Raw genomic sequence first — 57,671 nt, forward strand, 5'->3', positions numbered from 1 at the left:
CAAAAAATCCGGTGAAGCTAGCTTCACCGGATTGATTTAAACTTTTAAAAACTGTCAACCTATTTTAGGACGACTCACTTTGTTACTTCACTTTGAGCAATTCAATATCAAAGATCAATGTGGAACCCGGCGGAATTTCACCCATATCTCGGTCACCATATGCCAGATCTGCCGGAATATACGCTCGATATTTTGCACCTTCTTTCATCAATTGCAAGACTTCGGTCCAACCTTTTATCACTTGACCAACGCCAAAGGTGATCGATTCACCACGCTCATACGAACTGTCAAAAACCGTCCCATCGATCAACGTTCCTTCATAATGCACTTCTACACGGTCTGATGCTTCAGGCGATGCTCCTGTTCCAGCTGTAATGATCTCATATTGCAAACCACTTTCTGTAGTGATTATACCCGCTTTGGGTGCATTCTCTTCTAAAAACGCTTTTTGCGCAGCGATACGCTCAGCCTTCAGTTTTTCTTTAAGCTCCATCAATTCACGAGAATATCTTCCCATCACTTGACGTCCTTCCTTTTCTGAAATTTGTGCGCTATCCTTCAAGGCTTCTTGAAAACCGGTCATGAACACTTTTTTATCAAAGTAATTCTCATAGGTAGCTTTGTCTTTCTTGATATTTTCGGCAATAGAAACGCCCATATAATACGCCACCGAATCTTGAAACGATTGAAATAACGGCGGTTCCGGAGTTTCTGCAATTTTCTTACTCCCTCCGCAACTGGCCAATATGACTGCTGCAGCTGCTGCAAGCACTAATTTTTTCATAGAACTTAAATTCATCATTTAATTAAGCTACTAAACTACTCATAAATGCGCAGTCTGTTTTGTGTTTTTATCAATTGCTTATTTAAATCTTCAATTTTGTCAAGCAGATTAAGAATCACATCGATGCCTTCAATATTAATATCCAACTCTGCGTGAATACGCATAATTTTCTCAAAGGTAGCAATGCTCTCGTGCGGTAAGCACAACGACTGCTCTACGCGAATGACTTCAAGCACGCCTTTCTCGTGCAATTCTGTTATAAAGGTTTGTTCAATGCGATATTGCGCGCACAACTCGTGTACCGGAATATAGTTTGTCGTACTCATCAGGATCTTAGTTTTGCAAGTTCTTGAAACAGTTCTTTTTCTTTTGCTGAAAGATTTTGCGGCATTTTGAGGTCATAGGTAATGAATAAATCACCAAACTGCCCTTCCTTTTTATACACAGGAAAACCTTTACCTTTGAGTTTTACCTGCTTGCCATTTGAAGTTTCTGGAGCCACTTTCAGCTTTACACTACCGTCAAAAGTTTCAACGATAAGTTCGCCTCCCAAAACAGCAGTATACAAGTCTAGATCGACAGTTTTATAAAGATTTGCTCCATCCCTGCGGAAGCCTGACGTATTGTTGATTTCAAACTGAAGGTATAAATCTCCGTTAGGACCACCGTTTAAACCTTCTCCTCCGTAGCCTTTGATCTTTATTGTCTGCCCATTTTCTACACCGGCAGGAATCGTCAAACGAATGTTTTTACCATTCACGGTAAGTGTACGTTTATGCTTCTCATACACCTCACGTAAATCAAGACTTAGCGTAGCATTAAAATCCTGGCCTCTAAACTGTGCCTGACGCCCGCCACCGCGGAAACCTCCACCAGAGCCACCAAACATCGAACTGAAAAAATCTGAGTAATCTTCCTCATTAAAACCGCCACCACTGTACTGGGCTCTACCGCTATTACCCGATGTTCTGCCACTAGCATATTGCGCACGTTGCTGTTCTGCTTGCTCATAAGCTTCAGCGTGTTGCCAGTCTTTACCGTATTTATCATATTTCTTACGGTTTTCGGGATTGCTTAAAACCTCATTGGCTTCATTAACCTGTTTGAACTTTTCTTCGGCTTCAGTATCGCCGGGATTTACATCAGGATGATATTTACGGGCGAGTTTGCGATAGGCTTTTTTTATTTCGGCTTCACTTGCCGATTTGTCGAGCCCTAAAACCTTATAATAATCTATATATGCCATTACCTAAAGATTAAAATGAGTCTCCAATAGACACACTTAAAGTTAGCGCGTTTAGCGCTAAAGGCATACTAAAGTGATGTGAAATTTAGACAGAATCGCCTCGGTTTGTAAAGATGATTTTATTCAAAAACTATCCCAAACTATTGAGATAAAACGCCAGCACCAGACCTAGTGCAGTTGCAATTCCCGCCCAATACGAATCTTGCTTATAGGCTTTAGGAAACACTTCGATCGCAAGTGAGGCGACTACGGCGCCGCCGGCAAAACAGCGTATGTATGCGAGAATTTCTTCTGAAACATCTGCGAGTGCCCAATTGCCAATTAAAGCCGCTAATGAGAGTATAAATGCTGTTGCAGACCAAAGCCAAAGGATTTTCTTTTTTGACGCGCCATTTTCAGTCATTTCTTTGGCGCCACCAGCTGCTTCGGGAAGATTGGATAAAAATATAGAGCCAGAAAGTGCGGCTACCGTCAAAGCATCGGCACCTATGAGTGCCACGCCCAATGCGAGATTTTCAGGGATTCCATCCAGGGTGATTGCAGCCAGTAAACCACCGCCACTATCTGATCCCCATTGTTGTTTTACCAGATAATCGAGCGCTGTAAAAACACCTGCTCCAAGTAAAACAATGCCTAATGCGATTAACACATTAGCCTTTTCTACAGCCGGATTGATCAATTCGAGAACTGTAGAAACAATGAGGGCTCCTCCTGCCAAAGCAACGAGAAAGCCCTCTGTTTTCTTTTGTAAATTTCCGTAAATGCCCCAAACTGCGCCTAAAATGAGCGCTCCGGAAACTACGGCAATTACAAGATATGTCAAACCGTGTTTATTTATCGATCACGTCAAGAAGCTCAACGGTAAAGATCAAGGTCTCACCAGGACCAATTTTTGGACCAGAACCACGCTGACCGTAAGCAAGATCTGCAGGAATGTAGAACTCATACTTTGCCCCTTCTTTCATCAACTGAAGTCCTTCTGTCCAACCTGAGATCACTTGATTTACACCAAATGTTGCAGGTTGCTGACGCTCATACGAACTGTCAAAAACAGTACCGTCAAGTAATTTTCCTTCGTAATTCACCTGAACCTGATCGGTTTCTACTGGAGAAACACCATCGCCTTCTTCGATCACTTTGTATTGAAGTCCGCTCTCTGTCGTTTGTACACCTTCTTTTTCAGCATTCTCTGCTAAGAACGCTTCTTCTTTTTCCTTATTTGCAGCAGCTTTAGCAGCTTGCTCCTCTTGTTGCTTCGCGCGTAGTTTCGTTTGAAACTCATTCATAATGCGACGCATATCTGCTTGAGGCATTTCTACACTATCAGTAAGTGCAGTTTCAACCCCTTGCATATAAATTTCCATATCAAAAAACTCATCAGGATTATCTCCCAAAGCTTGCTTAAACTGAGCACCGGTATTTGCACCAATGATATAGGAAACAGAATCTTTAAATGTTTTAAGTTCAGCATCTCCTCCTGAACTCATTTTAGAATCATTACAATTCACTAAAGTAAGCGCAACAGGTAACGCTAGAAATAATCTATTGAATTTCATGTTATAGTTTTTAAAATTTCAGTTGCAAATAACGGCATATTAAAACACCTATAAAAATCTTATTGATATTGATTGCAACTCTAGCTTACAAAAGCACTATAACCGGTAATCGCTCGACCTACAATAAGTGAATTGATCTCTTTTGTTCCTTCATAGCTATAGATCGCTTCGGCATCAGCTACAAAACGCGCCACATCGTACTCCAGCAAAATACCGTTACCACCCATAACTTCTCGGGCTCTGCTCACCACATCCCGGGTGCGCATCGAACAAAATACTTTGGCTAGAGAAGCGTGCTCATCGGTCAATTGGCCGCCGTCTTGCATTTCGCTCAAGCGGAAACATAAAGTTTGCATGGCTGTAAGATTAGAAATCATCTCTACCAAGTGATTTTGGATCAACTGAAAGCTCGCAATAGGTCTACCAAACTGCTCCCGCTTTTTAGTGTACTTCAAGGCTGCTTCATACGCACCACGCGCGCAACCCACAGCCTGCCAAGCTACACTAGCACGGGTCATTTGTAAAACTTTGGCTGTGTCTTTAAAGGAATTTGCATTTTGTAAACGATCACTTTCAGGCACGCGGCAATCGGTCAAGGTGATCAAGGCGTTTTGTACGGTACGAAGGGCCATTTTATCTTTCATCTTCTCTGCGTGAAAACCGGGATTTTCTTTACGCACAATAAAGCCTTTTACGCTACCGCTGTCTTCGTCACGCGCCCAAATAATGGTAATATCAGAAAAGGTAGCATTCCCAATCCATTTTTTCTCTCCGTTTAAGATCCACTCGTCGCCCACTTTCTTACAGCTGGTTCCCAGACCACCGGCAGCACCAGAGCCCACTTCGGGTTCGGTAAGACCAAAAGCTCCTATTTTTTCAAACTTCTGCATTTTGGGTAACCATTCTTGCTTTTGTTCTTCACTACCGCAGAGGTAAATAGATCCCATGGCGAGACCGCTATGCACACCAAAAAAGGTAGAGATAGACACATCTACGCGCGCCAGTTCCATCGCCAGGATTCCTTCCATCAGAAAGGATTGTGCGGGACATCCGTAGCCTTTATAAGCAATTCCTGCCAGATTCAATTCGGCAAACTTCGGGATGATCTCGTGTGGAAATTCGGCACGATTCCAAAAATCATTGGCGATAGGTTTTACTTCATCTTCCATAAAATTGCGCATCTTCATTTGAATTTCGCGCTCTTCGGGAGTGAGTTTTTGAGCCAGGTTGTAAAAATCGCCATCAATTGGCGGCAATTTATGCTGCCCTTTTTTGGCCTGCGAATTCAACATTTTCATCAAGCCTTGCAACTGGCGATCGTCGAGATTGCCTACGGCACTCATCACTTTTGAAAGGTCAACTTTTTGAGATAATTTATTAAGCGCCTCTAAGTCTACCGACTTTAAAAGGCCTATGGTATTCTTTACTTTTCCAAATAACGACATCGTTTGATATTTTGTTTAATACTTTTAAAAATACCAAGGTTTTAAGCGCTAAGCAGCCAAAAAACTGTTAATTGAAATGAGTGTAAATCCATTCACATTATAAAAAAATATCAGAAAAAAGTTCTTCGATCTTTATTTAATCGTAATATTGCAATACAACAATAAAGAAATGGGCTTAGCCAAAACTGAAATCTTTACCGACGAGCAAAATGCCATTGCTGCTTTTGCCAAAGCTTTTGCGCATCCTGCTCGTGTGTCTATTCTTCAGCATTTATACAAGATCAATTCTTGTGTTTGTGGCGATCTAGTAGAAGAGATCGGTCTTGCACAACCTACCATTTCGCAACATCTGAAAGAGCTTAAAAATTTAGGCTTGATCAAAGGCAGCGTTGAAGGAACGAGCGTGTGCTATTGCATCGATACCGAGAATTGGACTGCAATGAAGAATTTGATGTCTCAATTTCTCGATCAAGATCTTACAAACAAGCAAGATTGCTGCTAAAAAAATTTAGGTTTAATCATCGTAATATTACGATATAACAAAAAGGATTATGAAACTATCAGAAGTAAAATCAGCTTTAAAAAGTCTCGAGACTATAGGTTTTCAATTGCCTGACGGAAGTTTGGTTCCCAGTCATTTTCACGTGACCGAAGTTGGCAAAGTATCTAAGCATTTTATTGATTGCGGTGGCACCGTGCGTCAAGAAGATGTAGTGAATTTTCAATTGTGGAATGCCGATGATTATGACCATCGCTTGCATCCTGAAAAACTCATCAGCATCATTGAATTATCTGAAAAAGTATTGCAGATCGAAGATCACGAGGTTGAAGTAGAATATCAGGGCGAAACCATTGGAAAATTTGGGATCGATTTTGACGGAACACATTTCCTCTTGACTACCAAACAAACCGATTGTCTTGCTAAAGATGCCTGCGGAATTCCCGCTGAAAAACCCAAAGTAAAACTCGCTGACCTCAACAACGCATCGGCCTGCACTCCGGGTGGTGGTTGCTGCTAACCCCAAAGATCCCTACGCTTATGGAAAATGTATTATTTCCGGAAATTGACCAGTTTATCAACACCTTAAAGCCGGAAACGATTTCCGAAGAACGCAAAGCGACGCTTCAACCCTTGATCGCTTTTATTCAAGAGAAAGTGAGTGCAAATTCAGCTATACGCATCAATTTTATTTGCACCCACAACTCGCGCAGAAGCCACCTTTCTCAAGTTTGGGCACAAACGATGGCGGCACATTTTGGTATTAAAAATGTGTTTTGTTATTCCGGTGGAACCGAAGCAACAGCTTTGTTCCCGATGGTGGCAAAAACTTTAGCAAATACCGGTTTTCAGATCGCAAAGCTTTCACAAGAAAAGAATCCGGTTTACAGTATTAAGTATGCCGAAAACGCACATCCGGTAATTGGATTTTCTAAACGTCTCGATGACGCATTTAATCCTGCTTCAGCATTTGCGGCGATTATGACGTGCTCACAAGCCGACGCCGGTTGCCCGTTTGTTCCTGGAGCTGAAAAGCGTATTCCTATCACATTTGACGACCCCAAAGCATTTGATGATACGCCACAGCAAGCTGAAAAATATCACGAGCGCAGCGTGCAGATCGCTACGGAATTGTTTTATGTATTCTCAAAAATAAGCCATTAGTATGAGCACCAAAAAACTAAGCTTCCTTGACCGAAACTTAACCTTATGGATCTTTGTGGCGATGGCCGTTGGCGTGGCGATAGGCTACTTTTTCCCATCCTTTCCAGAAGTGGTGAATACGATGAGTAGCGGCACTACCAATATTCCGCTGGCGATCGGATTGATCTTGATGATGTATCCGCCGTTAGCAAAAGTCAATTATGCCTTATTGCCTAAAGTCTTTAAGAACGTCAAGATCCTTTCGGTTTCCTTGCTGCTCAATTGGATCATTGGCCCCGTATTGATGTTTATCTTAGCCATTACCTTTCTTCAGGATTATCCTGAATATATGGTGGGATTGATCTTGATTGGTCTTGCGCGTTGCATCGCGATGGTTTTGGTATGGAATGACCTCGCAGACGGAAGCAGTGAATACGGCGCAGGTCTCGTTGCCTTAAACAGCATTTTTCAAGTGTTTGCTTACAGTTTTTATGCGTGGATCTTTATTACGGTACTCCCGCCCTATTTTGGTTTTGAAGGTGCGATCGTAGACATTTCCATTGCTACCATTGCAGAAAGTGTTGCCATCTATCTGGGAATTCCGTTTGTGTTGGGAATTTTGAGTCGGTCTATTCTGGTACGCCTGAAAAGCGAAACCTGGTATAACCAAAAGTTCATCCCTACCATTTCGCCAATTACCTTGATCGCCCTGCTTTTTACCATCGTGGTGATGTTCTCGCTTAAAGGCGAACTTATTGTCGAAATTCCGCAAGATGTATTGATCGTAGCGATCCCCTTGCTGGTATATTTTGCTTTGATGTTTATCATTGGCTTTTTTGTCACCAAAGCTATGGGCGCTACGTATGACAAGACGGCTTCTGTAGCATTTACCGCTGCCGGGAATAATTTTGAACTGGCAATTGCGGTGGCTATCGCTGTTTTCGGACTCAACTCCGGGCAAGCTTTTGCGGGTGTTATTGGTCCGTTGGTTGAAGTTCCCGCGCTGATCTTTTTGGTACGTGTTTCGTTTTGGTTTAGAAAGAAATACTTTCCAAAAGCTACCGCATAAATTATCTAGCAGCATCAGGAAACTACAAAGCTTTTACCAAACTCTGATGCACAAAAGCACGCTGCGCTGCGGACGTTTCAATATGCAGCCAATCGGCACTTTTGCCTAATAATCGTACGGTATCTTTTCGCGCAAGCGCACCGATTTTTTGAGATTTCGCAGAAGCGCTACTTCTCAAATTGGCTTGTGCAGTTGTAATCGTATAGGTTTTATAAAATTCTGTTGAAGTATCAAGGGCCGGTAACTCCGGCTCTTCTTTTACAAACGGCAACGGATTGATCGCTCCGCGGCTATACACCCCAAAATGCAGATGTGGCGGCGTGGTACGGGCATTACCTGTGTTGCCCACGAGTCCCAAAGTGTCGCCCACTTTTACACGCTGGCCGCTGGTCGCGATAATGCTATCCAAATGCGCATAATACAGGCTGTTGCCAAATAATCCCTCACGCAACCAAACCTGCTTACCGCCCAAACCGCGATTTCCCGTTCTGCTTACATAGCCGTCAACACTCGCGACGACCGGCGTACCGCGCTTGGCAAAAATATCTACACCCTCGTGACTGCGTTTGCCACCATCACGTGCTGCTCCCCAAAAGCTCTGAATGGATTTTGCTGAAGCGCCACTTACCGGAAAATAATATGAAGGCTTGCTCTGAATGCGAATTGCAAAACTAGAGACGGAATTCAATTCCGGCTGAAAAAGCACTTTATAAGTTCCTGAATTTTTAGGTGAAAAGTCTAAAGTGGTAGCCTTATCGTCGGCTTGCTGTACCAATTTATACGGTCGGATACTGTCTGAAGTCTTTTCGTAGAGGTCAATAAAAACCTTCGGTTGAAGCGTGTCTGTTTGAATACTGAAGGTATAGCTGCGGCCGCGCTCCAGATCAAGATCATAACCGTACACCGGATGAATTTCCGAATTGAATATTCCGGTTTCTTGATAAGGAGAAGTAATTTGTAAACTATCATTCAACGCATTTTGAAAAGCGTTCGTCCATAGGCGATACGGCAACGAATCTGCATCAAAATTACGCGCATAGACTTCTCGTGCAGTAGGCTGCGTGATCACATCGGTCACTTGGGTAAGCTTTCCGCAGGAAAAACAGAGGAATACTAAAATGACTCCAATAAATTTTAATAAATGATTTTTCATAGCTTCTGATAATAATCAGAAACTGTGCCAATTGCACTAAAATAGCGAGAGCTGTCCCGGGCGGTATTGCTCAAAAAGTTCGCAATTGAGCGGGGCGATACTTCGGCCTTTGAGATATTTCTTTCTGCCGAGTTCCATTTGTGCTGCGATTTGCTTCGCAAACTCACCGCTACCACGCATACGGCGACCAAATTGCGAATCGTTTAAATTGCCTTCGTGACACGCGGCGATCTGGTTAAGCACTTTATCAGCCCGGTCTGGCATCGCGGTTTTAAGCCACTGCTCAAAGATCTTACCTATCGCACCATTCAAGCGCACCACGGTATATCCTACCGATTTTGCTCCGTGATCTGCTGCGGCTTTGATCAAAGGCAACACCTCATGGCTGTTGATTCCCGGGATGATAGGCGCGGTCATCACATTTACCGGAACTCCAACCTCAGCAAGTTTCTTTACCGTTTCCAAACGTTTTTTAATGCTCGCAGTACGCGGTTCCAGCAAGCGACGCGTTTTTTCTTCTAAAGTGGTGATCGACATATTGACCTGAATCAAGTTATAAGAAGCCAACTCTTTAATGATGTCCAAATCCCGCTGAATCAACGCATTTTTTGTAATGATCGCCACCGGGTGTCGGTAATTGAGAAAGGTCTCGAGCAATTTTCTAGTGATCTTAAATTGCTTTTCTGCCGGTTGGTAACAATCGGTATTTCCTGAAAGGACAATGGGTGACGCTTGCCAGGATTTTTTAGCCAAGTGTTTTTCGAGGAGGCGAACTGCATTGCGTTTTACGAGAATGCGACTTTCAAAATCCAAGCCTGCATCGTAGCCCCAATATTCGTGCGAATTGCGCGCATAACAATACACACAGCCGTGTTCACAGCCCTGATACGGATTTAAGGAATATTCCATTCCTACATCGGGGCTTTCTACTTTATTGACAATGGTTTTTGGGAAGGTGTCTATAAAAAGGGTTTTCAGATCTTGAGGCTCGTCCCCTTCCTGCGCGCAGTAATTGAGAAAATCGTCCCGCAGCTCGTGGCTGTTGGCATCAAATCTATTGGCGATATGACGCTGTGCTCCACGCCCTTTTAAGTGTTCTCCTTCGACTTGCATAAAATAGGATTTATTACAAATATATGGAATATTTCCTATTAAAGTTGAAATCAAAATAACCTGATTGCTTTTTTCCACTTCAGTTTTACTTTTAGATTTTTCCTTTCAAGTAGGTTTCCGGAGTAAGAATGGCAAGTGTACTATGCTTATAGTCTTTTACATTTCTCGTCAAAATCACAGTGATTTCCTGAATTTTTGTTGCAGTAAAATTCTGCAACGCATCTTCAAAATCTTTAAATTTTGAGTTGAGCGCATCAAAAACTACTTCTTGATCCATAGTTAGCACATCGATGATGCTAAGGAGTTGTTTGACTTTCTCGATTACCGTTTTGTGATTTGCAGTTTTACGCAATAAATAATACACGTTACAAATGATCACAGGCGTTACATAACCTCTAAGCGCGCCTGCTTCGCATTGATTTAGAATTTCGGTGGCAAATTCAGAATAGGGTTTACGATCAAAAAAGAAATCTAAAATGACATCGGTATCAATAAGAACGTGGTCCATCTAAGAATATTTTTTTTCAACTCTATCTCTTAGTTCCTTTTTGTAGTCTAAATCAGGAGGCATTTTAAACGAGCCTTTAAGTGATTTTACCACCGGATTGAGCGCTTTGCTATGCGCTTGAGGCGCTTCGCTAGTAAGACTTTTTAAATAATTCTCGATGATATCAGACAAACTGCGGTTTTTGTCTTTTGCGTATGCCTTAGCCCGCTTAATAATCTCCTGCTCGATGGTAAGTGTAAGCTTCGTGTTCATGACAAAACCTTTTTAAATGAAGACTACAAATATAAACAGAAAAAATCACACGTGTTTATTTTTTATATAAAGCACGTGTTACTATGTAAAAAACCATTGAGTAAATGATAAGATTGCTATTGCTAGCGCTATTATAGTTCCTGAAAATCGCCTTAATTTATTTGATCTGCTTTTTAATTTTTTATTATCGCCCTCGACTTTCCATTTTAGTTTGAATATTGAACGAAATAACAATTCATATGATGAAAAAGAGAAAGGGTTCAAAATCGGAAATAAAGGATATCTTTTCTTATCGACAGAGTAATAAATCCAGAGATTTATATAAATCGCAATTCCAAATGAAAAGATACTCAACGCAAACCCAATAAAAATTACTCCGAAAAATATGTCATTCATGTGTATTTGAGCATTTTATGAGCTTTCCCAATCCTAAATACCGATATCAGATCTCTAAATATTAGTTCATGGTTTCAGAAAGGTTTGTGTAAACATTGGCTAGAATTTGATTGAAAAGTCGCTTGTCTGTTGTTTTAAACGTTTTTTTTAATCCTTCACCATCTTCTGATTTATAGAACAAGTCAATTTTATAATAAGGATTCAGAAATGATTTAACATTAGTCTCAACCGAACTTATAGCCCTAGCGTGGAGTTTAATAACATCTTCATCTCTAGAAAAATTTTTATGATAGTTCAATTTAATTTCTCCCATTTCAGACTCAAAACTGGTAAGATAACGATCTGTGATTATCAATGAGAAAAAGCTCAAAACAGCAAATAAGATCAATGCAAAAACAAAGGGGTAGTTCAAATCTAATATCAACGTAAAGTCCAAGACTATTAGCGTAAGCATGATAAAAAGTGGCCCGCTAAGCTTATCTATTACAATATTATGCTTCATAGATTTATAGTTAATTCCCTGGAAACTCCGGTTTGCGTTTTTCTAAGAATGCGGTGGTTCCTTCTTTAAAATCTTCGGTGGCGAAAGACGCACCAAAACCTTCGATCTCGGCATCATAACCGTTTACTCCGGGTTTAAAACCGGCGTTAACGGCTTGTATCGCGGTGGCAATGGCAACCCCGCTATTGTTTAAGATCTTACCCGCAATTTTTTCGGCAAGTGCCATCAATTCTTCCTGCGAAGTCACGTGATTTACCAAGCCCGATTGAAAAGCGCGATCTGCATCGATCATCCCGGCGGTCATAATCATTTCAAAAGCGCGGCCTTTGCCTACTAACTGCGGTAAGCGCTGCGTACCACCATACCCGGGAATCAAGCCCAGTGAAGTTTCTGGCAAGCCCATACGCGCGTTGTGACTGGCAATACGTATGTGTGCCGCCATCGCGAGTTCGAGGCCGCCACCCAAAGCAAAACCGTTGATCGCCGCAATGACGGGTGTGCTAAGGTTTTCGATAAAATCAAAAAGTATTTTTTGGCCCTTTCGCGCCAGCAAAGCACCTTCTTCCTCTTCAAAATTGGCAAATTCGCTGATGTCTGCTCCGGCTACAAAAGCCTTCTCGCCACTTCCGGTTAAGATGATCACCCCAATGTCTTCATCGGCATCAGCTTCAGCAAATGCGTCGTGCAGTTCTTGTATGGTTTCTTTATTGAGTGCGTTTAATTTTTTAGGTCGGTTTATGGTGATGATCGCCAATTGATCATCAACCTCATAGATGAGATTTTCAAAATTCATAGTCAATATTTTTGCTCCGCAGGGCGGAAATTAAGCTTCAGCTTTAGGGAAAGTCACTTTAAAAACAGTGCCTCGATCTTCCTTAGAAGTAAAGGTAATGGTTCCGTTATAGGTTTCCACAATATTTTTAACCATCGCCAGCCCAAGTCCCATTCCGCTTGACTTAGTAGTGAATTTTGGTTCAAAAACCTTCTCGATGTTCTCTTCCGGAATTCCGTGCCCATTGTCACAGACTAAGATACAAACCGTATCGACATCACTTTTGATCTCCACGCGAATTTTAGGATCCTGAACCCCTTCTGTCGCCTGAATCGCATTTTTAACCAGATTGGTTACCACCCGTATAAGCTGCGTGCGATCTAGTTTTACCGTGATCTCCTCTGCATCGGTGCCAAAAGTGAGGTAATGTTCTGTGAAGATATCCAGCGCAAGTTTGGTAACAAAAACCACGTTGAGCGTTTCATTTTGCTGCGCCGGCATTTTTGCAAAGTTTGAAAAAGCCTCAGCTATCGAACTCATCGTATCTATTTGCTGAATCAAGGTTTTACTGTATTCATCTAGCTTTTTGTGAATATCAGGATCGTTGGGATCAAAACGCATTTGAAAACTCTGTACCGTCAAGCGCATAGGCGTCAACGGATTTTTAATCTCGTGCGCAACTTGTTTTGCCATCTCACGCCAGGCAGCCTCCCGTTCACTTTGCGCCAGTTTTGCAGCACTGTTTTCAAGTTCGTCTATCATCCCATTGTAGGAGCGTACCAAATTGCTTATTTCTTCGCTTGCATCGTCAATCTCAATACGCTGGTTGCGCTTATCAAGACGCGTCTGGATCATCTTATCGCTTATCGTTTTAAGACTGCGGGTAATGTATCGTGAAAGAAAATAAGAAAGTACGGTCGCGATCAACAGCATAAATAAATAGCCTTCTGCCAATCGACGTAAGAATTCGTCAAGTTCGCGCGTGATAAAATCGTCATCCTGAATGTAGGGTAGATTCATTATCGCCAGCGGCTTGAATTTGTTATCGTTGATATACGTGTAGGAAGATTGATATTTTACCCCGTCGATCTCAGATTGTACGATCCAGCGTTTTGTAGGCGTATTGGCTAAGCCTTCTAAGACGGAAGGATTCAAACTGGTTTCCAGCGTGTCTTCAGTAAAAGTTTCTTTTGATTTGACGAGTAGTTTTCCGTCGAGATCGTAAATATTTATGGGCAGTTCGTGAACATCGGCAATACGATAAATATCATTATTGAACTTTAAAATAAACGGAATGTTTTTAGAAATCACTTCGTATGAAGTCTGATCTAAGACATAATCGATCTCTGCTCTGATTTGATCTTCTTTCCGCAATAACCTATCGCGATGATACTCTTTTGCTTCTTCTTTGTACTGCACTACGCTTATGATCCCAATGAGAATCGAAGCTCCTAAAATGAGCAATACCATCCCAAAGAAAATACGCAGGCGTAAAGAAAGCTTGTTGAATTTCATCGAAAACTAGTTATCAAAAATCGCGCCGTTAGGCATTTGGGTTTTTTTCGCGAATGCTTTTATAGAGTTTTATACCTAACATTAAAAGCACTGCCAAACAGATCAAACCGGCCAATCCCCAAATCCAATTGGTGGCACTTTTTGTAATGACCAAAAAGATCACCGCAAACAAGATCAAGGTTGGTCCCTCGTTCCAGATGCGCATGAATTTTGTAGTGTATTTAAAATTACCGGATTGTAATTGCCTAAATATCTGATGGTTTTTAAAATGATAGGCATACAGCAACACAACAAAACCCAGTTTAATTTGCATCCAGGGAGCGTTGAGCAATCCCGGGACAATATGCAGCATCATAAAGGCGAATAAACTCGCCAGAATCATCGAAGGCCAGGTGATAATCTTCCAGAGGCGTTTGGTCATCAAAGCCAATTGATCGCCCAGAATGCTTCGGTCTGGTTCGGGTTTTTGGGAAGCCTCGATCTGATACATAAACAGGCGCGGCACATAAAACAGTCCCGCAAACCAAGTTACAATAAATATGAGGTGCAGGGATTTAAAATAAAGGTAGTATGCTTCCATAAAACAAAGGTAAACCGAAATAATAAAAAACGATTCGCCGCCTCAGCGAAAGGCGGGAATCGTTTTAAAATTTATTAGAAAGATGTGCTTAATCTATTCTTCTTCTACAAAAAGATAGTTGAGCTTCATCTCGTTAAACGCTTCATTAAACGCAGTAACCTCATCGCTTACCAGCGTGTCAAACTTGTTCAATTCTGCATCTATTTTAGCCGTTAATTCATTTTTTACCGCGATATCCTGATCTGTTGGTGCAAAATCTCCCATACTTACTAATGAATTCAAATGTGCCAACTTATTGGTCAATTTGATCGGGAAATTAAGCGGATCCTGACCACTTCGGTTTTTGGTTTGATACAGCGCTTTTTCAATTTCCTCAAGATCTTCGCGCAGAGTTTTTGACTTTTCCCGAAGCTCTTTGGTATCAGGATTGTCTTTGTACTGCTTCTCAAAAGAACTCAACTGCGCGTTGATGTTTCTGATCTTTTTGATGCTCTGGTGCGCGTGATCTACAGTCTCATTTACATCTGAAATAAAATCGAATTGCGCCTGCATATCTGCAACGGTCGCTTCAGAACGTGGATCTGCCAAAACTGTATAAGGCTGCGTATAATCGGTTCCGTTTACATTCAGTTTTACGGTGTACTCACCAGGGATTTGCTGTGGTCCCTGAGTACTTGCCCACCATAAGATCATTCCCGGAAGTCGCTCTGCACCGTCATAGGTCATATCCCAGTTAAACTGATTGGCACCTTCTTTTACGTTCAATTTATCCTTACCTCCTTTGGTGCTATACGATTTGATCGTATCGTTTTTAGCATCAAAATACGTCAATGAAATGCTGTCTTTTTCAGCATCATATTCCGGAAGGTGGAAATAGGTCATCACGCCGCTTGGGTGATTGGTCCCTGCCGAATTTGATTTGCGGCTACCACCGTCCATTCTGTAGGTGTCTTTTGGCTTATACAAATGCACCGCATCGGTATCTTCTGCTTCGATCGCCTGATGCAACATACTTAAATCATCAATGATGTAAAGGCTGCGCCCTTGTGTTGCTACGATCAAATTATTCTCCTTAAGCGCCAAATCGGTGATGGGAACAATAGGCAAGTTCAACTGAAAAGGTTTCCAGTTTTCACCGGCGTCAAACGAAATGTACATTCCCGTTTCGGTACCTGCATATAACAAACCTTCTTTTTCAGGGTCTTCGCGCACCACACGTGTGAAGTGTTCTGCTTCGATTCCGTCAGTGATTTTTTCCCAGCTTTTACCGTAATCTGTAGTCTTGTATAAATACGGTGCAAAATCACCGGTTTTATATTTGGTTCCGGCAATGTAGCACGTGCCCTCGTCAAAATAGCTCGGTTCAATGCTGTTGATCATCATCCACTCGGGCATTCCTTTTGGTGTCACGTTCTCCCAGTTTTCACCTCCGTCGCGCGACACATAAACCAAACCATCGTCGCTACCGGTCCAGAGTAAGCCTTCTTTCAACGGACTTTCATTAGCTGCAAAAATGGTACAGTAATATTCTACGGAAGTATTGTCTTGCGTGATCGGCCCTCCGGAAGAACCTTGTTTTGATTTGTCATCAGTCGTAAGGTCCGGGCTGATCACTTCCCAACTTTGTCCTTCATTTGTGGTTTTATGCACGTGATTACTGAAGGTGTACAACACATCTGGATTGTGACGGGAGAACATAATGGGGAAATTCCATTGAAAACGGTACTTCATATCTTCAACCCCGTGTCCCATTGGGTTATCTGGCCAAACAGAAACCGAACGCACCGAATTGTTCTCGTGATTCACTCGGGTTAAGAAACCGTCGTAGCTTCCGCCATAAACGATATTTGGATTTTCTGGATCTACCGCAATATGCGCACTTTCACCACCGGCAGTGCTTTCCCAATCTTCTTCGGTAATGCTGTAGCCATCTGTTCTATGCGGAATGCGCACCGTAGAGTTATCTTGCTGTGCCGCATAAATACGATACGGAAACTGATTGTCTGTTGCTAATCTATAAAACTGAGCAGTAGGCTGGTTGCCATAAGTACTCCAGGTTTCTCCACCATCATAAGTGATCTGAGCACCACCATCATCTCCCATTACCATACGCATAGGATTTTCTGGAGCGATCCACAGATCGTGGTGATCGCCGTGCGGAGCGTTGTTGCTTTCAAAAGTTTTACCACCATCGGTGCTTTTATGGTAGCTTACATTAAGCACATAAACTACATCTTCATCTTGAGTATCTGCATACACTTTAGTATAATACCACGCGCGCTGTCTCAAGTTGCGATCGTCATTGATGAGTCTCCAGCTGGCACCACCATCTTCACTTCGGTATAAACCACCTTTATCTTTATTTTCAACAATTGCAAAAACACGTTCTGAATTTACAGGTGAAACTGCAACTCCGATGATTCCTAAAGTATCTGTAGGGAATCCGCTGTTTTTTGAAATTTCTTTCCAGGTTTTACCGCTATCGGTAGATTTCCATAAGGCTGAACCTTCTCCACCACTAATAAAGCTGTATGGCGTTCTGCGGGAATGCCAGGTCGAAGCATATAAAATACGTGGATTATTAGGGTCGAATGTCAAGTCGACTGCACCGGCATCTTCGGTAGCAAAGAGCACGCGCTCCCAGTTTGCACCACCGTCTGTAGATTTGTAAACCCCGCGCTCTTGCGTTGGTTTATAAATATCTCCCAAAACCGCAGCATAAACGATATCTGGATTGGTTGGATGTACCCGTATTTTTGAAACATGTCGGCTTTTAGGTAAGCCAGCTTTTTCCCAGGTTTTACCGGCATCTGTAGATTTCCACATTCCGTAACCGGAAGAAACATTTCCGCGCAGCGTGTTTTCACCACCACCCACGTAAATGATATTGTGATCACTAGGAGCGATCTCTACGGCGCCAATACTTCCGCCGAAATAACCATCAGAAATATTATCCCAAGAACGACCACCATCTTTGGTACGCCATACGCCACCACCGGTAGCGCCAAAATAAAATAAGTTTGGTTTGCCGGGAACGCCGGTCACCGCCGCACTACGCCCGCCTCTAAACGGACCGATGAGTCGGTACTCTAAAGCTTCATACAATGAAGGATCAACATCCTGTGCCTGGATGTTAGTTGATGATAAAAAGAAAAAAGAGCAAAATAGCCCAAGCAAACAAGTTAGGGAAACACCACGAGAAGCATTGGTCGTGCTTTGCTTCGTTTTGGAATAACCGCTTGAGGCATTCAACTCTCGATTTAAGAGTAAAAGTTTACGCATAATTTAAAGAACTTAGTTAGTAGCTAACTAAGATAAGTAATCCCTTTAAATACGTACACATTCTAAGACAAGAACAGTCGGCTAAACGCTTATTTATGCTGAAGTTGAGCTCGAAGTTAAATTTCTGGTCTCTCGCCATAAAAAATAGGCCGTCACCACAGTAGACAAAGTGTCTGCGATAGGAAACGAGATCCAAACGCCCAATTCTCCAAAAAACTTCGGCAGAATAAGCACGAGTGGGATAAAGAAAAATCCTTGTCTGGTAAGCGTTAAAAGCAAGGCCGGAGTCGCTTTACCAATCGCCTGATAATATGCTGAACCAATTAATTGAATCCCAATGATAGGAATCGCAGCAAACACCCAGCGCATCGCCCAAGGTGTATCGCGCAGCACCGCTTCGTCTTGCGTAAAAACGGAAACGATCGCTTCAGGAAACGCCATAATTACTATAAAAATAAGAATTGCCACTCCGCACGCATAGAGCAATGCGAGTTTGATACTTTCGCGTACGCGTGTAAAATTCTCAGCTCCGTAATTGTAACCCGCAATGGGTAGAAAACCTTGCGTAACTCCAAGAACAGGAAATAAAGCGAACATAAGCATACGACCAATGATCGCATACACTGTAACCGAAGCTTCACCGCCCAGTTCAAACAAGATGTTGTTCATCAATAAATAGGTTAAGCTTACCACTGCTTGTCGTGCAAGCGTCACAAAACCTAAAGCCGACATTTCTCTCAAAATAGGCCAATCTAGACCAAAATGACTGATATCGATTTTTAGTTCAGAATTGTCACTTAAAAAGTACCATAGAACATAGAAGAAACAACAGATGTAGGATGCTGTGGTTGCCCACGCCGCGCCTTCCATCCCCATATCTAAAATGTTGATAAGCAGGTAGTCGAGTATCAAATTCCCCAGCGACGGAATGATCATCGCGATCATTGCAAATTTGGGTTTTCCTTCTGCTCTTATCACGTTATTACCCATCATACACAAAGCGAGCACAGGCACACCGTAGAGCACAATGCGGTAATAAATTTTAGCAGGTTCAAAAATATCGCCCATCCCGCCAAAAGCCGGGATCAACTCATTGACAAACACCAAGCCCAAAATCACCATACTCACCGTTAAAAGTAAGGTGATGGTAATCTGATTGCCAAAGGTTTTGAGCGCCTTATTAGGATCATTTGCGCCAAGGGCACGAGAGATGATCGAAGAACCACCAATACCGATTGCCATCCCCAGCGCAGCGATAAAAAAGGATACGGGAAGCACTACATTAATTGCAGCGATCGCAATACTCCCGATCCAATTACCCACAAAAATGGTGTCGACGAGGATATTGAGTGACATTACCAAAATCCCGATCGATGCAGGTAATGCCTGTTTGATCAGTAGTGTGCTAATAGGGTCTTTTCCTAAAGCTTCAGAACGTTCAGATTTCAGCAATTTGTATCAGGTTAAAAAGATTCATGCTTGTAAGGATTCTCGAAAACAAAAATTCAAGATGCTTACAAAAAAAGATTCCCGCCTAAGCGGGAATGGAATTATGCTATAGCTTTTGAAGCTTCAACTAGTGCCCAATCGTTGATCCAGGTAGCAACAACGTGCGCCCAATCGTCACGATCATTTAAGCAAGGAATTGTCGTAAATTCTTTACCGCCCATCTCGTGGAAGATCTCTTCACCTTCCATCGCGATTTCTTCCAGCGTCTCAAGACAATCACTCACAAAAGCCGGAGTAACGATTGCCATTTTTTTGATGCCTTCTTTACCAAAACGCTCGATGGTACGATCGGTATACGGTTGCAACCACGGGTCAAAACCTAAACGAGATTGGAAAGAAGTAAAATAGGTTCCTTCTTTTAAATTGAGTTTTTCGGCAACCTGGCGTGTGGTTTCATAACACTGGTGACGGTAACAAAACTGATGTGCCTGAGAAGGCGTTTGACAACAGCTGCCGTCTATTTTACAATGACTTTTTGTAACGTCGCTTTTGCGAATGTGTCGCTCAGGAACTCCGTGATAACTGAAAACCAACATCTCATAGTCGAGGTCTTCAATTTTCTCGTGAATGCTTTTTGAAAGTACTTCAATATACTCCGGCTTGTTGTAAAACGCAGGAATATCTGAAAAGCGCATATGCGGAAAATGTTCTTTGCGCAGCTCTTCAGCTAAAACTAAAATAGTTTCGGTAGTCGCCATAGCAAACTGAGGATACAACGGGAGAATCAACACCTCATCTACCCCTTTCGCATTGAGCTCTTCAAGACCTTCTTTTAAAGACGGTGTGCCGTAGCGCATCGCCAATGCCACAGGAACATCAACCTTCTCTGAAACTTTTGCCTGCAGGCGTTCACTCAACACGATCAATGGCGAACCTTCATCCCACCAAATTTTTGAATAGGCTTCAGCAGATTTTTTTGGTCTGGTATTTAAGATGATTCCTTTTACGAGCAGCGTACGCGCCCAAAGCGGCACGTCGATCACGCGTTCATCCATCAAAAACTCCCCTAAATATTCTTTTACATCCTTAGGATCGGTGCTTTTAGGCGATCCTAAATTCACTAGAAGTACTCCTTTTTTCATAATTACAAAACTACTGTAAAAGGATTACTTCTTTTCTAAGAAGTTTATAAAGAACTCAAATAGAATTATCACATTTACTTACCGTGAATGAGATTTACAAATTGTCCTCTATCAAGAGCCGCCATTCTACTTACAGCTCCAGGTTTATAGGCACCTGATTTGTTTATAAAAGCATAGGTAGGAAAGCCACCTCTACTATCAAACATAGTCATAAGCTCTGCCTCTATTTTTTCATCAACATATAAATGAGTCCCATCAAGCTGAAATTCTGCGATTCTTTGTTTCCATTCCTCTTCTGTTGATCCATTAGAAGAACATAAGTAAATAAACTCAACAGGTTCATCTTTCACTTCAGCATGAATTTTCTTACTTGAGGGAAAATCTTTAAGACACGGACCGCACCAAGTCGCCCAAAAGTCCAGCATCAATGCTTTGTTTTTGAATGTCTCCCTCATACTGCTTAACACTTCGCTAGCCTCAACATCACTTACCGTGTATAAGTCTGCGCCAAAATCGGTCTTCATCACAGGTGTCGCAAAAGACAAATTCCCATTTGATGCTTTGGCATTGTTAAGCGATTGATTGATCATTGCAAGTTTTTGATGTGTTTCTTCTGCTTGTTTTTCAAACTTTGATAGTATCCAAGGTGTCTTGACTTTATCAATTAAGTTATCCTGAAACCACGCTTTATCTTCAGGAGTTCTTAAATCGGTTTGTAGAACGATCAGATCCACTTGTTGTTGCGGTAGTTCTTGGAGTCTTTTCTTTAAGTTAGACATCATTCCTTCTCTCGTCTTGATTTTGTTGGTGCCCACTAAATAGCTTGATAGACTACTATAGAATGAAGTACCTGAATTTGAAACAGTATATACTTTATGGTTTATAATTTCTTCCCATAATGCGGTAGGAATTTCTTCATTATCGCTACGTACTAATAAAAACTGCAAGAACTCAGACTCTCTCTCATTGTCAATAAACCATGCATACTCTGATGCTTTCGGATTCTTACTAATAAATGTTTCATCGAGTTTTGCAAAAACTCGTTTTAAACTATCAAATTGGGCAATGTATTCCGAATAAGAATAAGCCCCTCGCTCCCAATATGTCATTCCGGCTAACTTATCTTCGCCCGTATTATTATTTTGTTGGGTGTAGACGATGTGTTTATTCATAATAGTATTCAAATCCCCGCCTTCACCATCAAATTGTATCGCATCACCATAAAAAAACAATTTTTCTTTTCCGGCTTTTGACAGGTCTAATTTTACTCGAAGATCTGGGGTGGCATAAATGCTTCCATAATAAAAATTCCCTATACTTAGAAATACTTGCTGATATGGATAGATCTCATCAAGGTTTAGCTTCAAAATACCATCTGACTTGAGATCCTCGGCGTTTTTAATTTGAAAATTCTTTCCAAGATTAACAGTAGTATAGGAAATCGTTATTGGCTCTGAAATACTATCAGGTATGTTTTTCACTTCGACAGTAACACTGGGAGTGTTCTTTACATCACTTGCAAAATCATTCATTGCAGCACTGCTTAATGCAATGGGTTCTGAGGGTTTTTGTTGACACGAAAGGATTAGAAAGAGCGAAAAAATAGGCAGAATAATTCTCATAATTTATTGATTGAATGAATATTATCTTTAAATATAATATAATTTATTCCATCAACCAGCGCATCACACTTTCCAGATGCGCCTTAAATGCCACCTCATCATAGGCTTCGTCGGTGTGGCCACCGCCGGTGTAATACATTCTACCTCCATCAAAATCCTGATACCAGGCAATGGGATGATAATCGCCGTGGGTTCCGCCTTCATAGCTGGTTTCGTCCAAATATAACGTAGGAGTCACCGCATCACTTAGATTGTAGTAGTTATACCACTCGTCTGTGCGCTCAAAAGTTTTAGCATACATACTCGTGGTTACGTGTGGAGCCGCTTTTTTTAAGGAAGCCTTGCGCACATTGGGATTATTAGGATGATCTTTAAAATAACCACCTACTAATTTACCATACCACGGCCAGTCAAATTCGGTATCTGTGGCTGCGTGGATTCCCATAAATGCACCGCCATTTTGAATGTAACTTTTAAAAGCAGCTTCCTGATCAGGACCTAAAATATCTCCGGTAGTGCTTAAGAAAATAACAAGATCGGTTTTAGCTAGATTTTCAGTATTGATAGCCAAAGAGTCCTCGCTTTGCGTAATTTGCCAACCTTCCTGAGCTCCTATCTCTTTGAGTGTTGCAACTCCTTTTTCAATAGAACCGTGACGCCAGCCCATCGTTTTAGTAAAAACCAAAACCTGTTTTGTTCCCATCGTTTTTTTGGCCGAATTGCACGCGGTAATTAAAAGCATCAGAACAAATGCCCCGAGTATTTTTTTCATAATTAACTAAGTGATTGAATGTATTTTTTAGGCGTAGTCCCGTATTGTTTTTTAAAAGCCGCGATAAAATGACTTGCGGTACTGTAGCCAATTCTCAGCCCTACTTCATTTACATTATGCGATCCGCTTGCCAGCAATTGGCGGGCAACTTCCATCTTATAATCAAACAAAAAACTATAGACCGAATCCCCATAGATCTGCTTAAAACCTTCTTTGAGTTTGTTGAGGCTAAGGTTGATCTCATCGGCGAGTTCCTGCAGCGATGGCGGCTCGGCCATTCGAGCGATCACGATGTCTTTAGCGCGTTTGATCTTGGCTACATTATCTTCATCAACCAGAAACGGACACTGCTCAACATCAGCTTCAGAAGGACGGTTAAAATACAAGCTAAGCAACTCATAGGCTTTCCCTTTAAAATACAAAGCTTTTACCGATGGATGCAGGTTGTAGTTCATCAATTGATTGAGCACAATTGCCATCGAAGGTGAGATCAAACCGTCTTTGTAATATTTTCGGTCTCGATTTTCATCACTTAAAAAGGTAATAAAATCGGCTTCTCTTGAAAATAGCGAATGGAATTTCTTTATAGAAATAAACACCGAAATCACCCAAGTCTCGGGAGCGATCTCCAAATTGATTGGCAAGTCCCGTTGCGGATTATAAAGCAATAAAGAATGCTCTTCTCCTAGCGGAAGTTTATAATTTCCTTCATTAAATTGAAAGACCGAATTACCCTTTGCACAAAAATGAAATTGGATAAAACTACTGTCTACCTCTCGGGTTACGAGCTGTTTTTCAGCGGTTTCATTATTGAATTTTAAGATGAAAAAACCTTCTTCAATAGTGGTTTCTCGATACAAACCTGTAGCGATATTTTTTAAAGTTTCCATAACCGGAAAAATGATATTTATTTAGATTTATTCTAAACAAAAGCCAACATTCAGCTTTTGAATACTTCACTAAATTAGCCTATTTTCAGCATTTTACTGAAAAATACCCGCTTTTATTCGGTCATCGTTAAAAATCATACCTCTAGCGTTATTTTTTGAGTTATTCTCGAAATACATTTGCACCCGAACTTATGAATACAAACGGCAAACGACATTTTTATCCGGCTTATCCCGGTGATTTTTTCGCCATTGGCTTAAGCTATTTAAAAGCAGATGCTGAGACGCGCGGGCATTTTAGTGTTGACAGTACCATTCAAGAAGCGATTTTAAAGCGCGCTCACGAGGAAGGTATTGAAGGCCTGAGTATCATTTCTACCTGTAACCGTACCGAATTGTATGGTTTTGCTCACGAACCTTTAGATCTCATCAAATTACTTTGCGAGCATACGCGTGGGACGATCGAAGAATTTAAAGCGGTTTCTTATGAGTATAAAAATGAGCAAGCCGTTGAGCATCTTTTTAAAGTAGGCACCGGTCTTGACAGTCAGATTCTAGGAGATTTTGAAATTATAAGTCAGTTGAAAAGTGGTTTCAAGCGCGCTAAAAAGCTCAATCTGGTCAATCCGTTTATGGAGCGTTTGATCAATGCCGTGATTCAGGCGAGTAAGCGCATAAAAAATGAAACCAATATTTCTAGCGGAGCAACTTCAGTAAGTTTTGCTTCGGTTCAATATATTTTATCGCGTGTTCCTTTTATTTCAGAAAAGAATATTCTCCTTTTCGGAACCGGTAAAATTGGGCGCAATACCTGTGAAAACTTGGTAAAACACACCAAAAACGATCACATCACGCTCATCAACCGCACCAAAGACAAGGCAGAACGCATCGCGGGGAAATTTAATCTTATTGTAAAAGATTACGCAGACATTCAGTCTGAAATCGCACAAACCGATGTCTTGATCGTTGCCACCGGCGCACAAAAACCTACCATTTCTAAAGAGCTTTTGTACCTTAAAAAGCCTTTGCTTATTCTCGACCTTAGTATTCCTAAAAACGTGAATGAGAATGTTGAAGAGGTTGAAGGCGTAAGTCTTGTGCATCTGGATCAACTTTCAAAAATTACCAACGATACGCTCAACCGCCGCAAAAAACAATTGCCGCAAGCGCAAGCAATCATTACCGAAATTCAAGATGAATTTTACGAGTGGTTGACCACGCGTCAATTTGCACCCACAATTAAAGCGCTTAAATTGAAGTTGGCCGATTTTAAAGATGGCGAGATTGACAACCAGCGCAAAAAGATCGATGGCTTTAATGAAGAACAAGCCGAAATCATAAGCGAGCGCATCATTCAAAAAATTACTACTCAGTTTGCAAAACACTTAAAAACTGAAGACTTTTCTACTACCGAAAGTCTTGAGTTGATTCAAAAAGTGTTCAAACTTCAAAACTACTAAGCTTTGGCAAAAACCATACGCATAGGTACCCGCGACAGCGAGTTAGCGCTCTGGCAGGCACATACCGTACAGGATCAATTGGAAAACTTAGGTTATAAAACCGAGTTGATTTCAGTTAAATCAACCGGAGATCTTATCCTTGACAAACCGCTTTATGAACTAGGAATCACCGGTATTTTCACCAAGACTTTAGATGTTGCAATGATCAATGGCGATGTAGATATCGCGGTGCATTCTATGAAAGATGTTCCTACACAACTTCCAAACGGTATTGTGCAAGGTGCGGTTTTACCTCGCGCTGCTACCGAAGATATTTTTGTCTTTAAAAAAGATAAAAACGCTACAGATTTTACTAAATCTGTTACCATTGCTACGGGAAGTTTACGCCGCAAAGCGCAATGGCTTAACAAATACCCAAAGCACCAGGTAGTTGATCTACGCGGAAACGTGAACACACGCCTTCAAAAAGTAGCCGATAATGATTGGGCGGGAGCTGTGTTTGCAAAAGCAGGTTTAGAACGCATTAACTTGAAGCCCGAAAATCACGAAGTTTTAGACTGGATGATTCCTGCTCCGGCGCAAGGTGCAATGGTGATCGCAGTAATGGATAATGATGCCTTTTGCAAAGAAGCTTGTGCAAAACTCAATGATGCTGATGCAGCGCTAACCACAAAAGTAGAGCGCGAATTTCTTCGGAAATTAGAAGGAGGTTGTACTGCTCCTATTGGCGCGATCGCAAAAATTGAAGACGACCATATTCATTTTCACGGAGCGCTTTTCAGTCTGGATGGAACTCAAAAATTAGAGATCAAAGAAAGTATTCCGGTATCAGAATGTCTGGATTTTGGTGCGCTGTGTGCTTTAAAAATTTTGGAAGAAGGCGGCCGCGAATTGATGGAAGCTATTAAGAAAGAACTTTAAAACCTCTCATCCTCAATCCTTCTCCCAAAGGAGAAGGAAGCCCTTATGAAAAGAAGCAATCACATAAAACTTGCGCGCTTGCTTAGACAAGACTCAACCGAAGTAGAAAAGGTGCTTTGGGAATTGCTTCGTGATCGTAAAATAAACGGACTAAAATTTAGAAGGCAACATCCTTTAAAAGGTTACATCGTTGATTTTTTCTGTTATGAATTAAAACTAGTCATCGAGTTGGATGGTGGTTATCATAATCATCCGGAGCAAAAGGAAAAGGATGAAATAAGAGATTTACATTTGAAAGCCCTTGGTTACAAGGTACTGCGTTTTTCAAACACAACAGTCTTAAAAGAACCTAAGGTTATTACAGATACAATTGCAGAATATAAAAGTTCTAAAGTGAATCGTTCCGCTCCCCTCTCCCTCGGGAGAGGGGCCGGGGGTGAGGGAAAAAGCATCCTTTCCACTAAAAAACTCACTTCTGCCCAGAAGAATTTGATCTTGGGTGCTGGTTTTTCGGTGGTTGAATACGATGCGATCCACATTGAATTTCTGGATGTTGAATTTCCGAAGAATTTAGAAAATCTGATTTTCACGAGTAAAAATGGGGTTCAGGCTTTTTTAAAGATGCAACCCGATTTGAATACCGAAACGTTCAGCTGTTTTTGTGTAGGTTCTAAGACCGAAAGCTCCTTAATGAAAAAAGGCTTGAATGTGGTGAAAACCGCACAAAACGCAGCAGATTTAGCCGATTTCATCGTGAAAAACTATCAAAATGAGCATTTTTCCTTCTTTTGCAGCACAATAAGAAGAAACGAACTTCCGGAACATTTGACTAAAAATCAAGTGCCTTTTGAGGAAATCGTTTGCTATAAAACACAGCTCAATACGAAAGAATTTAAACAGGAATTTGACGCCGTTCTTTTTTTCAGTCCGTCTGGAGTACAAAGTTTTTCGGCTGTAAATAATTTTAAGAATATGCTTTCGGTTTGCATTGGTAACACCACCGCTGCCGAAGTTCAACAACATACCCAAAACGTTACCGTTGCCAATGCCACTACCATCGAGAGTGTTATTGCGCGGGCGGTAAAGGCTTTAAACTAACCTCGGGTGCGCTCGAGACGACAAGAAACTATTATGATCAAGAACGATTTATTTTTAAGAGCATTAAAAGGAGAAACGGTAGAGCGCCCTCCGGTGTGGATGATGCGTCAAGCGGGACGTTATTTACCCGAATTTCAAGAGATCAAAGCCAAATATGATTTCTTTACTCGTTGCCAAACTCCAGAGCTTGCCAGTGAGATCACTGTGCAACCCATACGCCGTTATGGGATGGACGCCGCGATTTTATTCAGTGATATTTTGGTGATTCCGCAGGCGATGAATATTCATGTAGAGATGAAACCGGGCATCGGGCCGTGGTTGCCAGATCCTATTCGCTCTCACAAAGATCTAAAGCGTGTGATCGTACCAGATATTAATGACACGCTGGGTTATGTGATGGACGCCATCAAAATGACTAAGGAGAAACTCAACGACGAAATTCCGTTAATAGGTTTTGCCGGTAGTCCGTGGACGATCTTATGCTATTGCGTGCAAGGTCAAGGTTCAAAAAACTTTGATATCGCAAAAGAATTTTGCTTTACCCAGCCCGAAGCTGCACACGCGCTGCTTCAGAAAATCACAGATACCACAATTTTATATTTGAAAGAAAAGGTAAAAGCCGGAGTGAATGCCGTTCAGGTTTTTGACAGCTGGGGCGGAATGCTTTCTCCCGTGGATTATCAAGAATTCAGTTGGCAATACATTCAGCAGATCATTGATGCTTTAAAAGAAGAAATTCCGGTGATCGCTTTTGGAAAAGGCTGTTGGTTTGCGCTGGGCGAAATGGCCAAAAGTGGCGCTTCAGCCTTAGGTGTAGATTGGACCTGCAGCCCACGAAATGCACGCTACTTAACCGGTGGAAACATTACGCTTCAAGGAAACTTTGACCCGACACGCTTGTTTTCGCCTCCGGCGGAAATCAAACGTATGGTTACCGAAATGATCGACGCTTTTGGAAAAGACAAATACATTGTGAATTTAGGTCACGGTATTCTACCGAATATTCCGCTGGAAAATGCCGGTGCGTTTATTGAAGCCGTAAAAGAGTACAAAGCAGAACGATGAGCATTCGAGCCCGTTTAAAGGCACTGAGCTTGCCTCAGCTTTTCAAATTGGCTCGCTTATTCCTAAAAAATCCCGAGTATGCTTTTTTAACAGCGCGGGCTTCAAAAAAAGCATTACAAATTGCCACAACGCATTACGGAGACAAGCATCATAAAAGCAATCCTGCAAATGCATTTAGACACGCACTGTGGACTGTTTTATTGGGTCAGGCGGTTTATCAAAAAACAGGAAGCCTGAAAGAGGCGCAAAACTGGGCAAAACAATTTACAGATTTGCACGAGCAGCTTTTTGTAAATCGAAAAGCAGACAGAACGATGGACTTGCATAATAATAGTTTTGGCATTCAAGCGCTGCGGCTTTTTGCTGCCAAACCGCAAGAAGAAGCGGTTGCGTTTTTACGGGAAGCAGCTAAAAATGCAGTTCAAATACGCAATGCAAAAGATGCAGAAGCGTATCCCAATAAATTGATTTATCTTTCAAAGTAATGATCAAAGCACTACTATCTGGACTTTTTGCTTACAAAGAAGCGCTGCCGTTGATAGGTAAGCTCAAACTTTGGAAATACTTCGCAGTTCCTATGCTTATTAGCTTCATAACAGCTTTGATCATAGGCTTTAGCGCTTACGGCTTTTCTGATAATTTGGGCGCTTTTATCGCAAAGCTTTGGGTTTGGGAATGGGGTGCAACAACCGTGCGTACGCTTAGCGATATCGCCGGGGCACTTATCATAATCGCTTTGGGACTCATCACTTATAAACATATTATTATGGCATTTTCGGCGCCGTTTATGAGTCCGGTTTCAGAAAAGATCGAGGCACATTTATATGCAGGCGTTCATCAACACCGCGATACCTCAAATGCAGGCCAGCTCGTACGCGGAATCAAAATCAACGTACGTAATCTTGCTTGGGAACTGCTTTTGAGCATTCCGCTATTGTTGCTGAGTCTGATTCCCGTTGTTGGAATTTTAGCAACCGCAAGCCTCTTCCTGATTCAGGCGTATTATGCCGGATTTGGAAATATGGATTATACGCTGGAACGCCATTTTCGCTATCGCGAAAGCATTAACTTTGTAAAAGCCCATCGCGGTTTTGCGATAGGCAACGGTATCGTTTTTATGCTGTTTTTATTGATTCCCGTTATCGGGATTATTTTGGTTTTGCCCATTTCGGTTACGGCCGCAAGCAAAACAACGCTTGAACTTTTAGACCAAAAAAATCATGAGTGAAGCACCAGAATTTGAATTGAGACTGCTGGCAACCGAAGATGCCAAAGCCTTGTACACCTTATTTAAAGAGAATAAAGATTCTTTTAAAACGTATTTTCCGCAGACGTATAAACAAACCAAAACGATCAAAGCTTCTAAAGCCTTGATCGAGGAAACGCTAAACATGGCTGAATGTAAATCGGCTTTTTATTTTGGTTTACACACGGCAATTCACCCGGAACTGGCAGGCTTGGTCATTCTTAAAGAAGTAGACCACGAGCATCACGAGGGAGAGATCGCCTATTGTATAGCCAAACGTTTTAGAGGACGCGGGTGGGTGTCGCAAGCCGTAAAGCAAGTTGCAGATTTTGGATACATCAATCATCAAATACGAACGTATAAAATCATTACCCACAGCAGTAATGAAAAGAGTATTCTCGTTGCAGAACGCAATGGTTTTACCTGGCACAGTACGTTAGAAAACGAATTCAAACCCTTACAAGGGAAAGCTCAGGATATGGAGCTTTACATATTAAAAAAATAAGGAATGAGAGAGCAGTTTGTAAGCTACATCAAAAACTTACAAGACCAGATCACTTCAAAACTTGAAGCTATAGATGGCAAGGCAACTTTTAAAGAAGACCTATGGAAACGTGCTGAAGGCGGTGGTGGCAGAACCCGCGTGATCGAAAACGGAAATGTGATTGAGAAAGGCGGCGTTAATATCTCTGAAGTGCACGGTCCATTAGCCCCGGCGATGCAACAGTATTTTAATGTAGGCGATGTAGATTTTTTTGCCTGTGGTCTTAGTCTCGTCATTCATCCTAAAAACCCGTATGCTCCAACGGTACACGCCAATTGGCGGTATTTTGAAATGCTCGATAAAGCCGGAAACCTGGTCGATTCTTGGTTTGGTGGTGGGCAAGACCTGACTCCTTATTATCTTTTTGAAGAAGATGCGCAGCATTTTCACCAGACGTGTAAAACGGCTTGCGATAAGCACGATCCGGAGTTTTACCCGCAGTATAAAATGCGCTGTGATGAGTATTTCTACAACGCCCATCGGGGAGAAGCTCGTGGTCTTGGCGGTTTATTTTTTGATTACCTCAAAGCTACAGATGATCGCTCGATGCAAGACTGGTATAACTTCGTAACAGAGGTTGGTGATAGTTTTCTCACGGCCTACGCTCCTATTTTAGAAAAGCGAAAAGATCTAGCCTACGGCGAAAAAGAGCGCAATTGGCAAGAAGTGCGTCGTGGTCGTTATGTAGAATTTAATCTAGTGCACGATAAAGGCACACTTTTCGGTTTAAAAACTAACGGAAGAATTGAAAGTATTTTGATGAGTCTTCCGCCGGCGGTACAATGGCGCTACGATCATCATCCCGAGCCGGGAAGCCCCGAGGCTGAGTTAGTAGCCGTTTTGGAAAATCCCAAGGATTGGGTTTAAAACATTAATTATCTTACCCGTATGATAGAAAGTTTATTAGAAGCCTTAAAGTTTTCTCCAGATAATATCCCACTGCGGTTACAAATCGCCAAGCTTTATTTACAAAATGGAAACACGCAGGAAGCAGAAGAGCATCTCCTGTTTATTTTGAGTAAAGAGCCTAAGCACCAAGAAGCAAAGTATAATCTTGCCAAATGCTTTTACCAGCAGGAAAAATATGGCGCAGCCGAGTTACTCCTTGAAGAAATTCTAAATCAGTATAAATCAATAGATGCACTTGAGCTTCTGTGCTATTGCTACATCAATCAAGATGAACTAAATGATGCGCAACAAACCTATCAGGAAATTTTAAGTCTTGATGAACGCTATAACAATGCAGATTTTGATGAAAAACTCAAGCACACCTCAACCTCAAAAGATTCGGCTTTTACAGACGAAGATGCCCTAAGTTTTATCGAAAAGCCAGAGGTAGGTTTTGAGGATGTAGGCGGTATGGAACATATAAAACGCGAAATAGATCTCAAGATCATTAAGCCTCTGCAACATCAGGATATTTACAAAGCCTATGGCAAAAAAATAGGTGGTGGTATTTTGTTATACGGCCCTCCGGGTTGCGGTAAAACGCACCTGGCAAAAGCAACTGCCGGACAAATTAATGCCGACTTTATAAATGTTGGTATCAACGAAATTCTTGATATGTGGATTGGAAGTTCTGAACGCAACCTGCATGAGATTTTTGAAACTGCACGAGCCAATAAACCTTGCGTGATATTTATTGATGAGATTGACGCATTAGGAGCCAATCGAAATGACATGAACAAGTCGGCTGGACGCTCGGTTATCAATCAGTTTTTATCCGAGTTAGACGGTGTTGATTCAGACAATGACGGGATTTTAGTTTTAGGAGCCACCAACGCTCCCTGGCACCTCGACCCTGCGTTTAGAAGACCGGGAAGATTTGATCGAATTATTTTTGTTTCTCCTCCGGATGAGCCTGCACGTGAAAGTATTTTTAAAATTCACCTCAACAACAAACCTGTAGAACACATCGATTACAAAAGCTTAGCAAAAGCATCTAAAAATTTTTCGGGTGCAGATATTCAGGCAGTAATAGATGTCGCTATTGAAGAAAAACTAGAGAAATCTTTTGAAGCAGGCATTCCGGCGCCCTTAAAATCAAAAGACTTACTAAAAGCTATCAAAAAAGTAAAACCCAGTACTAAAGAATGGTTTTCTTCAGCAAAAAACTATGCCCTATATGCTAATGATGCCGGACTCTATGACGATGTTTTGAACTTTTTAAATATTAAAAAATAATGGCTACAGCATTAGACAGAGGCATCACTTTATTTGAACTGGGGCGTTATGAAGAGGCCGTAAAGCAACTAGGTGAAAGCCCAACAGATTTTACAGCACGATATTATATGATGCTTTGTTTCTACAATCTAGAACAATACGACCGTGCAGCTTCATTATCATCGGAACTTTTAGCTGAAGATCCTAATCAGCCAGATGTTTTCTTTATAAAAGCTCGTATTGCCAATCACCGTGATGAAGAGAAGGATGCACTCAAATTTGTAGATGAAGCTATCTCAATGGATCCTGAAGAGGCCGATTATTTTGGTTTTAAAGCAGGACTACTTCTAAAGAAAAAAAAATACCAAGAAGCCCTTCAACTGGCTAATCACGGACTTTCCCTTGATGCCAAAAACAACTATTGCCTTAACCTGCGCGCACAGATTTTAACCAAACTCGACCGTAAGGAAGAAGCTGGAGAAACCGTTGAAAACATTCTATACGACAATCCTGAAGACAGTTATTCGCACGCAAATGTGGGATGGGTTGCATTAGAGCATAGCGATCACAAAAAAGCCATTGAACATTTTAGAATGGCTTTGCAACTTGACCCAAATAATGAGTACGCCCGCAATGGAATGAGTACAGCATTGAAGGCAAAGAACTTCATCTTCCGCTGGCACTTAAAATATGCATTTTGGATTTCGAAACAACAAGGCAAAAATCAATGGATATTTATCATTGGCATTTACTTAGTTTATCGTCTTTCGGTGAAACTACTGGGTGCTGCCGGACTTTCAATACTCGCAGTTCCTCTGATCATAGCCTATTTATTATTTGCTCTGGGAAGCTGGATGATAGACCCAATTTCAAACGCAATCCTCTCCCTTGACCGCAACGGGAAGTTTTTATTAGACCAACAGGAAAAAAATAGCGGAATTGCTATAGTTGCTCTTGCTACTACTGCTTTGATAACCGGTATTCTATTTTATACAACAAGCATAGATTATTTTGCTGCCATTGGCCTTGCTAGTCTTTGTGCTATGGTACCCTTGCCTAGTTCATTTTTAAGAGAAGAGAAAAAAAGCAGGTATTTTGCAATGATCTACGGTAGTCTTATTCTCTTGGTAGGTCTAGCAGGACCTTTTGCAGTAGCAGATATCGGCATGGTATTAATTGCCACTATATTTATGCTAGTTGCCTTTACTTGGCTTGATAATATTGTCTCATAAAAGTAACCTGCGTCTTGAATGTGACTACTTCCAGATTGTGGCTTGTTTGGTTTTAACGTTTCTGTCTTTTTTCAGTTCGTTAAATCGTGCTTTCAGAAGTAGTTTTCTACCTTCTAGATTTCTGGTAAAGATTAATGCTGACTTTCCCAGAAGAAGCTTCCAATTTTCATAAAAAACAGAAGCTTCTTTCTTTCGCTGTGCGAAAATTTCAGGAACGGCAAAATAACTTGAAAAGCCTAACTTTTCACGAAACCAATTGGCCTGCGTAATAATATATCTCGGGTTATCTATCGGAGCGAGTACTTCCTGCAAATACTTAATAAATAGCTTTTCTTCCTTTTCGGTAGCGCCTTTTAAAAAACAATTTAAAATTCCTGCTTTTGGTTCTTCAATTACGATCTTAATTTGACTGGAGTTCGTATGTATATGTTTGAGTTTTACCATAGTATTGAAAACCACCTTGGCTATGCTTTCAATCTCCTTATCTATTCTGCCGTAAAACATATACAGCCGTGTGGCTTTATACAACTTGGGTAAAAGGCTTATGCTAAAGGCAGCAGCTACTGCCACTATAAAATGCACAATACCTTTGGCGATTAATACACGTAAATAGCTTAAAAACAATTCAGGAAGAATAACGGTAAGCACCAATACAACTTCTACCACCGCATATTTTACAGTGCTGTTGTAAGCAACCTTCCTTTTTATTGCAAAAGCTTTGTTATCGTCAAAGTTGAGCTTTAACTCGTTTACCATTATTGAGCCCAACGCTATTGCCCGCTCCCATCGTTCTTTAACTTCTTTTCGATCTTTGGACAAATGAAGCATCTCTCGATTTAATTCACTTATGTTATGCGCTTTTACATCCAGATCAAGTCTATCGCTTCCATTTTCTATAACCGGAGTGCCGGTCAAAGTAACTCCACAAAAAGCTTCAAACCTACGCTGCAACAGTTCATAATCTGCTCCTCCTCCTTCGGCTGTAGGATCAAGACACGCCAAGTGCCAAATTGATGCAACCTTTTCTGGGGATTTGGCTGAGACTCGTATTGCTCGCCCTCGCATTTGATTAGACATTACAAAAGAGCCTACAAAGGATGCAAGAATAAGCGTATTGATGGCGGGGCAATCCCATCCTTCACCCAGCAAAGATTTGGTACCGATCAATATCTTGATAAAGCCATCTTCAAAAAGATTTGTAAGAACTCCAATTAATTTTGTTTTTGATGCCGAACTTGGTTTTAAGATCAAATACGAAGATCGTTCAAGCTGTTCCCAAGTAAGCTCATCTTCTGCCAATAACGGTCTTAAGACCTCTATGACCGAACTGTGTACGATAATGAGTGAGCCTGTTAGAACGGCAATATCCTTTTCGGCGACACCATTAAAGCGTAAATGCTGAAAAATGGGAATCACACCCAACTTGTTTATTGTTGATATCTGACTCGGTGCTAGGTCTAAAAATTCCTTTCGTATATAATCTGACAGAATCACAGCTCTTAAGGATTCACCTAGTGCTTCTTGCTCTGCTTTGGCAATATCCCGTATGCTATTAAGCTTAGTAATACTTTGAGAAAGCGATTTATAGAGCCGTTGCTCTCCGATAAGATTAACGCGCTTTTGATCTAAGCCTCCTACGCGCCGTAATTCTTTCTCTAGATTTGCTAGAACAGCTTCATCTTCAAGATATTGCTCTCTATTCTCAATAAGATAATACTGAAGAAGCACCTCTACCCATTCGTATGAAAAATTTGGAATGTGCTCCTGTTCTTTTTCATCAAGCCCTAAAACTTCAAGCTTCTCTTTAGTGATCGTTTCACCCGACGCATTTAGAAAAATAATAAGGGCAGAATAGCGTTCTGCATTCTCGTAGATTTCCGGTAAAAATTGTTCGGTTTTGCTATAAAATCTATGTCTTTTTACAAGATCAATAAATGCTGAATTGACCGTAAGTGCATTTACAAAATGACGCAATTTCTCACGATATTCCTGAATGTATTTGATGCGCTCCTGACTAGGTTGTGAAAAATGAATAAAATCCTGATGCGGACAAAGATTCTTTTCCTTAACAAGTTCTGGCACGGTGATTTCAACATCTACAGGACCGCATAAATCAAAATAGTTACGCAATTCACGAGGCGAACTATCGTAGGGAGGTGTTGCCGTCAAACTTGTATAGATACAGTTTTCTAGCTTTTTAAGCTCAAAGAGCGGAAACCACCACTCATTTTTGAGATGATGCGCTTCATCTAGAACTATATGCCCAATATTTTGATCTTTAAAGAAATCTATTAAAGCCGCTGCTGAAGAATCCATTTCATTTTTAAACAATGCGTGTAGCGATTGATAGGTTGAAAAGGTCAACGTTTCCGGTTCTTTCAGGTTGTACGAACAAGCAACCGCTTCAGCATCTTTAAGGAAACAATTTTGCAAGCGATCATTCCACTGGTTTCTAATGGTTAACGTAGGGCATAACACCAAAGTTTTTCGGTTTATTCTCCGTATCATTTCCAAACCCAAAACTGTTTTCCCAGATCCCGGAGGAGCAATGACGTGAAGGTGATCGTCATCGATATGAGTGTCAAATTCTTTGAGGAATTTAGCTTGATACGAACGCCAGGGAAATATAAAATTGAGATGCTGGGTTATAGCAAAATCAGACTTTAAGCTCAAAATATAGTGGTAAATTTGCAGGTAAAATACAGAATATTATGTTCCCATTAAGAAGAAATCGCAGATTACGTACTTCAGAAGCTTTACGCGCTATGGTACGTGAAACTATAGTAACGCCCAATGATTTTATCGTTCCACTTTTTGTGGTTGAAGGAAAAGGTGTGAAAGACGAAATCGCATTAATGCCGGGCTATTACCGCTTGAGTTTAGATAATCTTCAGAAAGAGATTAAAGAACTTTGGAAAATGGGTCTTAAAAGCGTTTTGCTTTTTGTGAAAGTTGACGATAAATTAAAAGACAACGCCGGTACCGAAGCGCTAAATCCAGACGGATTGATGCAACGCGCCATCAAAACCGTTAAGGAAACCGAACCGCAAATGGTAGTAATGACCGATGTGGCCCTTGACCCCTTTTCTTCTTTTGGTCACGACGGAATCGTAGGCGGCGGAAAGATCATTAACGATGACTCGAGTGCTGTTCTTGCCGAAATGGGATTATCACACGCCAATGCCGGTGCCGACTTTATCGCGCCCAGCGATATGATGGATGGTCGCATTTTTGAAATGCGCACCCTTCTTGAAGATGAAGGACACCACGATGTTGGGATTATGAGTTATTCGGCAAAATATGCTTCGGCTTTTTACGGTCCGTTTAGAGATGCGCTCGACAGTGCTCCGGTAGATCTTAAAGATGTTCCAAAAGATAAAAAAACCTATCAGATGGATTACGCGAACCGGGAAGAAGCCATCAAAGAAACCATGATGGACGTTGATGAAGGCGCAGACATTGTAATGGTAAAACCGGGTCTGTGTTATCTGGATATTGTACGCGATATTAAAAATGCAGTGAATATTCCGGTTTCTGTATATCAAGTAAGCGGTGAATATGCGATGATCAAAGCTGCAGCCGAAAAAGGATGGCTTGATCACGACGCCGTAGTTCTTGAACAAACCTATGCGATCAAACGTGCCGGCGCAGACCTTATCGCGAGCTATTTTGCAAAAGATGTAGTGAAATTGATTTCTTAAAAGATGCGCAAAATTCTATTACTTATCGTTTTGACTATGGGATTCACTTCAGCCAATGCTCAAGAAAGTCTTTTTAAACAAGCCTGGCTTGAAAAATGGCAAAATTCAAAAGAATATTTGATTGCTGTCGCCGAAAAAATGCCCGACTCACTTTACGGTTACAAACCTACCGAGCGAGAAATGAGTTTTGGGGAACAGCTTGAGCACATAAATCAAAATATGGAATGGTTATCAACCACTTATTTTGATAAACAAGAGGCCGAGGTTAGCACAAATGTGAACGAAAAGAAGCGCATTATTGCAAATCTTCAGAACGCATTCGATCTCATATATGAAACGATACAATCGTATCCTGAAAGCAGGCTAACAGAAAAAGTCGACTTTTTTGCTGGTGAAAAATCTAAACTTCAAATACTGAATTTACTTCAAGATCATTTGACACACCATCGCGGTCAGCTTATTGTTTATCTTAATTTAAACGACTTAAAGCCACCTAGATACACGGGTTGGTAATATAAATTTTTAGATTTTGACACGTTTAGACCCTAAGCTTTTCTTAAGCCTTGGCTAAGAGTTTTTGAATTATATTATATTTATCACAAATCAAACCTAACCAATGGCTTTACTCATCGCATTTGCGTTTATATCGATATTTTTCTCGTTTCTCTGCTCTATTCTTGAAGCAGTATTGCTAAGTATCACGCCTAGTTTTATTCGTATTAAAACCAAGGAAGGTAAAGCCTATGCCGAAACTTTAGCCAATTTCAAGAAAGATATCGATAAGCCGCTTATCGCCATTCTTACCTTAAATACAATTGCGCATACCGTAGGTGCGATTTTAGTGGGCGATCAAGCCGGTAAAATGGCGGCAGAGTCCGGCTACGATATTCATATTTTAGGGATTAACTTTGTTGGTTTGGTTTCTACGGTAATGACCTTGGCCATCCTGGTACTTTCAGAAATTATCCCAAAAACCATTGGTGCAACGTACTGGAAGTCTCTGGGGAATTTCACTGCAAAAGCCCTTAAGATCATTCTGGTACTTTTAAAGTATACCGGAATTCTTTGGCTTCTCATGCAAGTGACCAAATTGGTAGGTAAATCGGCACACGTAGGAACGATGAGCCGCGAAGAATTTATGGCGCTTACCGATGCCGCCGAAAAAGAAGGGGTTTTTGAAGATAATGAGACCACAGTAATTAAGAATTTATTGGTCTTCAAATCGGTGATGGCAAAAGACGTGATGACGCCGTTTCCTGTGGTGGTGACCGAAGATCAAAGCATGACGCTTAAAGAATTTCAGAAGCAACATCCGCATTTGAAATTTTCCAGAATCCCGATTTACGAAGAAAAATCACACAACATCACCGGTTTTATTCTCAAAGATGATGTTCTTGAAGAGATCGTAGAAGAACACGGCGAGAAGACGCTGGCCGATATCAAACGCGATATTCTTATTGTAAATGATAACCAACCCATCCCCCAACTTTTTGACACCTTTGTAAAAAGCAGAGATCATCTGGCATTGGTTACAGACGAATTTGGAAACACGATAGGTATCGTTTCTATGGAAGATATTATCGAAACCCTTCTAGGTCTCGAAATTATGGATGAGAGCGACACTATTGAAGATATGCAGGTGCAAGCGCGTAAAAATTGGGAACGTCGCGCAAAACGTATGGGAATTCCTTTAGAAAAAGTCAATACACCTAAAACCAACGTCGAACTTTCTCCGCAGCACGACACGGATGTCAAACGCGAAGATATGCCGGATTCTGACAAACCTTCAGAATGAGTCAGTCCTTTATAGCTTCTCCGCTGGGAACTCTTGAAATTACTGGGGATACCCAAGGAATTTCAGCGGTAACATTTATGGACGAAGAAATTCCGCAGAGCGAAAAAATTCCGGAAGCTTTAACTACTGCTGTATCCCAACTCCAAGAATATTTTGAAGGCAATCGCACTCACTTTGACCTCAACCTGAATCCTCAAGGCACCGATTTTCAAAAACGTGTTTGGGAAGAACTCAGCAAAATTCCTTTTGGAAAAACCACTTCCTATTTACAAATGGCTAAAAACCTGGGCGACCCCAAAGTCATTCGCGCAGCTGCTTCGGCAAATGGTAAAAATCCTATTGCGATCATTATTCCTTGCCATCGCGTCATTGGCAGCGACCAGTCGATGACCGGTTATGCAGGCGGCATCTGGCGGAAAAAATGGCTGCTGAAGCACGAAAGTCCGGTGACGCAGCAATCGCTTTTTTAAACGTTGAGCATTTAATTTTTTGGGTATCTTTAAGTTATGAAAATACTCAAACGCATCTTTTTAAGCTTAATAAGCCTGATTCTTGTACTCATCATTGCGCTTTATATGTTTGATTATGACTATTTGATCAAAGCCGTGCGCACCATATATTTCACCGGCCACACCACGGCGTATCTTGAAGATTATAAAAAGTTTGACAACACCACCATAGAAGCCGGAACTGCTCAGCCCTGGCCACAAGCTAAAAACTACAACAATTACAGGTTGAGCGATGAACTGATGCAGATTCATAAAGAGTTTGGTTCGATCGCGTATTTGGTGATCAAAAACGACAGTATTGTTTTTGAAGATTATTATGATGGTTTTGGTCAAAATTCCAAAAGCAATTCTTTTTCGATGGCCAAAAGCTATGTTTCAGCATTGCTGGGTAAAGCAATAAAAGACGGTTATATAAAAAGTTTAGATCAGCCTGTAGGTGATTTTATTTCAGAATATTCCCAAGGAACTGCAGCACAAATGACCGTGGGGGATTTGGCCTCCATGGCTAGCGGACTCAATTGGGACGAGTCGTATTACAGTCCGTTTTCTGTTACGACGCGTGCGTACTTTGATGATCATCTAGAGCCTGTAATGCTGGGGTTAGGAATGAAAGAAAAACCCGGAACCGGATATCAATACCTCAGCGGAAACACCCAATTACTCGCAATGGTTTTAGAGCGCGCCACCGGCAAAAAATTAGCCGATTATCTTTCTGAAAGCTTGTGGAAACCGCTGGGCGCCAACCAAGATGCACTTTGGCAATTAGACAGTGAAGAAGGCGGCCTTGTCAAAGCCTATTGCTGTATTGCCTCAAACGCTCGTGATTTCGCCCGTTTAGGAAAACTGTATAAAGATTATGGTGAATGGAATGGCAAACAAATTCTAGACTCAGCTTTTGTGGCTAAATCGATCTCACCCAGATTTGAAGGCGAACCTTATGGCTACGGATTTTGGCTGAAAGATTTTAAGGATAAGAAAGTCTTTATGATGCGCGGGCACTTGGGGCAGTATGTGATGGTGATTCCTGAAGATGATCTTATTGTCGTGCGCCTGGGCCACAGCCGCGGTAAAACCAACGCGACCGGTTATCCCGATGAAATGGACGCCTATCTTGAAGAAGCTTATAAAATGAATTGACTATGATCTCCCGACTTCAGCTTGAAAACATTCTTTTTTTAGATATCGAAACGGTTCCGCAACACGAGCATTTCAGCGATTTGGATCCCGAATTACAACAACTCTACGCCGATAAAACCGAATATCAACGAAAGGACGAATATACCGCTGAAGCTTTTTATGACCGGGCAGGAATCTGGGCAGAATTTGGCAAGATCGTTTGTATTTCTGTGGGGTATTTTCACAACACAGAACAAGGCCGAAGCTTTAGAACCACTTCATTTCACGGGGAAGAAAAGCAACAACTGCTCGCATTTAAAAAGTTGTTGTCTGAGCATTACAATAAACCGCAACACGTACTTTGTGCCCATAATGGGAAAGAATTTGATTTTCCATTTATTGCGAGAAGAATGATCATTAACGGAATAAAGCTTCCGTTTAAGCTGGATCTATTTGGAAAGAAACCCTGGGAAGTTCCGCATTTGGACACCTTAGAACTGTGGAAATTTGGTGATTATAAGCACTATACTTCCTTAAAATTACTCACCAAAATTTTAAATATTCCATCTCCTAAAACCGATATCGACGGCAGCCAGGTCTGTGAAGTCTTTTACAAGGAGAACGATATCAAACGCATTGTAGAATATTGCGAGCGCGACGTGGTTGCTGTTGCACAGATTGTACTGCGTCTGCGTAACGAGCAATTGCTGCAAGAAAACGAGGTGACTTCCGTCTAGATTGCTTCAGATAAATTGTACTTTTAAAGTGTGAATCAAGCGGCACTTCTTTCGGTTAAAAATCTAAGTCTGGGATTTAAATCCCGCAACACGACTAATGCAGTTTTACACGACATTAGCTTTGATGTTCTAGCTAATGAAATCGTAGGAATCGTAGGCGAATCAGGCTCGGGAAAATCAGTAACCAATCTTGCTGTTTTAGGCTTGTTACCTCAAAAAAGTGTCGATATTTCTTCCGGAGAAATTCTTTTTGAGGGCGCAGATTTGCTCAACTATTCTACGCAAGAACTTCAGGAAATACGCGGTAACGCGATCTCGATGATTTTCCAAGAGCCTATGAGTTCGCTCAATCCTTCGATGCGCTGCGGAAAACAAGTCACCGAAATATTGCAACGGCATAAAAAACTATCCACACAAGAAGCCAAGACTGAAACACTAAGGCTTTTTGAACAGGTAAAATTACCAAGACCGGAAAGTGTTTTTAAAGCTTATCCGCATGAAATAAGCGGCGGTCAAAAACAACGTGTGATGATCGCAATGGCGATTGCCTGTAAACCTAAATTGCTCATCGCAGACGAGCCTACGACCGCACTTGATGTAACGGTGCAAAAAGAAATTGTTCTGCTCTTAAAAGAGCTTCAAAAGGAAACAGGAATGAGTATCCTGTTTATTTCGCACGATCTTTCTCTGGTGAGCGAGATTGCAGACCGTGTTATCGTGATGTATAAAGGGAAGATCGTTGAGCGTGGGAGTTCGGCGTCTATTTTTAAAAATCCTCAAGAAGATTACACCAAAGCTTTGATCTACGCCAGACCCTCAACCACAGAACGTCTGGAAAAACTTCCTACAGTTGCAGATTTTTTAAAGGGAACGCCGCCGTCGTCACCGGTTTCAACAGCAACGCGTACAAAGCAACATCAAGAAATTTATGCCAAAACGCCTTTGCTTGAAATAAAAAATGCTCAAAAAGAGTATTACACTAAAGTTTCATTCTTCGGAAAAACCGAAAGCGTTAAGGCTGTAAATGATGTAAGTTTTAAAATTTATGAAGGAGAAACTCTAGGACTTGTGGGCGAAAGCGGCTGCGGAAAATCAACGCTAGGAAATTTGATTCTTCAGCTCGACAAAGCAACTTCTGGTCATATTTTTTACAAAGGGAAAGACCTGACGCAGTTAAAAACCCTTGAATTGCGGAAGCTGCGTAGGGATATTCAAATTATTTTTCAAGATCCATATTCCTCTTTAAATCCACGCCTAACAGTAGGTCAAGCAATCACCGAAGCTATGGAAGTTCATAAACTTTATGCTTCAAAAAAAGAGCGCAAAGCAGAGGCATTAAAACTGCTGGAACAGGTAGGATTACTTCCCGAACATTATGATCGCTATCCGCACGAGTTTAGTGGCGGTCAGCGCCAACGTATAGGCATCGCGAGAACTATCGCAGTAAAACCCAAATTCATTGTTTGTGATGAGTCGGTCTCAGCTTTGGATATTTCAGTTCAGGCACAAGTACTCAATCTTTTAAACGCCTTAAAAGAACAATATAAGTTCACCTATTTGTTTATCTCTCACGATCTGGCTGTAGTAAAATATATTTCAGACCGTCTGCTTGTAATGCGCAACGGGCAATTTGAAGAAACCGGAGAAGCCGATGCGATTTATGCGCATCCACAAAGCGACTACACCAAATCTCTGATCAACGCCATCCCAAAAGGGATTTAAAACATAAAGAAAAATACTTTTTTTGTGAGATACCAAAGGTTTGAAATAACCTCAAAGGTGGCTTTGATAGTGGTTGCTATCTTAGGAGCAGTGGCAGCATGTTGAGTAGTCATGGGCGTGAATACAACTTTAGTTAATAATTAGGGATTACAGCTAAAAAAACACCTTGATTCTATTAAAAGGTGTTTCGTTTTATATTTAAAATCTTACGATTTAGGGTTTCTAAAAATAAAAACCGCAAGGCTCCCCTCGCGGTTTTTTTAAACAAATCATAACATCAAAATACTCCTATTTTGAAGCTAGACAACAACCTAAATTTTGCAATTCCCGGGGTTGTTGTAAAATCTTACCGAGTTGGATTGGTGCTAATGTAGGATTTTTTTTCAATGTGTCAAACAAAATCACTTGTATTTATCAATAAAATGTTAAAAAATATCGTATTTCAACCGGGTTTAGGTGTTTTTCAGCGTTTAAAAATCCAAAATAGGTAATTCAACGAGTAACAACGCTCGTTTAAAGACAAAAAAAGAGCCTTTTAAAAGGCTCTTTTATATCGATAAAATACAAGGTATTTATGCTAAAATCATTTCGGGAACATCATCTGGTATTTCGAGTGTTCCTTCAGTCGCTTTTTTGATTTCCTCAACACTAACTCCCGGAGCGCGCTCTAAAAGCTTAAAGCCAGATGGCGTTACTTCAAGAACAGCCAAATTGGTTACGATCTTAGTAACACAACCTACACCGGTAAGTGGTAGTGTGCAGCGCTTTAAAAGCTTAGACTGCCCGGCACGATTGGTATGCATCATCGCCACGATGATATTTTCGGCACTCGCGACAAGATCCATCGCACCGCCCATACCTTTTACCATTTTACCGGGAATTTTCCAGTTGGCAATGTCCCCGTTCTCAGCAACTTCCATCGCACCTAGAATAGTCAGGTCAACGTGTTGCCCTCTGATCATTGAGAAACTTAAAGCAGAATCAAAAAACGAAGCACCCGGAAGCGTAGTAATGGTTTGTTTACCGGCATTAATAATGTCGGCATCCTCTTCCCCTTCAAAAGGAAAAGGTCCCATTCCTAAAACTCCATTCTCGCTCTGAAATTCAACTTCAATATCATCTCGCACATAATTGGCAACCAATGTAGGTATGCCAATCCCGAGATTCACATAAAAACCGTCTTGAACTTCGCGAGCGATACGCCGTGCGATTCCGTTTTTGTCTAGCATATTATTTGTTTGGTTGTGGAGTCATTCGTAAGTAAGGCTTGATCTCTGTATGCCCTTTAGGGAAAAACTCCGGAATTTGCTCATTGCTTACACTTGGAGAGATCACACAATCTTCACCATCTTTCCAGTTAGCAGGGGTAGCCACTTTGTGATACGCCGTTAACTGAAGCGAATCGATCACGCGTAAAATTTCGTCAAAATTTCGCCCTGTTGAAGGTGGATACGTCAGTGTAAGTTTAATTTTCTTATCTGGGCCAATCACAAAAACCGAACGTACAGTAGCCTTTTCACTCGCATTGGGATGAATCATATCATAAAGTTCTGCAACCTTGTGATCTTCATCTCCAATAATCGGATAATCTACTGTTGTATTTTGGGTTTCGTTGATGTCTTTGATCCATTCTTTATGCGATTCAACACCATCAACACTTAGCGCGATAGGCTTTACATTGCGTTTTTTAAACTCGCTGTGGTAATTGGCTACCGTACCCAATTCTGTGGTACAAACCGGCGTGTAATCTGCCGGGTGAGAAAATAAAATCCCCCAGCTGTCTCCAAGCCACTCGTGAAAATTAATGGTTCCTTCTGTTGTATCTGTTGTAAAATCTGGTGCAACATCACCTAATCTTAAATGTGCCATTGTTTAATTAAATTTTTGGTTGTTATATATTCTTAGTTGTTAATCGTCGTGTTTCCTTACGGTACGTTGCTCGATACGCTTTTCATAGTTCTTTCCTTCAAAAATGCGTTGAACAAAAATCCCGGGAATGTGTATTTGGTTAGGGTCTAATTCGCCGGCAGGTACAAGCTCTTCAACTTCGGCAACAGTAATCTTTGCTGCCCCACACATTATGGGATTAAAATTGCGCGCCGTTCCTTTAAAAATGAGATTGCCAGCAGTATCACCTTTCCAAGCTTTTATAAATGAAAAATCGGCTTTAAAAGCGTGTTCTAAAACATACATCTTGCCATCAAACTCACGCGTTTCTTTGCCTTCGGCTACTTCGGTACCATAGCCTGCAGGTGTGTAAATCGCCGGAAAGCCTGCTTGTGCTGCACGGCAACGTTCGGCTAAAGTTCCCTGCGGAATCAATTCGACCTCAAGTTCACCGCTTAACATTTGACGTTCAAACTCGGCATTTTCACCCACGTAAGACGAGATCATTTTTTTGATCTGCTTTTTCTGAAGCAATAAGCCCAAGCCAAAATCATCTACCCCGGCATTATTAGAAATACAAGTTAGATTTTTCACGTTAAGTTTAACGAGTTGCTCAATGGCTTTTTCCGGAATTCCGCTCAATCCAAAACCACCCAGCATCAAGGTCATATCGTCCTCGACACCTTTTAATGCTTCAGTTACTGAGTTTACCGTTTTTGTTATCATTTTCTCATTTTAGAATAAGAAAATTACAAAATACGTTTTCTAACCGCAATCTTTTAGCAGTAATTTAGGGTATTCAGAATACGGGATTTGAAGTCGGTTAAAAATCGAGTTCGTCTGGTAATTCTACTTCTTGACGCTCCCCTTCTACCGGTTGCGAGCAATCGACTCGAATACTCAAATCTTCGGGACGTTCAAAATCCTCTTGTGAGATATTTAGGGCCTCGTCTTCGTAGCATTTTTTCATAAACACCGCCCAGATTGGTAGCGCCATAGTAGCTCCTTGACCGTAGGTTATACTTGGGAAATGCACTGAACGATCATCACCTCCTACCCAAACACCACTTACCAGATTAGGCACCATTCCCATAAACCAACCATCACTTTGATTTTGAGTAGTTCCGGTTTTACCGGCAATCGGGTTTTTAAACATATAAGGATGCCCTGTAACCACGTTGTTATACACATAATTATTGATCGCTCCAGAACGCAGTCGCGCTCCAGAACCGTATTGTGTTACACCCTCCATCAAATTAACGGTTACATAAGCTGATTCCTGACTGATAATATCTTTAGCCTTTGGAACGCTTTGATACAACACCGTACCGTTTTTATCTACGATCGTCGAAACAATCTGTGGTTCTACGTGAACCCCTTTGTTAGCGAAAGCAGAATAGGCCGAAACCATCTCGAACAAGCTTAAATCTGGCGTTCCTAATGCTATTGAAGGTACTGCCGGAATATTTTCGGTATCTACGCCTAGTTTATCAATTAAGTTGATCACCGGTTGCGGACCTACACGATGCATTAAACGGGCTGAAACCGTGTTGATCGAGTTGGCAAGCGCCGACTTTAACGTTACCATTCCTTTAAAGCCTTCGCTAGAATTTTCCGGGCACCAGTCTTCCTGCGCGCCCATATCTCCTGCAGGGATACAGTACGGAATATCTGGAACCGTATCGCAAGGCGAAAGGTGCAATTGGTCTATCGCCGTAGCATACAAAAACGGCTTGAAGGTAGAACCTACTTGGCGTCTTCCGGTTTTTACGTGGTCGTACTGAAAATGCTTGTAGTTGATTCCTCCTACCCAAGCTTTTACTTCGCCCGTTTGTGGCGTTAAACTCAATAAACCGGCACGTAAAAAGCGTTTGTAATACAAAATACTATCTCGCGGGGTCATTACCGTGTCTACTTCTTTTGCGCCATCTTTCCAGACAAAAACACGCATATCGGTCTCTTTGTCAAAAGAAGCCTTGATATCTTCTACCGAAATATCCTGAGCGGCCATTTTTCTCCAACGATCAGAATTGCGCATTGCACGATTGATAATTACTTCCTCCTCTTCTGTAGTAATATCTCTGAATGGCGCCGTAGTGTTTCTTTCGTTTTGGCGATCAAACTCTCGCTGAAGGTTTTCCATATGTGCGGTAACAGCTTCTTCTGCATAGCGCTGCATGCGCGAGTCAAGCGTTGTGGTAATTACGAGTCCGTCGCGATAAATGTTATAATATTCTTCATTACCATCTGCATCAAAACCTTTTGGATTCTCTTTGATCCAGTCTGACATAAATGCTCTAAGATACTCTCTAAAATAGGTTGCAATCCCGTCAGCGTGACCTTCTGGAGAAAATTTTATCTCCATAGGCATTGCGATCAGGCTGTCCCGTTCAGCTTCGGTGATTTTTCCGGTTTCGGCCATAAGTGCTAAAACCGTATTTCTACGCTCTAACGACTTGTCTTTTGAAATCTCCCGATACGGATTGTACTGACGGGGATTTTTTAGCATCCCGGCAATGATCGCCGATTCTTCAGGTCTTAAATCGATAGGTTCTTTGTCAAAATAAATTTTGGACGCAGAACGGATTCCCACCGCTTGAAACAAGAAATCTTGTTTATTGAGATACATGGTAATGATCTCTTCCTTGGTATATTGGCTTTCTAAACGTGTGGCGATGATCCACTCTTTTACTTTTTGCAAAACACGCTCAAACTTGCTGCTGGGCGTATCTGAAAACAGAAGCTTTGCCAACTGCTGCGTGATAGTACTCGCTCCCCCTTTTGAACCTAAAAAAGCTACAGCTCTTGCGGTACCGCGCATATCGATGCCAGAATGCTCGTAAAAACGTCTATCTTCCGTAGCAACAACTGCATCAACAAGGTTCTGTGCTAAATCTTCATATTTAACCGGAGTACGGTTTTCATTGTAGAATTTTCCCAGTGTTTTTCCGTCAGAAGAAAGGATTTCGGTAGCCAGATTGCTTTCTGGATTCTCAAGTTCTTCAAAGGTGGGTAGTTTTCCAAAAACACCCCAAGATGCGAGTAAGAACACGAGAATAATCGCCCCTAATCCGCTTAAAAATAAAATCCAAAACCCTTTAATATATGGGCGATAATTGGTTTGTTTTGCCTTTGCAGCAGGCTTCTTTTTATTTTGAGCCATTTTATTATAATTCGTTTGTTTTTTCAATACGCAAACCTACGTCCTTTATTCCTTCTAAATCAGAAATAGGATCTACGTCTCCGTTACGGCGCATCGCTTGTTTAACTTTAAACGTATAGGTACCCGTCTCGTTAAATTGTATGTTCTCTTTATACCAAAGTTTATTTTCTTTCAAATCACCAAAACCTTCACCAAGCCAGCTTCCGTCTGGTTCTGCCATTTTATATTCTAGTGTATCTGTAATGGTTTTTCCGTTAGGGAACTGCATTTCTGTGATTAAAAACAGATTACTAAAAGCGTATGCGTTATCATTCCGCAAGGTTATAAACGCATTATATTGGCTTAAAGTGTCTAGATCATTAACTTTTAAGATTACTGCAGAATCACTTTTCCAGTATTTAGGCAGTGACTTATACTCGTGAAATGCTGCTGTTTTATCGCAAGAAATAAAACACATAAAAAACAGCACGGCATATACTAGTCTATGCATTTTTCTTAGGTCCCTTTTTGCGGTAATTCCCTTTTTTACGACGGTTTTTTGAACGCTTTCTTGATTTTTGAGGTTTATCAAAACGTGTTAAACTGTCTTGCCCTACTACGTTACCAAATTCAACTTTAGTGTCTGTGATAAGTTCTGCAGCGTACTCTTCAAGACTTGCCACCTTGTTTTTCTTCTTGTTGGCTTCGATAATTTCATTGGCCTGCGTGGTGGTCAACTTATGCCAGTTCATCCACTCGCCTTCATAAGCATACCAAAGGTGTCCCTGAAAAATATCGATCTTCTGGCAAACAGCAGTTCCCTTATCGGTATAGAGTTTTTGTTCGGTTTTGGGGAAATCTTTTAGCGCATCTAAATAGGCATCTAACTCGTAATTTAGACAGCATTTTAACTTCCCACATTGCCCGGCCAGTTTTTGCGGATTTAATGAAAGTTGCTGATAGCGTGCTGCGCTTGTGGTCACCGATCTAAAATCGGTTAACCAAGTTGAGCAACACAACTCGCGCCCGCAAGAACCAATTCCGCCTAAACGCGCTGCTTCTTGTCTAAAGCCTATTTGACGCATTTCGATACGCGTTCTAAACTCTTGTGCAAATTCTTTGATCAATTGTCTAAAATCTACACGCTCTTCTGCGGTATAGAAAAAAGTCGCTTTTGACCCATCGCCCTGGAACTCAATATCAGAGATTTTCATCTGAAGTCCTAAACGAATAGCGATCTGGCGCGAGCGTACTTTGATGCTTTCTTCACGCTCTTTTACGCTTTCCCAAACTTCAATATCTTTTTGGTTGGCTTTGCGGTAAATCTTTAGAAAATCGTCGGTTTTATATGGAATGCGTTTCTTTTTCATCTGAACACGCACCAACTCACCTGTTAATGAGACGATACCCACATCGTGACCCGAAGCCGCCTGCACCGCCAGTACTTCGCCCACGTTGATCTGTAATTTATCTACGTTCTTCACGTATTCTTTGCGACCGTTTTTGAAGCGAACTTCAACAAAGTCAAAGGGTTCCTGCCCATCGGGCAGACTCATATTTGAAAGCCAGTCAAAGACTGTAAGTTTATTGCATCCATCGGTACCACAGGTACCATTATTTTGACAACCACGCGGTTGACCGTTTTTGGTCGTACCACAATTTCCACACGCCATGAGATCCTATATGTTTGTAAATCTCCAGAATAAAAAACTCCGGGATTTGATGATTTATATATGTTGACAACGGAAAGCTTCCGTCTTAATTGCTGCTAAAGATAACATTTTAGCTATGCAAAAATATAGTAATTCTAATTGGGGATTAAAGCAAATGTGTGGCATTTTACATTTCGGAAGCAATTGCGCATAAAAAAAGTCGGTTATCTAAAACCGACTTTTTCTACGTTATTTCTTCAATTCTTATGCTTTCTTCTGAAACTTCAGCTTTTCAGACCTGCCCTTTTTAAAGATCTTGTTGCTGTTAGGAATGCCTTTGCGCAGTTCTTTTTGCACATCATAAGGCAAAGCGATCACCTCTTTACATTCGTCTGAACAGGTGTGATTCATCGCTTCTGCACACTCGTCACATTGTATAAAGAGTAAATGACAAGCTTCGTTAGCACAGTTTACATGCGTGTCACAAGGCTTTCCGCACTGGTGGCAATTTGAAATAATATCTTCTGAAATGCGCTCGCCACGACGGTGGTCAAATACGAAGTTTTTCCCTTTAAATTTATTTTCAAGCTTCAACTGCTCAACCTGACGTGCGTATTCAATAATCCCGCCTTCTAGTTGATAGACTTGTTTAAAACCTTTGTGTTTATAGTAAGCGCTGGCTTTTTCGCAGCGTATTCCACCGGTGCAATACATCACCAGTTTTTTATCTTCTTTGTGATCGCGTAAGTCTTCTTCAATAAGATCTAAGCTGTCGCGAAAGGTATCAACATCTGGAGTTACCGCATTTTTAAAATGCCCGATCTCGCTCTCGTAGTGGTTGCGCATATCTACGAGCACCACATCATCTGCTTCTATGAGTTCGTTAAAGGTAGCGGCATCTACGTGAACGCCTTTATTGGTAACATCAAAAGTGTCGTCATCAAGACCGTCTGCCACGATCTTAGGACGCACTTTAACTTTAAGTTTTAAAAAGGATTTGGCGTCTTGCTCGATGGCGATATTAAGGCGAACGTTCTCTAGAAAATCAATCCCGTCTAAAAAGGTTTTGAACTCGTCAAAGCGTTTTGCCGGTACCGATAGTTGTGCATTGATCCCCTCGTGCGCGACATAAATTCGCCCCAGAACATCCATTTGATTCCAGGCTAAAAACAGGTGATCTCTAAAAAGTTGCGGATTGCCAATTTTGGCATACTGATAGAACGAGAGCGTCAAGCGATCTTCGCCTGCCTCATCAATTAATGCTGCTCGTTCTTTTGCGCTTAATTTGTTGTACAGTTGCATGCTATACTTAATTTTAAGGTTAAAAGTGGCGCAAAAGTAGCATTTTTAAGTCATTAGCTGCAAGAAATGTCTCTTGTGTTTCACATAGACGCCAAAGCTTAGGGCACAAAAAAATGCCCGCGAGTTTCTCGGGGGCATTTTTCTTGAACGGCTAATTCAGGTTATCATATTATTTGATGTTTTCAAATAAATACGAGCTAACCGCCGTCCAATCTAACATTGCAATAATAAGGCACGCTCGTGCAACGCTCACTACTGCAATGTATTTGTTTCACTTTCTGTACCATAGCACATAAGATTTTCTATTTAGATACACATTTACGTAATGCGTTGCTTCTAAAGATGTTAAATTTTCAGTTTGGAATTTTTCCTTCTCAAAGGCTCAAAAAAGAGTGAAACGCTTCGTTTGTTGGAATTTTTCCAATATTTAGGAATAAATCATTGGTTGCCAATAAAAGAAATATTACTTTAGCAGCTTAAAGAAGCGTGTGAGCATCCTATTGTTTGGCGCTTCCTTCTAAACAAACTCAAAACCAGAGTTTAAAGACACTAAAAAGTATGAGTAAAGAACAAGAAGCCAAGTTAAAAGCCCTGAAGCTTACCCTTGATAAAATGGATAAAACCTACGGAAAGGGTACCGTAATGAAAATGGGAGATAATGCGATTATAGAAGTTGAATCTATTTCTACAGGTTCACTTGGTCTTGATATGGCATTAGGTGTAGGCGGTTTACCTAAAGGGCGAATTATAGAAATTTATGGTCCTGAATCTTCAGGTAAAACAACCTTGACCTTACACGCTATTGCCGAAGCACAAAAGAAAGGCGGTATTGCGGCTTTTATTGATGCGGAGCACGCTTTTGATCGTTTTTATGCTGATAAATTAGGAGTAGATATTGAAAACCTAATCATTTCACAGCCAGACAACGGGGAGCAAGCGCTTGAAATCACAGACAACCTCATTCGTTCTGGAGCAATCGACATCATTGTAGTCGACTCTGTCGCTGCATTAACTCCAAAAAGTGAGATTGAAGGAGAAATGGGAGATTCTAAAATGGGTCTTCACGCAAGATTGATGTCTCAGGCCTTACGTAAACTTACAGGGTCTATCAGCAAAACCAACTGTACTGTGATTTTTATCAACCAGTTGCGTGAAAAGATCGGTGTGATGTTTGGTAACCCCGAGACAACAACGGGTGGTAACGCACTTAAGTTTTATGCTTCGGTACGACTTGACATTCGTAGATCTACACAGATCAAAGATTCTAATGGTGAAGTACAAGGTAACAAGACCCGAGTAAAGGTGGTTAAGAATAAAGTGGCTCCTCCTTTCCGTCAGGCAGAATTTGATATTATGTATGGTGAAGGAATTTCTAAAGTTGGAGAAATTCTTGACATTGGTGTTGATTATGAGATCATCAAAAAGAGTGGTTCTTGGTTCAGCTATCAAGACACCAAGCTGGGTCAAGGACGTGATGCAGTAAAAGCCATTTTAAAAGACAATCCAGACTTATTGGAAGAACTTGAGGTAAAAATCAAGGACGCTATCAAAATAGCCAAAGAAGCTTAAAATATTTTTAAGCCCTCTTACGCAACCTTTTTCATCTTAAAGTATCTACTTATCAAAAAGCAGATAATTTTAATGATGAAAAAGGTTTTTTTATTAATTGGTTTATTAGGTTTAATGGCCAGTTGTTCTCTTGATGATGAAGGGCAAGTTGTGAGTTATGAAGCACTTCCGATTGCAGATTACGAGTTACCCGAAAGTTTTGTTTACGGCGAGCGTTATCAATTACCGGTATCTTTTGTATTGCCAACCACCTGCCACGAGTTTTACAACTTTGAAGCTGCAAGGCAAGACAGTACGCGCTTTGTATATGCTATAAGTCAGGTTCTAGAAAGTGACTTGTGTACCGATACGCCCAACGACACCATCTCGACATTTCTAAATTTTGATGTAATTTATAATTACACTTATGTATTTAAAATGTACAAAGGCGATGATGAAAATGGGGAGCCTATCTATGAGACGCAAGAAGTTCCTGTAGAGCAACCTTAATTACCAAGCACCAAACAATGTGAGTTTAGAAAAGCTCTTAAAAGGTTTAATCAAAGAAAAACCAAAGGCGCAGGCGGAGTTATACACCTTGTACTCCCGCACGCTCTTTGGTGTTTCTTTGAAGTATTCTCGCAACTACGAGGAGGCAGAAGACAACCTTCAAGACGCATTTCTAACCATTTTTAAAAAAATACAGCAATACAAAGGTAAAGGCTCTTTTGAAGGCTGGTTAAAGCGTATCGTGATCAATACCGCATTGCAACGCTATCGCAAGCAACAAGTTTTTGAAATAGTAAATGAGCAACAAATTGAACAAGAAGAAGTAACTGTTGATACTGAAGATATTTCGCTTCAATTTTTACTTAAGATCGTTCAAGAATTACCAGATCGCTACAGGCTGGTGTTTAACCTTTATGTATTGGACGGTTATCCACATAAGGAGATTGCCAAAATGTTAAGCATAAGCGAAGGGACGAGTAAGTCTAATCTTGCGCGCGCCCGATTAATTTTAAAAGAAAAAGTTGAAAATTTTCAGCAAAGTGAAACCCTACAATCCTCAACACGGTGAAAGAGCAAAAAAACATAGACCGCCTGTTTCAGGAAAAGTTTAAAGACTATGAGGCTACGCCAAGCGATAAGGTTTGGGCCGGCATAGTTGATAAGCAAAAGAAAAGACGCACCGTGATCCCGCTTTGGCTTCAGTTGGGTGGCGCAGCGGCGGTTCTTGCCCTTTTAATTTTGGCGGGTAATTTTATTTTTACTCCGGCAGATACGCCCGATGCGGAAATTGTTCTAGAAGAAACTAAAACTTTAGAAGATAACAACAATATCGAAATCACAAATACCTCTGAAAAAAATACAGCGGTAGCCACTTCAGAAGAAGAGTCGGCTGAAACGCGAGAGCAAAATAACCCACATTCGAATAGGTCTTCAGTTATAAATACCGAAACTTCTAAAACAGTTGCACAAACTTCTCAAAATGAAAAAGCAGATGCTGGCAACAACACAGCGACTAGCAAGCCTACACAGCCGGTAGTGACAGACACTACCTCATCTTACGGCATTGCCCAGTCTAACCAAAACAACAACGCAAACCCTTTGCAGCAACAAAACACTGCTGCGGAAAATCAGGCCAATGCAATAGCTGCTACAGAAAATGTGTCGAAAGACGACCGGCTTCCAGCAGAGGAAACCAAAAGTTTGCAAGAAATCGCCGATGCGCAAAAGGAAGATGCTATTGCAGATGCTGAAGTTGAAGATCCAAAATCTAAAACAGACACGCGCTGGGGAATTACGCCCATGGTTGCTCCAGTTTACTATAACAGTTTTGGTGGTTCTGGTATTGCCTCAGAATTTGCCGATAATAAAAAGAGCGGTGATGTTAATTTTAGCTACGGTGTGCAAGTGAGTTACGCGGTGACAAATAAGCTTACCGTTCGTTCCGGGATCAACAAGGTAGATCTTGGCTACCGCACCGAGCAAATAAATTTTGCTCCTACCATACAAGCCCGTTCGATAAGCAGTATTGACTACAATCAAAGTTCTCAACTCATTCAGATTGCAGACGGTAATAAGAGTTTAGCTTCTTCAGCAGCTGAATTTGCTAACAATTCTACCGTTGCAGGAACGAGTATCAATAATGCGTTACATCAGGAGCTCGGCTATATCGAGGTCCCTTTTGAAGCAGAATATGCGCTACTCGATCGCAAAGTGGGTATTCAGGTTATTGGTGGTTTTAGTACCCTGTTCCTAAATAACAATTCGATTTCACTCGAAGAGAGCAATTCGGTTTCTCGATTGGGTGCATCCAACAGTTTAAACAATACGAGTTTTAGCACCAATGTAGGTCTGGGATTAGATTATAAATTCACTGATCGTATTCAGTTTAACCTAGAGCCTATGTTTAAATATCAACTGAATGCTTATACCAAAACCGTAAGTGATTTTAGGCCCTATTATTTAGGCCTTTACACCGGTTTAAGCATTAAGTTTTAAAATACATGAAAAAGGAAGATTAGATAACTGAAGCTTAGTTCAAAATCAACCGGCTGAGCTTCGGTTTTATCTTCAAAATCTTTAAAAGAAACTGTATGCTGCCAGCTAACAGTATGCAGGAAGTTAGGTTAGTTTTTTAGTTGGTTAGGTTAATTATTGCTAGCGCAATGATGAAGAAAAGTCGCCTTGTGGTTAGGGCGACTTTTTTATGCTTCAATATCGTAAGCCTGATCTTTTAAGAGCTCGGCATGAATGGCTTTAAAGGTCTGCTCTTTCAGAGTTTTACGATCATTAGGTTTGAGTCCTTCCGTTTGAATAAAAGGTAAAACTTTGACACGCATCAAACCCGGCGAACCCGTAAAAAAGTCATAGGAAAACCGTTTTTTATTGTCGTAAAACACCATAGGTACAATAGGCACTTGATGATCAATTGCCAATCTAAAAGCGCCATCTTTAAACGTATCGAGTATGATACTCGTATCATCCGGAACGCCGCCTTCGGGAAAAATACAAATACTTAAACCTTGTTTTAATCTATTTTGTGCGCTTTCAAAAACGGCACGTCGACTTTTAGGATCGCCGCGATCTACAAGAATACAGGTTTGCTTATAAAAATATCCAAAGAGCGGAAATTTTGCCAACTCCTGTTTTCCTACAAAAACGAAAGGATTGCGCACGCTACTCAACATCAACATAATGTCTGTCATGGACGTATGGTTAGCAACATACATATAACTTTTACCGCGCTGTGTTTTTTCTAGGCGCTTCACTTCTGGCCAAAAGCCCATTCCATATAGAATAAACCGTGCCCACAGTCGCGCCATTTTGAAGAAATAGGGATACCAAGAATCCTTTGCTACCGAAATAAGTAAAAAGGGTAACAGCACAAGGATAGGGACTATAATTAGAATATAGAACCAAATGCGCCAAAGCAAAATCAAAATTTTCTGAAGCAGTCTTATCATCAATAGTATACGCTTAGGTCCTGTTTGAAGAACAAACCGGCATCTCAAAAATAGACATTTTAAAAGGAGTTAATACGTGAAAAGGGGTAACTTTGCTCAAAATTTAAATCAACCATGTCACGAATTTTAACCGGTGTTCAAAGTACAGGAACACCTCATTTAGGTAACTTATTAGGAGCTATTATTCCTGCGATCAAGATGGCCAATGAGCCAGAAAATGAATCCTTTTTATTCATCGCAGATATGCACTCGCTTACGCAAATAAAAAATGGCGAAACCTTAAGACACAACACCTATTCTACTGCCGCGACATGGCTTGCTTGTGGTCTTGACATTAACAAAACGGTTTTTTATCGTCAAAGTGATATCCCGCAAACCACAGAACTTACCTGGTATTTGAGCTGTTTTTTTCCGTATCAGCGTTTGACGCTTGCGCATAGTTTTAAGGATAAAGCAGACCGTCTAGAAGATGTAAATGCAGGTCTTTTTACGTACCCAATGCTTATGGCAGCAGACATCCTTTTGTATGATGCCGAAATTGTACCTGTAGGTAAAGATCAATCACAGCATCTTGAGATGACTCGTGATGTTGCTTCACGTTTTCACGCACAAATGGGTGAAACTTTTGTTATTCCTGAATTGAAACTTCACGAAGAAACCATGTATATCCCGGGAACAGACGGGGCTAAAATGAGTAAAAGTAAAGGCAATACGATAATTATTTTTCAGTCTGATAAAGCATTGAAAAAACAAATTATGAGCATTGAAACCGATAGCACGCCTTTAGAAGACCCTAAAGATCCTGACACGTGTAATGTTTTTGGCATCTATAAATTGCTTGCTTCAAAAGATGAAGTTGCCCAGATGCGTAAGAATTATGAGGCTGGTGGTTATGGTTATGGTCACGCTAAAAAAGCTTTGTACGAACTTGTCCTAAACACGTTTGAAAAAGAGCGCGCACTTTATAACCATTATATGGAAAATCTTGATGAACTTGATGCTGCCTTGAGCGTAGGTGCAGAAAAAGCCAGGGGAATTGCAAACGACGTATTAGAACGCGTGCGTAAAAAAGTAGGATACTAAGTCAGTTCAAATTGTTTTCCCGGCAAGGGTCTTACAACTCCTTTCAATTCCATATTGAGAAGGATGCTGGCTACTTTAAACGTGGGCATTTTGCAATGTAGCGCAATCAGATCTAGTTGCTCTTTGCCCGCGTCTGATAGGTAATTCCAGATTAGTTTTTCTTCAGAAGACAACTCTACAAATAATTGCTTTTGTACCGGTTTTAAATCTTCTTCAATTTGCCAATTGAGTAGATAAATCAAATCTGCAGCACTGGTGATCAATTGTGCTTTTTGGGTTTTGATCAAATTATTACAGCCCAAACTTTGTGCATCTCCGGGTCTTCCGGGTACTGCAAAAACATCTCTGTTATAAGAGTGCGCAATATCTGCAGTGACTAGCGAACCTCCTTTTTCGGCACTCTCGATGACAACTGTTGCTTCACTCATCCCAGCGATAATGCGATTTCTACGTAAAAAATTGGTGCGGTCAAAAACATCACTACTCCAAAAATCAGTAATAAACGCACCTTGCGCTTCTACTGCTTTCACATATTTTGCGTGTACTTTAGGATAAATCTGGTTCAACCCGTGCGCTAAGACCGCAATCGTA

At 41.1% G+C, this 57,671-nt stretch carries 56 protein-coding genes (1 of these 56 running past the window's edge); 26 read left to right on the plus strand and 30 right to left on the minus strand.

Features of this window, described 5'->3' with window-relative positions; genetic code table 11:
• Nucleotides 1–82 precede the first annotated feature (82 nt).
• The 6 genes from WA338_RS09975 to WA338_RS10000 all read right to left on the minus strand — a co-directional run bounded on the left by WA338_RS09975 (nucleotide 83) and on the right by WA338_RS10000 (nucleotide 5,031).
• A complete protein-coding gene (locus WA338_RS09975; RefSeq protein WP_273016344.1) occupies nucleotides 83–784 on the minus strand; it encodes an FKBP-type peptidyl-prolyl cis-trans isomerase in 702 nt (233 codons plus the stop codon).
• Nucleotides 785–819: 35 nt separating this feature from the next.
• A complete protein-coding gene (locus tag WA338_RS09980; protein ID WP_009781894.1) occupies nucleotides 820–1,110 on the minus strand; it encodes a chaperone modulator CbpM in 291 nt (96 codons plus the stop codon).
• Nucleotides 1,110–2,030: a DnaJ C-terminal domain-containing protein gene (locus WA338_RS09985; RefSeq protein ID WP_009781895.1), complete on the minus strand. Its 921-nt coding sequence runs from the start codon at nucleotides 2,028–2,030 to the stop codon at nucleotides 1,110–1,112. The genes WA338_RS09980 and WA338_RS09985 overlap by 1 nt, the downstream gene beginning before the upstream one ends.
• A 130-nt stretch (nucleotides 2,031–2,160) precedes the next feature.
• Nucleotides 2,161–2,853, minus strand: coding sequence for a ZIP family metal transporter (locus tag WA338_RS09990; protein WP_009781896.1), 693 nt, complete (start codon nucleotides 2,851–2,853; stop codon nucleotides 2,161–2,163).
• A gap of 7 nt (nucleotides 2,854–2,860) precedes the next feature.
• The gene (locus tag WA338_RS09995) at nucleotides 2,861–3,586 is read right to left on the minus strand and encodes an FKBP-type peptidyl-prolyl cis-trans isomerase (protein ID WP_009781897.1); all 726 of its coding nucleotides are present in this window, start codon (nucleotides 3,584–3,586) and stop codon (nucleotides 2,861–2,863) included.
• 80 nt (nucleotides 3,587–3,666) lie between these two features.
• Entirely contained in the window at nucleotides 3,667–5,031 is a 1,365-nt protein-coding gene (locus tag WA338_RS10000) for an acyl-CoA dehydrogenase family protein (RefSeq protein ID WP_272986709.1), read from the minus strand.
• Nucleotides 5,032–5,200: 169 nt separating this feature from the next.
• Here WA338_RS10000 and WA338_RS10005 point away from each other — a divergent pair, with 169 nt between their 5' ends.
• The 4 genes from WA338_RS10005 to arsB are packed head-to-tail and all read left to right on the plus strand — an operon-like array spanning nucleotide 5,201 to nucleotide 7,742.
• On the plus strand, nucleotides 5,201–5,533 hold the full coding sequence (locus tag WA338_RS10005; RefSeq protein ID WP_040533804.1) for an ArsR/SmtB family transcription factor: 333 nt from the start codon (nucleotides 5,201–5,203) through the stop codon (nucleotides 5,531–5,533).
• 49 nt (nucleotides 5,534–5,582) lie between these two features.
• On the plus strand, nucleotides 5,583–6,050 hold the full coding sequence (locus WA338_RS10010; RefSeq protein WP_009781900.1) for a DUF6428 family protein: 468 nt from the start codon (nucleotides 5,583–5,585) through the stop codon (nucleotides 6,048–6,050).
• A 20-nt stretch (nucleotides 6,051–6,070) separates the two neighbouring features.
• On the plus strand, nucleotides 6,071–6,694 hold the full coding sequence (locus WA338_RS10015; RefSeq protein ID WP_009781901.1) for an arsenate-mycothiol transferase ArsC: 624 nt from the start codon (nucleotides 6,071–6,073) through the stop codon (nucleotides 6,692–6,694).
• Nucleotide 6,695: 1 nt separating this feature from the next.
• The gene (gene arsB / locus WA338_RS10020; protein WP_009781902.1) at nucleotides 6,696–7,742 is read left to right on the plus strand and encodes an ACR3 family arsenite efflux transporter; all 1,047 of its coding nucleotides are present in this window, start codon (nucleotides 6,696–6,698) and stop codon (nucleotides 7,740–7,742) included.
• A gap of 22 nt (nucleotides 7,743–7,764) precedes the next feature.
• On the opposite strand, the gene WA338_RS10025 is transcribed toward arsB, so the two are convergent.
• From WA338_RS10025 to WA338_RS10090, 14 genes are all read right to left on the minus strand, one after another.
• Complete coding sequence (locus tag WA338_RS10025; protein ID WP_009781903.1) at nucleotides 7,765–8,895, minus strand: M23 family metallopeptidase; 1,131 nt, start codon at nucleotides 8,893–8,895, stop codon at nucleotides 7,765–7,767.
• 36 nt (nucleotides 8,896–8,931) lie between these two features.
• Nucleotides 8,932–10,008 carry a PA0069 family radical SAM protein gene (locus WA338_RS10030; protein WP_040533807.1) on the minus strand — a complete coding sequence of 359 codons (1,077 nt, stop codon included), beginning with the start codon at nucleotides 10,006–10,008 and terminating at the stop codon, nucleotides 8,932–8,934.
• Between the two features lie 91 nt (nucleotides 10,009–10,099).
• Nucleotides 10,100–10,516, minus strand: coding sequence for a type II toxin-antitoxin system VapC family toxin (locus WA338_RS10035; protein WP_009781905.1), 417 nt, complete (start codon nucleotides 10,514–10,516; stop codon nucleotides 10,100–10,102).
• Complete coding sequence (locus tag WA338_RS10040) at nucleotides 10,517–10,768, minus strand: DUF6364 family protein (RefSeq protein WP_009781906.1); 252 nt, start codon at nucleotides 10,766–10,768, stop codon at nucleotides 10,517–10,519. It abuts the gene before it with no gap.
• Between the two features lie 457 nt (nucleotides 10,769–11,225).
• Nucleotides 11,226–11,666 carry a hypothetical protein gene (locus tag WA338_RS10045; protein ID WP_009781908.1) on the minus strand — a complete coding sequence of 147 codons (441 nt, stop codon included), beginning with the start codon at nucleotides 11,664–11,666 and terminating at the stop codon, nucleotides 11,226–11,228.
• Nucleotides 11,667–11,676: 10 nt separating this feature from the next.
• Entirely contained in the window at nucleotides 11,677–12,459 is a 783-nt protein-coding gene (locus tag WA338_RS10050) for an enoyl-CoA hydratase/isomerase family protein (protein WP_009781909.1), read from the minus strand.
• 30 nt (nucleotides 12,460–12,489) lie between these two features.
• Nucleotides 12,490–13,953, minus strand: a complete 1,464-nt coding sequence (locus tag WA338_RS10055) for a sensor histidine kinase (protein ID WP_009781910.1) — start codon at nucleotides 13,951–13,953, stop codon at nucleotides 12,490–12,492.
• A gap of 28 nt (nucleotides 13,954–13,981) precedes the next feature.
• Nucleotides 13,982–14,533 carry a CopD family protein gene (locus WA338_RS10060; RefSeq protein WP_009781911.1) on the minus strand — a complete coding sequence of 184 codons (552 nt, stop codon included), beginning with the start codon at nucleotides 14,531–14,533 and terminating at the stop codon, nucleotides 13,982–13,984.
• Nucleotides 14,534–14,626: 93 nt separating this feature from the next.
• Nucleotides 14,627–17,815, minus strand: a complete 3,189-nt coding sequence (locus tag WA338_RS10065; RefSeq protein ID WP_009781912.1) for a VPS10 domain-containing protein — start codon at nucleotides 17,813–17,815, stop codon at nucleotides 14,627–14,629.
• A gap of 93 nt (nucleotides 17,816–17,908) precedes the next feature.
• Nucleotides 17,909–19,264, minus strand: coding sequence for an MATE family efflux transporter (locus WA338_RS10070; RefSeq protein ID WP_040533813.1), 1,356 nt, complete (start codon nucleotides 19,262–19,264; stop codon nucleotides 17,909–17,911).
• Nucleotides 19,265–19,365: 101 nt separating this feature from the next.
• Nucleotides 19,366–20,406: a ferrochelatase gene (hemH, locus tag WA338_RS10075; RefSeq protein WP_009781915.1), complete on the minus strand. Its 1,041-nt coding sequence runs from the start codon at nucleotides 20,404–20,406 to the stop codon at nucleotides 19,366–19,368.
• A gap of 74 nt (nucleotides 20,407–20,480) precedes the next feature.
• Nucleotides 20,481–22,028: a TlpA family protein disulfide reductase gene (locus WA338_RS10080; protein ID WP_273016347.1), complete on the minus strand. Its 1,548-nt coding sequence runs from the start codon at nucleotides 22,026–22,028 to the stop codon at nucleotides 20,481–20,483.
• Nucleotides 22,029–22,071: 43 nt separating this feature from the next.
• Nucleotides 22,072–22,800 (minus strand): ThuA domain-containing protein, encoded by a 729-nt coding sequence (locus tag WA338_RS10085; RefSeq protein WP_009781918.1) that lies wholly within the window; start codon nucleotides 22,798–22,800, stop codon nucleotides 22,072–22,074.
• Between the two features lie 2 nt (nucleotides 22,801–22,802).
• Entirely contained in the window at nucleotides 22,803–23,690 is an 888-nt protein-coding gene (locus tag WA338_RS10090) for a helix-turn-helix transcriptional regulator (protein ID WP_009781919.1), read from the minus strand.
• A 191-nt stretch (nucleotides 23,691–23,881) separates the two neighbouring features.
• Between WA338_RS10090 and hemA the strand changes: the two genes are divergently transcribed.
• The 10 genes from hemA to WA338_RS10140 are packed head-to-tail and all read left to right on the plus strand — an operon-like array spanning nucleotide 23,882 to nucleotide 33,416.
• Entirely contained in the window at nucleotides 23,882–25,147 is a 1,266-nt protein-coding gene (hemA, locus tag WA338_RS10095; protein WP_009781920.1) for a glutamyl-tRNA reductase, read from the plus strand.
• Between the two features lie 3 nt (nucleotides 25,148–25,150).
• Nucleotides 25,151–26,068 carry a hydroxymethylbilane synthase gene (gene hemC, locus WA338_RS10100; protein WP_009781921.1) on the plus strand — a complete coding sequence of 306 codons (918 nt, stop codon included), beginning with the start codon at nucleotides 25,151–25,153 and terminating at the stop codon, nucleotides 26,066–26,068.
• Nucleotides 26,069–26,113: 45 nt separating this feature from the next.
• Entirely contained in the window at nucleotides 26,114–27,166 is a 1,053-nt protein-coding gene (locus WA338_RS10105; protein ID WP_336093241.1) for a DUF559 domain-containing protein, read from the plus strand.
• A gap of 33 nt (nucleotides 27,167–27,199) precedes the next feature.
• Nucleotides 27,200–28,231 carry a uroporphyrinogen decarboxylase gene (gene hemE, locus WA338_RS10110; protein WP_336093243.1) on the plus strand — a complete coding sequence of 344 codons (1,032 nt, stop codon included), beginning with the start codon at nucleotides 27,200–27,202 and terminating at the stop codon, nucleotides 28,229–28,231.
• Nucleotides 28,228–28,716, plus strand: a complete 489-nt coding sequence (locus WA338_RS10115) for a DUF6973 domain-containing protein (protein WP_336093245.1) — start codon at nucleotides 28,228–28,230, stop codon at nucleotides 28,714–28,716. The genes hemE and WA338_RS10115 overlap by 4 nt, the downstream gene beginning before the upstream one ends.
• Nucleotides 28,716–29,459 carry an EI24 domain-containing protein gene (locus WA338_RS10120; protein ID WP_336093247.1) on the plus strand — a complete coding sequence of 248 codons (744 nt, stop codon included), beginning with the start codon at nucleotides 28,716–28,718 and terminating at the stop codon, nucleotides 29,457–29,459. The genes WA338_RS10115 and WA338_RS10120 overlap by 1 nt, the downstream gene beginning before the upstream one ends.
• The gene (locus tag WA338_RS10125; RefSeq protein WP_336093249.1) at nucleotides 29,452–29,982 is read left to right on the plus strand and encodes a GNAT family N-acetyltransferase; all 531 of its coding nucleotides are present in this window, start codon (nucleotides 29,452–29,454) and stop codon (nucleotides 29,980–29,982) included. The genes WA338_RS10120 and WA338_RS10125 overlap by 8 nt, the downstream gene beginning before the upstream one ends.
• Before the next feature lie 3 nt (nucleotides 29,983–29,985).
• Complete coding sequence (hemF, locus tag WA338_RS10130) at nucleotides 29,986–30,888, plus strand: oxygen-dependent coproporphyrinogen oxidase (protein ID WP_336093251.1); 903 nt, start codon at nucleotides 29,986–29,988, stop codon at nucleotides 30,886–30,888.
• 21 nt (nucleotides 30,889–30,909) lie between these two features.
• Nucleotides 30,910–32,205, plus strand: a complete 1,296-nt coding sequence (locus WA338_RS10135; protein ID WP_272985968.1) for an AAA family ATPase — start codon at nucleotides 30,910–30,912, stop codon at nucleotides 32,203–32,205.
• The gene (locus WA338_RS10140) at nucleotides 32,205–33,416 is read left to right on the plus strand and encodes a tetratricopeptide repeat protein (protein WP_272985969.1); all 1,212 of its coding nucleotides are present in this window, start codon (nucleotides 32,205–32,207) and stop codon (nucleotides 33,414–33,416) included. The genes WA338_RS10135 and WA338_RS10140 overlap by 1 nt, the downstream gene beginning before the upstream one ends.
• Nucleotides 33,417–33,440: 24 nt before the next feature.
• On the opposite strand, the gene WA338_RS10145 is transcribed toward WA338_RS10140, so the two are convergent.
• Nucleotides 33,441–36,089, minus strand: a complete 2,649-nt coding sequence (locus WA338_RS10145) for a DEAD/DEAH box helicase family protein (protein WP_272985970.1) — start codon at nucleotides 36,087–36,089, stop codon at nucleotides 33,441–33,443.
• 38 nt (nucleotides 36,090–36,127) lie between these two features.
• Here WA338_RS10145 and hemB point away from each other — a divergent pair, with 38 nt between their 5' ends.
• The 7 genes from hemB (at nucleotide 36,128) to WA338_RS10180 (ending at nucleotide 42,996) form a co-directional block, all read left to right on the plus strand.
• Nucleotides 36,128–37,117 (plus strand): porphobilinogen synthase, encoded by a 990-nt coding sequence (gene hemB, locus WA338_RS10150; protein ID WP_272985971.1) that lies wholly within the window; start codon nucleotides 36,128–36,130, stop codon nucleotides 37,115–37,117.
• A gap of 3 nt (nucleotides 37,118–37,120) precedes the next feature.
• Nucleotides 37,121–37,630 (plus strand): DinB family protein, encoded by a 510-nt coding sequence (locus WA338_RS10155; protein ID WP_336093255.1) that lies wholly within the window; start codon nucleotides 37,121–37,123, stop codon nucleotides 37,628–37,630.
• A 103-nt stretch (nucleotides 37,631–37,733) separates the two neighbouring features.
• Entirely contained in the window at nucleotides 37,734–38,912 is a 1,179-nt protein-coding gene (locus WA338_RS10160) for a CNNM domain-containing protein (protein WP_336093257.1), read from the plus strand.
• On the plus strand, nucleotides 38,909–39,382 hold the full coding sequence (locus WA338_RS10165) for a methylated-DNA--[protein]-cysteine S-methyltransferase (protein WP_336093259.1): 474 nt from the start codon (nucleotides 38,909–38,911) through the stop codon (nucleotides 39,380–39,382). Before WA338_RS10160 ends, WA338_RS10165 begins: the two co-directional genes overlap by 4 nt.
• Nucleotides 39,383–39,418: 36 nt before the next feature.
• On the plus strand, nucleotides 39,419–40,558 hold the full coding sequence (locus WA338_RS10170) for a serine hydrolase domain-containing protein (protein WP_336093261.1): 1,140 nt from the start codon (nucleotides 39,419–39,421) through the stop codon (nucleotides 40,556–40,558).
• 2 nt (nucleotides 40,559–40,560) lie between these two features.
• Nucleotides 40,561–41,274, plus strand: a complete 714-nt coding sequence (locus WA338_RS10175; protein ID WP_009781933.1) for a 3'-5' exonuclease — start codon at nucleotides 40,561–40,563, stop codon at nucleotides 41,272–41,274.
• Between the two features lie 30 nt (nucleotides 41,275–41,304).
• On the plus strand, nucleotides 41,305–42,996 hold the full coding sequence (locus WA338_RS10180) for an ABC transporter ATP-binding protein (RefSeq protein ID WP_272985975.1): 1,692 nt from the start codon (nucleotides 41,305–41,307) through the stop codon (nucleotides 42,994–42,996).
• A 572-nt stretch (nucleotides 42,997–43,568) separates the two neighbouring features.
• Here WA338_RS10180 and WA338_RS10185 read toward each other — a convergent pair.
• The 7 genes from WA338_RS10185 to trhO form a co-directional block, all read right to left on the minus strand.
• On the minus strand, nucleotides 43,569–44,225 hold the full coding sequence (locus WA338_RS10185; RefSeq protein ID WP_009781936.1) for a CoA transferase subunit B: 657 nt from the start codon (nucleotides 44,223–44,225) through the stop codon (nucleotides 43,569–43,571).
• 1 nt (nucleotide 44,226) lies between these two features.
• Nucleotides 44,227–44,865 carry a peroxiredoxin gene (locus tag WA338_RS10190; RefSeq protein WP_009781937.1) on the minus strand — a complete coding sequence of 213 codons (639 nt, stop codon included), beginning with the start codon at nucleotides 44,863–44,865 and terminating at the stop codon, nucleotides 44,227–44,229.
• Between the two features lie 39 nt (nucleotides 44,866–44,904).
• Nucleotides 44,905–45,609, minus strand: a complete 705-nt coding sequence (locus tag WA338_RS10195; protein ID WP_009781938.1) for a CoA transferase subunit A — start codon at nucleotides 45,607–45,609, stop codon at nucleotides 44,905–44,907.
• A gap of 97 nt (nucleotides 45,610–45,706) precedes the next feature.
• Nucleotides 45,707–48,046 (minus strand): penicillin-binding protein 1A, encoded by a 2,340-nt coding sequence (locus WA338_RS10200; protein ID WP_336093266.1) that lies wholly within the window; start codon nucleotides 48,044–48,046, stop codon nucleotides 45,707–45,709.
• A 4-nt stretch (nucleotides 48,047–48,050) separates the two neighbouring features.
• Entirely contained in the window at nucleotides 48,051–48,536 is a 486-nt protein-coding gene (locus tag WA338_RS10205) for a gliding motility lipoprotein GldH (protein WP_009781940.1), read from the minus strand.
• Nucleotides 48,529–49,698: a PSP1 domain-containing protein gene (locus WA338_RS10210; RefSeq protein WP_009781941.1), complete on the minus strand. Its 1,170-nt coding sequence runs from the start codon at nucleotides 49,696–49,698 to the stop codon at nucleotides 48,529–48,531. Before WA338_RS10210 ends, WA338_RS10205 begins: the two co-directional genes overlap by 8 nt.
• Before the next feature lie 243 nt (nucleotides 49,699–49,941).
• On the minus strand, nucleotides 49,942–50,979 hold the full coding sequence (gene trhO / locus WA338_RS10215) for an oxygen-dependent tRNA uridine(34) hydroxylase TrhO (RefSeq protein ID WP_272985978.1): 1,038 nt from the start codon (nucleotides 50,977–50,979) through the stop codon (nucleotides 49,942–49,944).
• Nucleotides 50,980–51,537: 558 nt separating this feature from the next.
• Between trhO and recA the strand changes: the two genes are divergently transcribed.
• From recA to WA338_RS10235, 4 genes are all read left to right on the plus strand, one after another.
• Nucleotides 51,538–52,548 carry a recombinase RecA gene (gene recA, locus WA338_RS10220; protein ID WP_009781947.1) on the plus strand — a complete coding sequence of 337 codons (1,011 nt, stop codon included), beginning with the start codon at nucleotides 51,538–51,540 and terminating at the stop codon, nucleotides 52,546–52,548.
• Nucleotides 52,549–52,620: 72 nt separating this feature from the next.
• A complete protein-coding gene (locus WA338_RS10225) occupies nucleotides 52,621–53,037 on the plus strand; it encodes a hypothetical protein (RefSeq protein WP_009781948.1) in 417 nt (138 codons plus the stop codon).
• Nucleotides 53,038–53,056: 19 nt separating this feature from the next.
• A complete protein-coding gene (locus WA338_RS10230) occupies nucleotides 53,057–53,605 on the plus strand; it encodes an RNA polymerase sigma factor (RefSeq protein WP_009781949.1) in 549 nt (182 codons plus the stop codon).
• On the plus strand, nucleotides 53,602–55,032 hold the full coding sequence (locus WA338_RS10235) for an outer membrane beta-barrel protein (RefSeq protein ID WP_009781950.1): 1,431 nt from the start codon (nucleotides 53,602–53,604) through the stop codon (nucleotides 55,030–55,032). The genes WA338_RS10230 and WA338_RS10235 overlap by 4 nt, the downstream gene beginning before the upstream one ends.
• Before the next feature lie 206 nt (nucleotides 55,033–55,238).
• On the opposite strand, the gene WA338_RS10240 is transcribed toward WA338_RS10235, so the two are convergent.
• Complete coding sequence (locus WA338_RS10240; protein ID WP_009781951.1) at nucleotides 55,239–55,997, minus strand: lysophospholipid acyltransferase family protein; 759 nt, start codon at nucleotides 55,995–55,997, stop codon at nucleotides 55,239–55,241.
• Between the two features lie 114 nt (nucleotides 55,998–56,111).
• Here WA338_RS10240 and trpS point away from each other — a divergent pair, with 114 nt between their 5' ends.
• On the plus strand, nucleotides 56,112–57,080 hold the full coding sequence (trpS, locus tag WA338_RS10245; protein ID WP_009781952.1) for a tryptophan--tRNA ligase: 969 nt from the start codon (nucleotides 56,112–56,114) through the stop codon (nucleotides 57,078–57,080).
• On the opposite strand, the gene dprA is transcribed toward trpS, so the two are convergent.
• Nucleotides 57,077–57,671, minus strand: partial view of a DNA-processing protein DprA gene (dprA, locus tag WA338_RS10250; protein WP_009781953.1) — the 3' portion only. 506 nt of this gene lie beyond the right edge of the window; only the last 595 of its 1,101 coding nucleotides appear in the window; its start codon lies off the right edge, out of view — the gene reads right to left on this strand; its stop codon occupies nucleotides 57,077–57,079. The two genes, trpS and dprA, sit on opposite strands and share 4 nt — an antisense overlap.

This window comes from Leeuwenhoekiella sp. CH_XMU1409-2, from assembly GCF_037029365.1.
Lineage (GTDB): Bacteria > Bacteroidota > Bacteroidia > Flavobacteriales > Flavobacteriaceae > Leeuwenhoekiella > Leeuwenhoekiella blandensis.

Bases quoted from the DNA above. Each gene is read 5' to 3' on its own strand.
- trhO (WP_272985978.1), bottom strand. From the start codon at position 50,979: ATGCAACTGTACAACAAATTAAGCGCAAAAGAACGAGCAGCATTAATT.
- hemE (WP_336093243.1), top strand. From the start codon at position 27,200: ATGATCAAGAACGATTTATTTTTAAGAGCATTAAAAGGAGAAACGGTA.
- WA338_RS10010 (WP_009781900.1), top strand. From the start codon at position 5,583: ATGAAACTATCAGAAGTAAAATCAGCTTTAAAAAGTCTCGAGACTATA.
- WA338_RS10045 (WP_009781908.1), bottom strand. From the start codon at position 11,666: ATGAAGCATAATATTGTAATAGATAAGCTTAGCGGGCCACTTTTTATC.
- WA338_RS10125 (WP_336093249.1), top strand. From the start codon at position 29,452: ATGAGTGAAGCACCAGAATTTGAATTGAGACTGCTGGCAACCGAAGAT.
- WA338_RS10170 (WP_336093261.1), top strand. From the start codon at position 39,419: ATGAAAATACTCAAACGCATCTTTTTAAGCTTAATAAGCCTGATTCTT.
- WA338_RS10005 (WP_040533804.1), top strand. From the start codon at position 5,201: ATGGGCTTAGCCAAAACTGAAATCTTTACCGACGAGCAAAATGCCATT.
- trpS (WP_009781952.1), top strand. From the start codon at position 56,112: ATGTCACGAATTTTAACCGGTGTTCAAAGTACAGGAACACCTCATTTA.
- WA338_RS10000 (WP_272986709.1), bottom strand. From the start codon at position 5,031: ATGTCGTTATTTGGAAAAGTAAAGAATACCATAGGCCTTTTAAAGTCG.
- hemF (WP_336093251.1), top strand. From the start codon at position 29,986: ATGAGAGAGCAGTTTGTAAGCTACATCAAAAACTTACAAGACCAGATC.
- WA338_RS10210 (WP_009781941.1), bottom strand. From the start codon at position 49,698: ATGGCGTGTGGAAATTGTGGTACGACCAAAAACGGTCAACCGCGTGGT.
- WA338_RS10175 (WP_009781933.1), top strand. From the start codon at position 40,561: ATGATCTCCCGACTTCAGCTTGAAAACATTCTTTTTTTAGATATCGAA.
- WA338_RS10165 (WP_336093259.1), top strand. From the start codon at position 38,909: ATGAGTCAGTCCTTTATAGCTTCTCCGCTGGGAACTCTTGAAATTACT.
- WA338_RS10080 (WP_273016347.1), bottom strand. From the start codon at position 22,028: ATGAGAATTATTCTGCCTATTTTTTCGCTCTTTCTAATCCTTTCGTGT.
- WA338_RS10025 (WP_009781903.1), bottom strand. From the start codon at position 8,895: ATGAAAAATCATTTATTAAAATTTATTGGAGTCATTTTAGTATTCCTC.
- WA338_RS09980 (WP_009781894.1), bottom strand. From the start codon at position 1,110: ATGAGTACGACAAACTATATTCCGGTACACGAGTTGTGCGCGCAATAT.
- WA338_RS10160 (WP_336093257.1), top strand. From the start codon at position 37,734: ATGGCTTTACTCATCGCATTTGCGTTTATATCGATATTTTTCTCGTTT.
- WA338_RS10240 (WP_009781951.1), bottom strand. From the start codon at position 55,997: ATGATAAGACTGCTTCAGAAAATTTTGATTTTGCTTTGGCGCATTTGG.
- WA338_RS10190 (WP_009781937.1), bottom strand. From the start codon at position 44,865: ATGGCACATTTAAGATTAGGTGATGTTGCACCAGATTTTACAACAGAT.
- WA338_RS10120 (WP_336093247.1), top strand. From the start codon at position 28,716: ATGATCAAAGCACTACTATCTGGACTTTTTGCTTACAAAGAAGCGCTG.
- WA338_RS09975 (WP_273016344.1), bottom strand. From the start codon at position 784: ATGAAAAAATTAGTGCTTGCAGCAGCTGCAGCAGTCATATTGGCCAGT.
- WA338_RS10050 (WP_009781909.1), bottom strand. From the start codon at position 12,459: ATGAATTTTGAAAATCTCATCTATGAGGTTGATGATCAATTGGCGATC.
- WA338_RS10060 (WP_009781911.1), bottom strand. From the start codon at position 14,533: ATGGAAGCATACTACCTTTATTTTAAATCCCTGCACCTCATATTTATT.
- hemB (WP_272985971.1), top strand. From the start codon at position 36,128: ATGTTCCCATTAAGAAGAAATCGCAGATTACGTACTTCAGAAGCTTTA.
- WA338_RS10155 (WP_336093255.1), top strand. From the start codon at position 37,121: ATGCGCAAAATTCTATTACTTATCGTTTTGACTATGGGATTCACTTCA.
- arsB (WP_009781902.1), top strand. From the start codon at position 6,696: ATGAGCACCAAAAAACTAAGCTTCCTTGACCGAAACTTAACCTTATGG.
- WA338_RS10090 (WP_009781919.1), bottom strand. From the start codon at position 23,690: ATGGAAACTTTAAAAAATATCGCTACAGGTTTGTATCGAGAAACCACT.
- WA338_RS10040 (WP_009781906.1), bottom strand. From the start codon at position 10,768: ATGAACACGAAGCTTACACTTACCATCGAGCAGGAGATTATTAAGCGG.
- WA338_RS10065 (WP_009781912.1), bottom strand. From the start codon at position 17,815: ATGCGTAAACTTTTACTCTTAAATCGAGAGTTGAATGCCTCAAGCGGT.
- WA338_RS10140 (WP_272985969.1), top strand. From the start codon at position 32,205: ATGGCTACAGCATTAGACAGAGGCATCACTTTATTTGAACTGGGGCGT.
- WA338_RS10225 (WP_009781948.1), top strand. From the start codon at position 52,621: ATGATGAAAAAGGTTTTTTTATTAATTGGTTTATTAGGTTTAATGGCC.
- WA338_RS10135 (WP_272985968.1), top strand. From the start codon at position 30,910: ATGATAGAAAGTTTATTAGAAGCCTTAAAGTTTTCTCCAGATAATATC.
- WA338_RS10085 (WP_009781918.1), bottom strand. From the start codon at position 22,800: ATGAAAAAAATACTCGGGGCATTTGTTCTGATGCTTTTAATTACCGCG.
- WA338_RS10200 (WP_336093266.1), bottom strand. From the start codon at position 48,046: ATGGCTCAAAATAAAAAGAAGCCTGCTGCAAAGGCAAAACAAACCAAT.
- WA338_RS10055 (WP_009781910.1), bottom strand. From the start codon at position 13,953: ATGAAATTCAACAAGCTTTCTTTACGCCTGCGTATTTTCTTTGGGATG.
- WA338_RS10115 (WP_336093245.1), top strand. From the start codon at position 28,228: ATGAGCATTCGAGCCCGTTTAAAGGCACTGAGCTTGCCTCAGCTTTTC.
- hemA (WP_009781920.1), top strand. From the start codon at position 23,882: ATGAATACAAACGGCAAACGACATTTTTATCCGGCTTATCCCGGTGAT.
- WA338_RS09985 (WP_009781895.1), bottom strand. From the start codon at position 2,030: ATGGCATATATAGATTATTATAAGGTTTTAGGGCTCGACAAATCGGCA.
- WA338_RS10105 (WP_336093241.1), top strand. From the start codon at position 26,114: ATGAAAAGAAGCAATCACATAAAACTTGCGCGCTTGCTTAGACAAGAC.
- WA338_RS10015 (WP_009781901.1), top strand. From the start codon at position 6,071: ATGGAAAATGTATTATTTCCGGAAATTGACCAGTTTATCAACACCTTA.
- WA338_RS10195 (WP_009781938.1), bottom strand. From the start codon at position 45,609: ATGATAACAAAAACGGTAAACTCAGTAACTGAAGCATTAAAAGGTGTC.
- hemH (WP_009781915.1), bottom strand. From the start codon at position 20,406: ATGAAAAAAGGAGTACTTCTAGTGAATTTAGGATCGCCTAAAAGCACC.
- recA (WP_009781947.1), top strand. From the start codon at position 51,538: ATGAGTAAAGAACAAGAAGCCAAGTTAAAAGCCCTGAAGCTTACCCTT.
- WA338_RS10030 (WP_040533807.1), bottom strand. From the start codon at position 10,008: ATGCAAGTCGAAGGAGAACACTTAAAAGGGCGTGGAGCACAGCGTCAT.
- WA338_RS10205 (WP_009781940.1), bottom strand. From the start codon at position 48,536: ATGCATAGACTAGTATATGCCGTGCTGTTTTTTATGTGTTTTATTTCT.
- WA338_RS09995 (WP_009781897.1), bottom strand. From the start codon at position 3,586: ATGAAATTCAATAGATTATTTCTAGCGTTACCTGTTGCGCTTACTTTA.
- WA338_RS10185 (WP_009781936.1), bottom strand. From the start codon at position 44,225: ATGCTAGACAAAAACGGAATCGCACGGCGTATCGCTCGCGAAGTTCAA.
- WA338_RS10035 (WP_009781905.1), bottom strand. From the start codon at position 10,516: ATGGACCACGTTCTTATTGATACCGATGTCATTTTAGATTTCTTTTTT.